This is a genomic window from Nonomuraea sp. KM88, assembly GCF_052245635.1.
Lineage (GTDB): Bacteria > Actinomycetota > Actinomycetes > Streptosporangiales > Streptosporangiaceae > Nonomuraea.
Genome location: NZ_JBQQCC010000006.1, coordinates 114,628 through 168,798, shown reverse-complemented (window position 1 = coordinate 168,798; position 54,171 = coordinate 114,628). Strand labels below are relative to the sequence as shown.

Below are 54,171 nucleotides of genomic sequence, written 5' to 3'. Positions count from 1 at the left end.
GTCAACGGAGCCGCCCGCGACGCCGCCCGCGCGGCGTCCGTGCAGCGCACGCTCGACGACGCCGGCTCCGCGGCCGAGGCCATCACCACGAGCGTGCTCGACGGCCGCTGCCAGTCCTCGTCAGTCTCGCTCGACGGGTCCGAGTGGGAGCAGGGCGGCCACGTCGAGGCCGAGGTGACGTGCGAGCTCGACCTGGCCTTCCTCGGGTTCGGCGGCACCAAGCAGCTGACCGGCACCGCGGTGGTGCCACTTGAGCAGTTCAGGAGGATCGAATGAGGGCCGGCGAGCGGGGCTCCATGTCGGTGTTCACCGTGCTGTTCTCCGTGGTCGTGTTCCTGCTGGCCGGGTTGCTGGTGGACGGCGGGGCGGCGATCAACGCCCGGCTGCGCGCGACCGACGTGGCCGAGCAGGCCGCCAGGGCCGGCGCCGACCAGGTCGACGTCGACCACCTCCGCACGACGGGCGAGACCCGGCTGCTCGGCGACGCCGAGGTGTGCGGCAGGGCCGACGAGATCGTGCAGGCGCACGGCGGCGGCGACGTGACCCGCGGCGAGTGCGCCGTCGAACAGGGGCAGGCCCAGGTCACGGTCACCGTGACGGTGCGGTGGAAGGCCTTCTTCCTCAGCGCGATCGGGTTCCCCGGCTCGGAGATGACCGGCGAGGCCAGCGCCGCCCCGGAAGCGAGATAGACCGAAACCGACCACTCGATGGATGCGGAACGCACGAGACACGACGCTGGAACAGAGGAGGGAGAGGCGATGCCGCCGCGAGAGCAGACGCGAGTGCCCGCGCGTCCACCAGGACGTCACGTGCCCGTGCGCGTACCGGCCAGGCGCAGCGCCGGCGACGTGCTCGCCGGGCTCGGCGCGCTGGTCGTGCTGGTCGCGCTCGTGGGCGGGGTGCCGTACGCGCTGCTCACCTTCGTCGGCCCGCCGATCGCGCCCGAGCTGCTCGATCTCGGCGTGCTCACCAGCCGGGTCGGGCCGAGCACGATCGTGGCCGTGCTGGTGCTGCTGGTGTGGCTGGCCTGGTTCCAGCTGTTCGTGTGCGTGCTGGTCGAGGTGTACGCCGGGGTGCGCAGGGTCGGCATGCCCGCCCGCGTGCCGCTCTCCGGAGGCATGCAGGTGCTGGCCAACAAGCTGGTCTCGGCCGTGCTGCTGCTGTTCACGGCCGGGGCGATGGTCGCGCCGGTCGCGCAGCTGACGCCGACCCCGGCAGCGCCGCCCGTGACCGCGGTCGCCTACTCCGCGCCGATCGTCGAGCAGGAGCTGGAGACGCGCGAGACCAGGAAGGTGTACGTCGTGCAGCCGCCGCACGGCCGCCACCACGAGAGCCTGTGGGAGATCGCCGAGAAGTGCCTGGGGGACGGCCGCCGATATCCCGAGATCTACCGGCTCAACCAGGCGAAAGAGCAGCCCGACGGTACCCGGCTGCGCATGGCCGACCTGATCAGGCCCGGCTGGGTGCTCGACATGCCGGACGACGCGAGAAACGTGCACGTCGTCCCCGCCGACCAGCCGCGCGAGCAGACGTTGCGCGAGCACCCGGGCAGGGCCGACCCGGGCCCCGGACGCGCGGAGAGGGCGGCCGAGCGCGACGACCGCGCGGACCGCGAGGAGCGGCGGGACCGCCAGGAGCGCGAGGAGCGCGAGGAGCGCGGGACGCCCGGGCACGAGGGCAAACACCGCCAGACCGAACCGGGCGCGCAGGACGGCCGGCAGCCGGTCATCCAGGAGCGCCAGGGCGAGCTGACCGACTACCTCGCCGCCGCCTCGCTGGCCGCGGCCGGGCTGCTGTTCGTGCTGGCCAGGCGGCGCAGGGAGCAGCTGTGGCGGCGCCTTTCCGGCCGCAGGATCGCCCGCCCGCGCGACGACGCCGCCGAGGCCGAGGTGGCGCTCAGGCTCGGCGGCGACGCCCCCGGCGCCCGCATCCTGGACGTCGGGCTGCGGCTGCTCGGCGCCGAGCTGGCCGCGCAGCACCGCACCCCGCCCACCGTGTACGGCGCGCACCTGTCGCCACGCACGCTCGACCTGTGGATCCATCCGCCGGACAACGACCCGCCCGCGCCCTGGACGGCCCAGGACGGCGGCCAGGTCTGGCGGCTCCCGGCGCACGAGGGGCGGCTGCTGCCGGACCGCAGGAGTGACCTCCACGGCGGCCAGGAGCAGGCGGGCGGGGCGCCGTACCCGGGGCTGGTCTCCATCGGCACGGACGCCGGCGGGCGGGTGCTCATCGACCTGGAGGCCGCCCAGGGCCTGATCAACGTGCGCGGACCGCAGACCACCGCGGCGCTCGCGGCGCTCGCCGTCGAGCTGGCCACCAACCGGTGGTCCGACCGCATGCGCATCACGCTCGTCGGCTTCGGCCAGGAGCTCACCGCGATCGCCCCCGAACGGATCAGGGCGGTCGGCGGGCTGGCCGAGGTGCTGCCCGAGCTGGAGGCGAACGCGGCCCCGCGCAGAGAGGTGCTGACCGGGCGTGTCAGCGGCGGCCACAACGTCGCCCACTACCTGCTGTCCGCGGTGGCGCCCACGCACGAGGAGGCCAGGCGGCTGGCGCTGCTGGCCCGCCGCGACACCGCCGGTTACGTGGTGGCCGGCGACGTCCCGCACGCCACGTGGACGATGGAGATCGGCGACGACGGCAGGGCCAGGATCGCCGAGCTGGGCTTCGAGGTGGAGGCCCAGCTGCTGCCGCGCCGCCACTACCGCGCGCTGGTCGACCTCTTCCGTACGGCCGACCGGCTCGACGGCGAGGCCATCCCCGAGGCCGAACCGCTGGCGGGGCTGCACCCGCCCGCGGTCGAGATCAGGGTGCTCGGCCCGCTCGAGATCGCCGGCCTGAGCCCTTTGGAGGAAGGCCGGATGGAGCTGGCGGCCGAGCTGCTGGTGTACCTGGCCACGCATCCGGGCGGCGTGCACCCAGCGGTGCTCGGCGGCGTACTGTGGCCGCGCGGCGTGCAGACCACGGTCAGGGACGCCACGATCTCCAGGGTCGCCGCATGGCTGGGCCCCGACCACCTGCTCACCGACGAGTCCGGCCGGCTGCGGCTGGGGCCCGAGGTGCGTACGGACTGGGCGCTGTTCCGCGAGCTCGTACGCCGCGCGCACGGCGACCCGACGGCCATGGCCGTGCTGCTGGAGAAGGCGCTCGGCCTGGTCAGAGGCCCGCTGCTGGCCGGCAGGCCGCCCGGCAGGTACGCCTGGCTGGCGGCGGAGGACCTGGAGTACGACGTGACCGCCGGGGTGGCCGACGCGGCCCACCAGCTCTGCGAGCTCAGGCTCGCTCATGGCCGGCCGGACGCCGCGGTGGCCGCCGTACGCGCGGGCCTGTTGCTGGCGGCCGACGACGAAGGGCTCTGGCGCGACCTGCTGCGGGCCACGCACGCCACCGAGGACATCGTGCGCCTGCGCGCCGTCGCCGAGGGCCTGGCCCGCAGGGCGGCCTCCCACCCGTACGGCGGCGGGATGGCGCCGGAGACCGAGGCCTTGATCGAGGAGCTGCTGCCCACGTGGCGCATGCATGTGGTGAGGGAGTCGTCGGCATGAGACGAGTCATGGCGGTGCTGGGTGTCCTCGGGCTGGGCGCCGGCGTTCTGGCGGGATGCGGGCCGGCCGAGCGGCCGTACACGCCCCAGGAGGCCGCGTCGCCCGCGAGCGGGCAGCCGGCCCCGAGCCCGTCGAAGAGCGAGAGCGGCGCCGCTCCCGCCTCAGGGCCGGAAAACCTGAAGATCGGCGGCGACAAGCTGCGGGTGCGGATCGAGTGGCCCGACGACCCAGACCCGTTGCTGAAGCTCGTCACCGGCTACTACGTCGCCTCCAGGAAGGCGCTCGTCTCCGGAAGCGATCGATACCTGAAGGATCTGGATCTCGAACTCACGGCGGTCCGCGAAGCGTACGACTGGGTGCACGGATACACCGAGGAGGACATGACCGTGAGAGGCGAAGCCCGGCTCTACAACCTGCGCGTCGCCGCGCTGGTGGGCAAGGGCGCGCAGGTCAACGCCTGCGTGGACGAGTCGGAGGTGCGCGTGCTGTCGGCGCGCACGGGGGAGGCCGTCGAGCCTCAGCCCGCCTTCGTGCGCGAGCCGTACCTCCAGTCCGTGCTCGCGCACCGCGGCGATGACGGGGTGTGGCGGATCAGATCGTTCGGTTATGGCGAGAAAGGGTGCACCCGATGAACCCCATGAGCTCGATCGCCGTCGCCGCGCTGCTGGTGCTGGCGGGCGCGACGAATCCCAAGGATGATGGACGGACCGTGGGCACCCCCGTCCAGGAGGGCCTCACGAGAGGCATCAACCTCGCCCACTCGAAGATCGTCGTGTCCGGCGACGGGACCAGGGGCGGTAAGAGCGACGGTTACGTGCTCAAGCGACCATGCTGGTACGAGCCCGGCCTGGACGCGAACGAGATGCTCAAGTCGCAGGAAAGCCTGCGGGCCTACTGGTTCAGGTTCACGGAGAACCCCACCGAGGAGAAGTGGCAGGCGTTCCTCAAACAGTTCGAGGACAAGATCGGAAAGGACGGGCGCTGGTGGGGGCCCGCGTACAACGCCGCCGACCCGAAGGGGCAGGCCTGTTTCGCCAGTCTCGACCCGTTCATCTTCGTGCCACCCGGCACCACACCGCCATCCGGCATCACGATCCGGGAACTTGCCGAGATCGCCAGAGCCGCGCTGACCGTGCCCGAGCCCACGGTCAAGCTGAACCCTGACGCCAGGAGCTACGTGAACCTGCCCACCTGGGTGTGGCTGGAGGGCATCGGCGAGCCGCGCAGGTCGGTGACCGCGACGATCCCCGGTGTCATGAGCGCGACCGTGGTCGCCACGCTCGAGAGCATCACGATCGACCCGGGCACCACGAAGGACCGCGCCGAGGTGCACGAGGAGGGGTGCGGGCCGGCCGGCAAGCCGTACACCAAGGGGGGCACGTTCTCGTGCGGCGTGCGCTATCTGCGCTCGTCGATCGACCAGCCGCGCGAGAAGTACACGCTGACGGTCTCCACCGTCTGGCCGGTCGAGGTGGTCGACGACGTGGTGCCGGTGCAGTTCGCGCCCGTCGAGGTCGGCGCCACCCGCGACGTGCCGGTGGGGGAGATCCAGAGCAACGTCAAGCCCTGAGCCGGCGTTCGCCCGATCACGTCCACGGCCGGCACGAGGTCGTCCCGGCCGTGCACGGGTTGTCCTAGCGGAACAGCTCGTCGGCGCTCTTAGCGGTGGCGGCCTTGCGCACCCAGGACTCCAAGGTGTGCAGGTCGGTGCAGGCGAGGATGCGGGCCCGTGCTTCGTCGGGGAGCGAGATGCCCCGCGCCTCCAGGATCAGCAGGACGGCATTCGCCTCGCCCTCCGCCTTGCCTTCGGCGAGCCACGCGCGCACCACTGCGCTTCTGGGGTTGTCGGTTGCCATGGCCATCCTGAGCTCCCTGATCACTTTGTCGAGCATGAGGTCGGGCAGACACGAAAGGACGAGGTCAGAGCTCGATCAGGTATTCGTGTTCCTGTGTTCGGCGTGCCGAACACATTACCGAATGTCATCGAATCATTACTCAGAGTTAAAGATTCCTCCGGATTCGTGGGTGAGGAGCCACTCTTTGACCGGTACGCCGTAGTAGTAGCCGCCGTACCCCCCGCCGCTGGGCAGCACCCGGTGGCACGGCACGAAAGGCGCGATCAGGTTCTGGGCGCAGGCCGAGCCCGCCGCCCTGGCGGCCGTCCGTGGCAGCCCCGCCCGCGCGGCGAGTTCCGCGTACGTGACCGTGGTGCCCGGCTTGACCTCGCGCAACGCCGCGTGGAGCCGCTTGCGGGTGGGCGTGCCGGGCTGCGAGACCGGGATGGCGTCGAGGGCCTCCAGGTCGCCCGCCAGGTAGGCGAGCACGGCTTCCCCGGCAGGGCCGGGACCGTCCGCGACCTCCAGGCCCTCCGACTGAAGGGCGGGGGTGAGGCGGGCGTACATCTCCTTGGGTTCGGCGGTGAAGCCGGCCGCGACCAGCACCGTCTCGCGGGACAGCAGGGACAGCGGGCCCATGGGCGTGGGAACGAGCCGAGCAGTGATCATGATGAGCTCCAGAGGTGCAGGGCGGCGTACGCCCGCCACGGGCGCCACCGCTCGATGTGGTCGTGCGGAATGCCCAGGGCGGCCATGCGCTTGTCGAGCACGAGGTCGCCCACGGGCCAGGCGTCGGGGTCGCGCAGCGCACGCAGCGCGACGTAGCTCGCCGTCCACGGGCCGATACCGGGGACGGCGAGCAGTCCGGCCACCGCGTCGGAGGGGTCCTGGCCGCCGTCGAGGTCGATGCTCCCGTCGGCCAGGCGGGCCGACAGGTCCTTGAGAGTGGCGATCCTGCGGTTCGTCAACCCGAGGCCGGTGAGGTCGGTGTCCAGGAGCCGGGCGGCCGTGGGGAAGAGCCCGCCGGGCGCGGCGGCTCTGGCGACGATGCGGCCGAGCAGGGTGCGGGCGCCGGCCACGGAGATCTGCTGGCCGACGACCGCGCGTACGGCCAGCTCGAACCCGTCGAACGTGCCCGGCACCCGCAGCCCGGGCCGCGCCGCGACGAGCGGGGCGAGCGAGCCCTGGTCGAGGGCCTCCGCGATGGCGCCGGGGTCGGCGTCGAGGTCGAGCAGGCGGCGGCAGCGGCCCACGAGCCGGGTGAGCTGCCGAGTGTCGTCCACCGCCACGTCGAGGGCGATGTGGTCGTGCTGGGCGGTGAGCGTGATCGTGCCGCCGGGCACGGTCCTCGCGTACGACGTGCGGTCCGCCACCTCGAGTCCGGGGATGGCACGTGAGGCCAGGAAGCCGAACACGCCGTCCGCGTCGTACGGCTCGCGCCGGTGCAGCCGCAGCCGGAGCGTGACGGGCCCGGCGGCGTCGGCGGCCCTGGCCGCCACCCGGCCGGCCGTGGCCCGCAGCTCGCTGGGCGTGAAGCCGTACGTCTCCCGCATCGTCGCGTTGAACTGCCGGACGCTGCCGAACCCCGCCGCGAACGCCACTTCCGTGACCGGCAGGTCCGTCTCGGTCAGCAACTGTTTGGCGAGCAGCAGCCGTTTGGTCCGCGCCACTGCCAGCGGCCCGACGCCCAGCTCGGCCACGAACAGCCGGTGCAGGTGGCGTTCGGTGATGTGCAGCCGTCTGGCCAGTCCGGCGACGCCCTGCTCGTCGGCGGCGCCGTCGTCGATGAGCCGCAGCGCCCTACCGATGAGGTCGCCGCGGATGTCCCAGCCGGGGTCGCCGGGGGAGAGCTCGGGACGGCAGCGCTTGCACGGGCGAAACCCGGCCGCCTCCGCCGAGGCCGCGTGCCGGTAGAACCGCACGTTGCGGAACGACGGCGTACGGGCCGGGCAGATCGGGCGGCAGTAGATCCGCGTCGTCGTCACCGCGGTGTAGAAGCGCCCGTCGAACCGGGCGTCCCTGGCGGAGACTGCCCGGTAGCAGGAGTCGAAGTCGAGCTCAAGTGGTGACATGTCTCCGACGCTACGCGCTCGCCGGCCGCGCCTACCAGCGGAAATCAGACCTCACCGTCAAACCGCAGGTCAGCAGGTGGAAGCGGGTGACCAGCGGTAATCGGACCTCGCGGTCAACGGGTTCGCGTGAGGGCCCGGCGCGACGGTCACGGCTGGTGGCGGAGCGGCGAGAACAGGAAGGGCACCCAGCTCAGCGCCATGATCGAGGCGCCCAGCCAGAGCGCCGAGCGCACTCCCCACAGCTCGCCCATCGCGCCGGCGAGCAGCCCGCCGAGCCCCACGGCGCCCATCAGCAGCAGCCGCATCGTGGCCGTCATCCGGCCGAGCAGGTCGTCGGGCGTGACCCGCTGCCGGAGGCTGACGAGCAGCACGTTGTTGAGCCCCGTGCGGAACGTCAGCACGAACCACGCCCCCGCGGCCGCCCATATCCATGGCCCGTGCCCGAGGAACGGGAGGACGAGCGAGGCGGGAGCGGTGGCCAGGCTCGCGAGCCAGGCGGCTCGCCCGGTGCCGAGCCGGCGGCCGAACAGGTGGGCGGCGGACGAGCCCGCCAGCGTTCCGAGCCCGCCGGCGGCCAGGTACGCTCCCAGCACCCACGCGGGATAGCCGAGTTCCTCCACGATGAGCACCGGCAGCAGGACCGAGCAGAGCGGGAACGCCAGGTTCGCCATCGTGCCCTGGAACAGGGCCGCCACGAGCGTGGAGTTGCCGAGGAGGAAGCGCACTCCGGCGCCGATCTGCCGGCCGATCGGCTCCCGGTCCTTTGTCGCGCCCGCGGCCGGTTCGGGCACGCCGCGCAGCCAGGCGGCCGACCACAGGTGGCTGAGCGCGTCCAGCAGGATGGCCACCGGCGCGCCCGCGGCCTGCACCAGCACCCCGGCCGCGCTGCGCCCTCCGACGTCCATCCCCGCGCTGGTGCCGACGAGCAGCGAGTTGGCCGCGGTCAGCCGCTCGCGCCCCACCAGGCCGGGGACGAGGCTCAGCTGCGCCACGTCGAACAGCAGCGTGCCCGCCCCCACCAGCACCGCGACCGCGTAGAGCTGCTCCATGGACAGCCAGCCGCCACACCATCCGAGCGGCACCGACAGCAGCGCCGCAGCCCTGAGCAGGTCGGTGGCGACCATCACCGGGCGCCGCCTGACCCGGTCGACCCAGGCCCCCGCGGGCAGCCCCAGCAGCAGCACCGTGAGCGTGCCGAGCGCGGAGAGCAGCCCCACCTCGCCCGCTCCCGCGCCGAGCGCGGTCACGGCGAGCAGGGGTAGGGCGACGTAGCTGATCTGGGAGCCGAACTGGCTGACCGCGCCGGCGACGTACAGGTTGCGGAACGGTCGGAGGCGCAGCAGTGGCTGCTCGACCACAGTTGCTGACATGTCGGCAACGATGCTGAAATGTTGGCAATGGCCGCTATGGATTAAGTGACCCGCGAATCCAATGACCCTGGACCTGACGTTCACCGCCCGCGACATCGCCAACACCCGCTTCGCGATCTCCCCGCTCGGCGAGGTCGTCGCGAGCGTCCGCGTGGTGAAGGACCCGGCCGCCCACCCGCTGCTGCGCCCCTGGGCCGAGCAGGTGCGCCGCCGTCTTCGAGGCGTCGGCTGGCGCCTGCTGTCCGACCTCGTCCCGGTGCCGACCGTCGTCATCGCGGGCTTCACGTGTACGCCGCCGTCGACGTCCGTGCCGGATCTGAGCCTCGAACTCGCCACGATGCGGGGCGCGGCCGGACGGGTCCGCTCGGATCTGGACGCGGTACCCGGTCCCCGCACGAAGCGGGTGCAGGCGCTCTACGACGACCCGGAGCGAGGGCTGGAACGCCTGGCCGAGGAGGTGCGGGCTTACTGGGATGCCGCGATGGCGCCGTACTGGGCGCGGATCAGGGCGCTGCTCGAAGGCGAGATCCTGCACCGCGCCCGGTTGCTGGCCGAAGGGGGCGCCCAGCGCATGCTGGCCGACCTCGACGACGCCGTCACCTGGCGCGACGGCACTCTGAGCATCGCGCACCGCCACGTCTCGGGTGCCCGCTCGCTGCGCGGGCTCGGGCTGCTGCTGGTGCCGTGCGTGTTCGCCTCGCCGCGGGTCTTCTCGGTGACGACGCCGCCGTACCAGCCGACCGTTCGTTATCCGCCGCGCGGCATCGCGACGTTGTGGGAGCGCCGTGAGCTGGAGCCGCCCGAGGCGCTGGCGGCCGTGCTCGGCAGGACGCGCGCGCGGCTGCTGGCCGAGCTGGACCAGCCCGCCTCCACCCGCGACCTCGCCCAGCGCACGGGCCTGTCTGAGCCGGGCACGAACCAGCACCTCACCGCGCTGCGCCGGGCGGGCCTGTGCACGGCTCACCGCACGGGGCGTTATGTCCTGTACGCGCGTACGGCCACCGCCGAGGCACTCCTCGAACGAGGCGAGCACTACTTGGACGAGACGCCCACGCCCAGGTCGAACTCGCGGTAGACCCGCGCCCAGAACCCGTCGCGCAACCACACCCGCGCCTCGGGGTAGGGCCGCAGCGAGTGGCCGAGCTCCTTCTCCGCCTCGATGAGCAGCTCGGTGTCGATCACGGTCGGCAGGATCGGGCCCGGCAGCAGGTCGCGGATGTTGTCGCGGCCGCGGGTGAGGATCCACTTCTGGGCCACGTGCTCGCCGACGTCCTCGACGCGGGGCCGGCTCGGGCCGAGCTTGGCCACCTGGCCGGGCTTGGCGTGCGGCTTGACCGGGGCGCGCCCGGCGAACACCTGTGCGGGGGAGGGAGCGGCGGCGGCCGGCGGGGTGACCGGGACGGGCTGGGGAGCACGGCTGAAAAAGGGCCTCAGGAAATCAGCGGTGATCACTTCAACGGTGTCGGACTCCCACACCAGGCGCTCTGCCTGGTTGGTGCCGTAAGGCGGTTCGACCCCCCACAGATGGATGCGCACGCCGTAGGCCTGCGCCGCCTCGACCGCCGGAACCATGTCCTCATCGCCTGCCAGCAGGATCGTGTCGGTGACCGCATGATGTCGGGCCAGGGCCTCCAGATCGCTCCTGATCTGCGCGTCCACCCCCTTCTGCTGGCCGCGGGCGTTCAGGTTGCCAAGCCGCACCTTGACCCAGGGGAGCTGGGCGATGACCCGCTGGTCGACGGTGGGCACACGGTCACGGGCTGCGTCATACCAATAGATCCGCAGAAGTTCGCCAGAAATACGTTCCTCTGCATGTTTCTGTAGGCTCTGGATGAGCTCATCGGCGGCCACCCGATATTCCTTGCGCTCCTTCGCGCCGAGCAGCACCTCACCTGCCGCAGCGTACAGATAACCGACATCCACTAGGACGGCGTACTTGGCTGCCACAGGATGCGGCATGAGGTCTGGGATGGCCATGTCGTCCTCCAGGCCGCGGGTGTTAGTTGATCGGCTGACTATATACGCCTACTTTCTCTAGATAGTCCCAACTCCCGGGGAACTTGACACCCGATTCACAGGATCTATCTAGGGTAGAGCGCTCATCCGCCATGCCGACTTCCCTGGGACGACAGGCTTACGCATACCTCTGACGGGGTTTCGCCACGTTTGCCGTCGGCGGGCGGGAGGCGGCTGTGGTGCGGCGTGTCGGGCGGCGAGTACCGCCACCAACGCGGCGATCTCCTCGGGCGCGGCGTCGCCACGAACAATGCGCAGATGGCTCGTCATAGCGGGATGTTCCCATGCTTCTTGGGCGGCAGCGTCGCCCGCTTGTTCCGTAGCATCCGCAGCGCCCTGATGACCTGTGCCCGGGTCTCGGCCGGCCGGATCACCGCGTCCACGTAGCCGCGCTCCGCCGCGATGTACGGATTGGTCAGCGTGTCCTCGTATTCGGTGACGCGCTTGGCCCGCACGGCGTCGGGGTCGTCGGAGGCGGCCAGCTCGCGCCGGTAGAGGATGTTGACCGCGCCCTGCGCGCCCATGACCGCGATCTGGGCCGTGGGCCAGGCCAGGTTGACGTCGGCGCCCAGGTGCTTGGAGCCCATGACGTCGTACGCGCCGCCGTACGCCTTGCGCGTGATCACCGTGATCAGCGGCACGGTGGCCTCGGCGTAGGCGTAGAGGAGCTTGGCCCCGCGGCGGATGATTCCGTTCCATTCCTGATCGGCCCCGGGGAGGAAACCCGGCACATCAACAAAAGTCAGGATTGGAATATTAAAGGCATCACATGTTCGAATAAATCTTGCGGCCTTCTCGGAGGCGTCGATATCCAGGCACCCGGCGAAATGCATCGGCTGGTTGGCCACGACCCCCACGGGCTGGCCGTCGACGCGGCCGTAGCCGACCACGATGTTCTGGGCGAACAGCGCGTGGACCTCCAGGAACTCCCCGTCGTCCAGCACGTGCTCGATCACCCGGCGCATGTCGTACGGCTGGTTGGCCGAGTCGGGGATCAGCACGTCGAGCTCGTGGTCGGGCTCCAGGTCGGCGGCCGGCTCGAAGACCGGCGCCTCGTCCAGGTTGTTGGACGGCAGGTAGGACAGCAGCGCCTTGACGTAGTCGAGGGCGTCGTCCTCGTCGTCGGCCTGGTAGTGGGCCACCCCGGACTTGGTGTTGTGCGTGTGGGCCCCGCCGAGCTCCTCGAACGTGACCTCCTCGCCCGTCACCGTCTTGATCACGTCGGGTCCCGTGATGAACATCTGCGACGTCTGGTCCACCATGACGACGAAGTCGGTCAGCGCGGGCGAGTAGACGTGGCCGCCGGCCGCGGCGCCCATGATGAGCGAGATCTGCGGGATCACGCCGGAGGCGTGCACGTTACGCTTGAAGATCTCCGCGTAGAGCCCGAGCGCGACCACGCCCTCCTGGATGCGCGCGCCGCCGCCCTCGTTGATGCCGATGATCGGGCAGCCGGTCTTGATCGCCAGATCGAGCACTTTGACGATCTTCTCGCCGTACACCTCGCCAAGTGAGCCGCCGAAGACCGTCACGTCCTGCGAGAACACGCACACCTGCCGGCCGTCGACAGTGCCGTGGCCGGAAATGACGCCGTCGCCGTAAGGCCGCCGCTCCTCCAGCCCGAACATCGTGGACCGGTGCCGGGCGAACTCGTCGAACTCCACGAACGAGCCTTCGTCCAGCAGCGCCAGCACCCGCTCTCTGGCGGTCATCTTGCCCTTGGCGTGCTGCTTGGCCACCGCGGCCGCCGACCCCGCGTGGACGGCCTCGTCGAGCCGTCGCTCCAGGTCAGCGATTTTTCCAGCAGTGGTATGGATGTCCAGATTTTCCGGTAGGTCGTCAGCCGCTGCAGTCATGCGCGCAAATCTAGTCCGTCCGTCAGAGTGGATCCATGACGGATGCCGTTCGTACCCATGGCCTGGTCAAACGTTACGGGTCGCAGGTCGCCGTGGCAGGGGTCGATCTAGTGGTCCCCGCGGGGAGCTTCGCCGGTCTCGTCGGCCCCAACGGAGCCGGCAAGACGACCACGCTCAGCATGATCACCGCGCTGCTCCGTCCCGACGGCGGCCATGCCGAGGTCGACGGGCTCCACGTGTGGCGCGACTCCGTCGCCGTCAAGGCGCGCATCGGCGTGCTGCCCGAGGGGCTGCGGCTGTTCGAGCGGCTGTCAGGCCGCGAGCTGCTGCTCTACAACGGCAGGCTGCGCGGCATCCCCAAGGCCGACGTCGAGCAGCGCGCGGGCGAGCTGCTCGACGTGATGGACCTGACCGGCGCCGCCGACAAGCTCGTCGTCGACTACTCCACCGGCATGCGCAAGAAGATCGGCCTGGCCGCCGCGCTCCTGCACAACCCGTCGGTGCTCTTCCTCGACGAGCCTTTCGAGGGCGTCGACCCGGTCAGCGCCAACACCCTCACCGAGGTGCTCAGGCGCTTCACCGCGTCCGGCTCCACCGTCATCTTCTCCAGCCACGTGATGGACCTGGTCGAGCGGCTGTGCGACTGGGTGTCCGTGATGAGCGCCGGCCACATCGTGGCGCAGGGCCCGCTGGCCGAGGTGCGCGGCGGGCGCAGCCTCAACCAGGCCTTCCTCGACCTGGTCGGCGGCACGGCGCACGACCGCGAAGCGGGCCTGAGCTGGCTCGGCGCCCGGCCGGAGGACCCCAGATGAGCACCGTCGCGCTGTTCGCGCAGCTCAAGCTCCGGCTGCTGGCCGGAAACCTGCGCGGCGACACGCAGCGCAAGCTGGGCTTCGTCTTCACCGCGGCCATCGCCGCCGGCCTGGCCGCGCTCGGCTTCCTGCTGATGAGCCTGCTCAGACTGGCCCCCGGCGACATCTCCGCCTCGCTCCTGACGCTCGCCTTCGCGTCGGTCTTCTTCGGCTGGATGATCGTGCCGCTCCTCGCCTTCGGCCTCGACGACACGCTCGACCCCGCGAAGCTGTCGTTGTTCCCACTGCGCACAGGGCGGCTCGCGGTCGGCCTGTTCACCGCGTCGGTGACCGGCGTGTGGCCGCTCGCGACGCTCGTCGTGACCTGCGGCGCGCTGGTCGGCGCCGCGTCGGGCCCCGGCGGTGTCCTGCTCGGCGTGCCGGCCGTGCTGCAGCAGTTCGCGCTCTGCGTGGTGGTGTCCAGGCTGGTCACCACCTCGTTGTCCGGCGCGCTGCGCACCCGGCGCGGGCGCGACCTGCTGGCCGTGAGCGCGCTGGCCCTGGTGCTCCTCGCGCAGCTGCCCAACCTGCTGCTGAACCGTGGCTTCAGCGACCCCACGGCGCTGCTGCACCAGATGGCGGGCCTGCTCAGGTGGACCCCGCCCGGCCTGGCGGCGCACGCCATCGCCGACGGCGGCCTCACCGGGCTGGCCGAGCTCGCGTTGCTCGCCCTGCTCGTGGTGGCGCTCGCCTGGCTGTGGGTCAGAGTGCTGAGCCGGGCCCTCGTCATGCCCGACTCCTCCACCCAGGCGGCCTCCGTGCGCAGGGAGAGCGGCCTGGTCGACCGGGTCCTGCCCGACGGGCCGCTGGCGGCGGTGGTGACGAAGGAGCTGAAGTACATCAGGCGCGACCCGAGGTTCCGCGTGGGCTGGGCCAGCGCCGTCGTCGTCACCCTCATCCTGTCGTTCTCGCTGGGCGATCCCGATCGGGGCGGCGGCCAGTGGACGCCGATCGTGATCTCCTGCCTGGGCGCGCTCATGATCGCACTGCAGTCGTGCAACGCGTTCGGCATCGACGGGCGCTCGTTGTGGATGAACGCCGTGGCGTTCGGCTCCGAGCGTGATCTCGCCACCGACCTGGCCGGGCGGCACCTGGCGGGCGCGCTGGTCGCCGGGCCGCTGATCGCCGTGCTCGCCGTCGCCACCGGCTTGCTCACCGGGCACGCCGCGATGATCCTGCCGGCCGCGCTGGCCGGCTGGGGAGTGCTCGGCATCGGGTTCGGCGTCGGCTCGGTGACCAGCGTGATCCTGCCGTACACGGTGCCCGACCGGATGAACGCCTTCACCGGCGCCGCCCCAGGCCAGGGCGGGCAGGCGTTCGCCTCCGCCCTGGGCGCGTCGGCCGGCATGGCGCTGCTGATGGCGCCGTTCGTGGTGGCGCTGCTGTTCGGGCTTGTCTGGGCGTGCGCGGTGGCGCCGTTCTACGGTCTGCTGGCCGAGGTGCTCGGCAGGCGGCTGGGCGCCAAGCTCGGGTTCGCCCGGATGCCCGATCTGCTCGCGGCGGTGTCGAAACCCACCTGACCTGCCTGGACCCAGTGGTCTAGTCCATTTGATGAGACCGGTCTACGGTCGTTCGTGGCGACTCGCTACCCTTCGAAACATGATTGACCAGGGGCTCGAACATCGCAGCGCCGCCGTGACCGAGATGCCGGACGAGCTGCGCCACGATGTGCGGCTGCTCGGCAAGCTGCTCGGCCAGGTGCTGGCCGAACAGGGCGGCGAAGACCTGCTGGCCGACGTCGAACGGCTGCGCAAGGCGGTCATCGCCGCGCGCAGGGGCGAGATCTCGGCCGACGAGATCACCGCCATGATCGCGGGATGGGAGATCGAGCGGGCAGTCGAGGTGGCCCGGGCGTTCACCTGCTACTTCCACCTGGCCAACCTGGCCGAGGAGCACTACCGCATCCGCACGCTGCGCGAACGCGACGCCGAGGGCAGGGTGCAGCGCGAGTCGCTCGCCCAGGCCGTGCGCGAGCTGGGCCACGAGCGCGTCACCGAGCTGGTGGAGGGCCTCGAGCTGCACCCGGTGCTCACCGCGCACCCCACTGAGGCGCGCAGGCGTGCGGTCGTCACCGCGATCCAGCGGGTCAGCGGCCAGCTCACCGAGTACAACTCCCCTGGCCGCGGCGCCTCCGAGCGGGCGGAGAGCAAGCGGCGCATGCTGGAGGAGATCGACCTGCTGTGGCGCACGGCCCAGCTCCGCTCCACCAAGCTCGACCCGCTCGACGAGGTGCGCACCGCCATGGCCGCCTTCGACGAGACGCTGTTCCGTATGGTGCCGCAGGTCTACCGCGCCCTCGACGCGGCGCTCGGCGCGGCGGCCGACCCTGCCCGCGACGGAGGCACCGGCGCCCGCCCGCCCCGGGCCAGGCCGTTCATCCGCTACGGCAGCTGGATCGGCGGCGACCGCGACGGCAACCCCAACGTCACGGCCAGGGTCACCCGCGAGACCGTCCAGATCCAGTCCGAGCACGTGCTGACGGCCCTCGAGACCGCCTGCTCGCGCATCGGCCGCACGCTGACGGCCTCCGCGCAGTTCGCCCCCTGCTCGCCCGAGCTCAAGACGGCGCTGGCCACGGCCGTGGACGCCTACCCCGAGGTCGTCTCCGAGCTGGCCACCCGCTCGCCGCGCGAGCCGCACCGGCAGTGGCTGCTCTTCGTGGCCGCGCGCATCGCCGCCACCCACCGCCGCGACCTCGACCTGGCCTACCGCTCGCCCGACGAACTGCTGGCCGACCTGCGCCTGGCGCAGGAGTCGCTGGCTGCGAGCGCGCCGCGGCAGGCGTACGGCGAGTTGCAGCACCTCATCTGGCAGGTCCAGACGTTCGGCTTCCATCTGGCCGAGCTGGAGGTGCGCCAGCACTCCCAGGTGCACGCCGCCGCACTGGAGGAGCTGCGGGCGGGCGGCGAGCCGTCGGAGCGCACCGAGGAGGTCCTGGCCACGATCCGGGTGATCGCCTGGATCCAGGAGCGGTTCGGGGTCAGCGCCTGCTCCCGCTACGTGGTGTCCTTCACCCGCTCGGCCGACGACGTCGCGGCCGTCTACGAGCTGGCCGGGCACGCGCTCGGCGACCGCGCGCCCGTGCTCGACGTCGTGCCGCTGTTCGAGTCGGGCGAGGACCTCGCCAACTCGCCGCGCGTGCTCACCGGGATGCTCGACATCCCGCAGGTGCGGCAGCGCCTGGCCGACACCGGCCGGCGCATGGAGATCATGCTGGGCTACTCCGACTCGGCCAAGGAGCTCGGCCCCGCCGCGGCCACCCTGCGGCTCTACGAGGCGCAGGAGGAGCTGACCCGCTGGGCCGCCGAGCACGACGTGAAGCTGCGCATGTTCCACGGCCGCGGCGGCGCGCTCGGCCGCGGCGGCGGCCCGGCCAACCGCGCCGTGCTGGCCCAGGCCCCCGGCTCGGTGGCGGGCCGGTTCAAGGTCACCGAGCAGGGCGAGGTCATCTTCGCCCGCTACGGCCACATCGCGATCGCCCGCCGCCACCTGGAGCAGGTGGCCAACGCCGTGCTGCTGGCCTCCTCGCCGACGATTGGGTCGCGCACCGCGGCCGCCGCCGAACGGTTCCGCGGCCTGGCCGAGCAGGTCGCCACGGCGTCCGAGCGGGCCTACAGGTCGCTGACCGAGGCGGAGGGCTTCCCCGAGTGGTTCGGCCTGGTCAGCCCGCTCGAGGAGATCGGCACGCTGCGCCTCGGCTCGCGTCCGGCCCGCCGCGGCCTGGGCGCGCCGCGCTCGCTCGACGACCTGCGGGCGATCCCGTGGGTGTTCGCGTGGGCGCAGACCCGGGTCAACCTGCCCGGCTGGTACGGCCTCGGCACCGGCCTGGCGGCCGTCGGCGACATCGAGGAGCTGCGGGCGGCGTACACCGAGTGGCCGCTGTTCAACGCGATGCTCGACAACGCCGAAATGTCGCTGGCCAAGACCGACCGCTCGATCGCCAAGCGCTATCTGGCGCTGGGCGGCAGGGAGGACTTCGCCCGGCAGGTGCTGGAGGAGTACGACAGGACCCGCGAGCTGGTGCTCAGGGTCACGGAGCACAGGCGGCTGCTGGAGAACCGCAAGGTGCTCTCGCGGGCGGTCCAGCTTCGCGACCCGTACGTCGACGCGCTGTCGCACCTGCAACTGCGGGCCCTGCGCGCGCTGCGCACCGGCAACCCGTCGGAGCGGGAGCGCGACCGGCTGTCCACGCTCCTGCTCCTGTCGGTCAACGGCGTCGCGGCGGGGTTGCAGAACACCGGCTGAGCTGGCGGAGAGCGTCGAAGAAGGCCCGGATGTCGGAGGTGAGCACGTCCGGGGCGCTGCGCGCGGTGTAGTGGCCACGCGCCGGGGCGGGCAGCGTCTTCCAGGAGACGATGTTCGCGTGGTCGCGTTCGGCGAAACGGCGGATCGACAGGAAGTCGCCCTCGGCCATGGCCAGCGCCGTCGGCACGGTCGTGGGCTCCTTCGGCTGCTCCATGCGGGCGTTCTCCCAGTAGAGCCGCAGCGCGGAGCCCGCGGTGCCGGTGAACCAGTGGACGGCGGCGTTGGCCAGCACGAAGTCGTCGTCGAGGTCCTCGTCGAAGAGCTGGGCGAGCCAGCCCACGAGCCCGGCGGGGGAGTCGGCGAGGGCGTGCGCGAGCGTCTGCGGCTGTTGTGACTGCAGCACGTTGAAGGCGCCCTTCTCCTTCCAGAACCAGTCGAGCACGGCCAGCCCCGCCTGGTCGTCCTCGCTCAGGTCGGCGAACTCCGCGGGGTCGCCGGACGGGAACGAGAAGAGCTGCGTGACGTGCACGCCCACGACGTGCTCGGGGTCGATCCTGCCGACCTCGGGCGAGATCATCGACCCGGCGTCGTTGCCCGCGGCGCCGTAGCGCTCGTAGCCGAGCTCGGCCATGAGCGCGGCCCACGCCCTGGCGATGCGCTGGTTGTTCCAGCCCAGCTCGCGCGTCGGCCCCGAGAAGCCGTAGCCGGGCAGCGACGGGACGACCAGGTGGAAGTAGCGCGACAGCGGCTCGATGGCGTCGAGATATTCGACGACGGAGCCGGGCCAGCCGTGGGTGAGGATCAGCGGTAGGGCCTCGGGGTTGTCGGAGCGCACGTGGAAGAAGTGCACGTTCTGCCCGTCGATCTCGGTGGTGAACTGCGGGTACGCGTTGAGCCTGGCCTCCAGGGCCCGCCAGTCGAACCCGTCGCGCCAGCGGCCGACCAGGCGCTTGACCCGCTCGACGCTCACTCCCTGGCCGGCGCCGTCGATCTCGTCGGTGAAGCGGGTCAGGGCGAGGCGGGCCCGCAGGTCGTCGAGGTCGGCCTGCGGGACGGCGATGCGGAAGGGGGTGATGCTCATGACGATCCTCTCGGGAACGGTTCGTTCTGTTCCGATAATAGCAGAACGGAATGCTTCATTCCAATAGGTCTCCCGCCGTCAGCGAACCCACCGCCATCGGCCAAGATGGGGAGATGGCCAACTCGCGCTACTCCGACCTCGACCGCCCGCCACTGAACGCGGCGGCGCTCAACCGCGCGCTGGTCCGCCCAGGCTCGTTGTGGACGGGCGTCACGGTCGTCGAGAGCACCGGCTCGACCAACGCCGACCTGGCCGGCGCCGCCAAGGAGGGGGCGCGGGAGGGGTCCGTGCTGGTGGCGGAGGCGCAGGCCGCGGGCCGCGGGCGGCTGGGCCGCTCCTGGTCGGCTCCGCCCCGCTCGGGCCTGACGTTCTCGATCCTGCTCCGGCCGCACGTCCCCCTCGCCTCCCAGGGCTGGCTGACCCTCTTGTACGGCGTCGCCGCCGCATCGGCGGTGCGCCGCCTGGCCGAGGTCGACGTGCGCCTGAAGTGGCCCAACGACCTGCTGGTCGGCGAGCGCAAGCTGGCCGGCGTGCTCGCCGAGCGCGCCGACGACGCCGTCGTCATCGGCATGGGGCTGAACGTGTCGCTCAAACCCGACGAACTGCCCGTCGAGACCGCCACGTCGCTGGGCATCGAGCAGGCGGCCTGCCTCGACCGCGATCCGCTGCTGCGGGCCGTGCTGCGCGAGGTCGAGAGCCACTACCACGACTGGGTCGACGCCAAGGGCGACGCGGAGGCGTCCGGGCTGCGCTCGGCCTACCTCGCGACCAGCGCCACGGTCGGGAGGCAGGTCAGGGTGGAGCTGCCGGGCGATCAGGCGCTGACCGGCCGGGCGTCCGGCATCGACCAGTGGGGGCACCTCCAGGTGGAGTCCGGCGGCGAGCACTACACGCTGAGCGCGGGCGACGTCGTCCACGTGCGCATGGCCTGAGATGCGGAGGGTGCGCGCCGCACCACCGCGATAGCCGCCGGGGCCGCGATGATGGCACCATTCTTCGCATGACCCTTCCCGACCATCATCTGACGCAGGGTGAGCGGCGCGTCAGGTCCTTCCACCCGCACTGGAAGCGGCTCGTCGGCCCCTTCGTCGCGCTGGTGCTCATCGCGGCGGCCGCCGGCGCGGCTCTCTACTTCATCCCGGCCGACTGGGAGTTCGCCTTCCACGCCAGGATCGCCACCGGCGTCATCGGCCTCATCCTGCTGACGATCTGGTCGTTCGTCCCCTACCTGCAGTGGAAGAACACCGGCTACGTGCTCACCACCCACCGCTTCACGATCAGCACCGGCGTGCTCAACAAGTCGACCGACGAGATCCCGATCGCCAAGGTCAACACGGTCAGCTCCGACCAGACGTTCCCCGAGCGGCTGCTCGGCTGCGGCACGCTGACGGTCGAGTCCGCCTCCGACAGGGGCGAGATCGTGCTGCGCGACATCCCGAGGATCCAGGACGTCCGCACCGAGCTGTTCCGGCTCGTCGAGGACGCCTCCGACGGGACGATCGACGGCCGCTGACGCCCGCTCCCGCGAGCGGGAGGATCGTTCCGGCCGGACGGCCCGGCGTGGTGCGGCCCTATGTCTTGCGGAGATCATCCTCCTGACACAAGATGGCTGGCATGCCGTACGAAGTGCAGGGCGTGATCGCCAGGGGCAAGGGTCAGGAAGTTTCGCTCGAGACGGTCGTGGTCCCCGATCCGGGGCCGGGCGAGGCGGTCGTCAACGTGCAGGCCTGCGGGGTCTGCCATACCGACCTGCACTATCGGGAGGGCGGGATCGGCGACGACTTCCCCTACCTGCTCGGCCATGAGGCGGCGGGCACCGTCGAGGCGGTGGGCGAGGGGGTCACGGGGCTGGAGCCGGGCGACTTCGTCATCCTCAACTGGCGGGCCGTGTGCGGCCAGTGCCGGGCCTGCCTGCGCGGCCGGCCGTGGTACTGCTTCAACACTCACAACGCCCGCCAGAAGATGACGCTCGCCGACGGCACGGAGTTGTCGCCCGCGCTGGGCATCGGCGCGTTCCAGGCCAGGACGCTCGTCGCCGCCGGCCAGTGCACCAAGGTCTCCGCCGAGGCGCCGGCCCAGGTGGCGGGGCTGCTCGGCTGCGGTGTCATGGCCGGCATCGGCGCGGCGATCAACACCGGCGGGGTGACGCGCGGCGACAGCGTGGCGGTCATCGGCTGCGGCGGCGTCGGCGACGCGGCCGTGCTGGGCTCGTCGCTGGCCGGCGCCGCGAAGATCATCGCGGTCGACGTGGACGACCGCAAACTCGAGTGGGCCCGCGGCTTCGGCGCCACCCACACGGTCAACTCCCGCGACAACGACCCGGTCGAGGCCATCCGCGACCTCACCGGCGGCTTCGGCGCCGACGTGGTCATCGAGGCGGTGGGGCGGCCCGAGACGTATGAACAGGCGTTCTATGCCCGTGACCTGGCCGGCACGGTCGTGCTGGTCGGCGTGCCGACCCCCGAGATGCGGCTGCAGCTGCCGCTGCTCGACGTGTTCGGGCGCGGCGGCTCGCTCAAGTCCTCCTGGTACGGCGACTGCCTGCCCTCGCGCGACTTCCCCATGCTGATCGACCTGTTCCTGCAGAACCGCCTGCCGCTCGACCGGTTCGTCACGGAGACGATCCAGCTCGGCCAGGTCGAGGAGGCGTTCGGCAAGATGCACCGCGGCGAGGTGCTGCGCTCGGTGGTGGTCCTCTGATGATCGACCGGGTCGTCACCTCGGGCACGTTCTCGCTGGACGGCGGCACGTGGGAGGTCGACAACAACGTCTGGTTGGTGGGCGACGCCCGCGAGGTGGTCGTCATCGACGCCGCCCACGACGCCACGCCCATCGCCGAGCGGGTGGGCGGGCGCGCGGTCAGGGCCATCGTCTGCACCCACGCCCACAACGACCACATCAACGCGGCAGGGCCTCTCGCCGGCCTGACGGGGGCGCCGATCCGGCTGCACCCCGCCGACCAGGTGTTGTGGGAGCAGCAGTACGCCGACTCGCTGTCGTACGAACCGCTGGCCGACGGCGAGAAGATCGCGGTCGGCGGCATCACGCTGCAGATCCTGCACACGCCCGGTCACGCGCCGGGAGCGGTCTGCGTGTACGCGCCCGAGCTGGGCGCGCTGTTCAGCGGCGACACGCTGTTCAAGGGCGGGCCCGGGGCGACCGGGCGTTCCTACAGCTCGTTCGACACGATCATCGACTCGATCAGGGAGCGCCTGCTGGCGCTGCCCGCGGAGACCGTCGTGCACACCGGGCACGGCGACTCGACCTCCATCGGCGCGGAGGCGCCGCACCTTGAGGAGTGGATCGCCCGGGGTCACTGAGAGGAGTGGCTCGCACGCGTACGGGTACATCACTGTGGCGTACCTAACATAGGCAAGCCTTACCAAAGTGGGCTACCTTAGGTGTGCCTTACCTAATGGTGTTCCCCCTCTGACTCGAGAGGTTTGTCCCCGGATGTACGTGTGCGTGTGCCGTGCGGTGACCGAGAACGAGGTGCACGACTGCATTGCCGCCGGGGCTACCAGCGCGAAGCAGATCCGTGACACCACCGGGGCTGGTGGTGACTGTGCCCGATGTGTGCGGAAAATCTGTGCGATCCTGAAACGGTCTGAAGAACTGACGACCGCGTAGCCGGATAGCAGCAAGGGGCCTGCCATGCAGGGCGACAAGCAGATCATCGAGCTGCTCAACGAGCAGTTGACCGCCGAACTGACCGCGATCAACCAGTATTTCCTGCACGCCAAGATGCAGGAGAACTGGGGATACACCAAGCTTGCCGAACACACCCGCGCTGAGTCGATCGACGAGATGCGCCACGCCGAACGCCTGACCGACCGCATCCTGTTCCTCGAAGGGCTGCCCAACTACCAGCGCCTGGGCACCCTGCACATCGGCCAGACCGTCGAGGAGCAGCTCAGGGCCGACCTGGAGGTGGAGCTGTCGGTGGTGCAGCGGCTGCGGCCGGCCATCCAGCTCATGCGGGAGAAGGGCGACGTCACCTCCGCCCGCATCTTCGAGGAGATCCTCGAGGACGAGGAGGTGCACATCGACTACCTGGAGACGGAGCTCGACCTGATCCGCAGCCTCGGTGAGCAGCTCTACCTCGCCCGCTACGCCGAGCCGCCCTCGGCCGACTGACCGCTCCCCGTCACGACCGCGTACGCCGCCCCCGCGGCGGCGTTCCAGGCCAGGGTGTCGCCGGAGCGGCGCGCGCCCACGTCGTCGCCCCGCCCGTCCAGCACCCGGCTGGCGGCCGTGATGGCCGCCGAACGTAACGTGATCGGGCCGCCGCGCCCCGTGCGCAGCGTGATCCGCTCGGCGGCGCCGTCACGCCAGGAGGCGTCCACCGTCACGTCGCCCCTGGCCCGCAGCCCGCGCACCGACCCCGCAGGCCAGGCGGACGGCAGCGCGGGCAGCACGTGAATCTCGCCGGGCCGGCTCTGCACCAGCATCTCCGCGATGCCCGCGGTGGCCCCGAAGTTGCCGTCGATCTGGAACGGCGGGTGCGTGTCCCACAAATTGTCCAGCGTGGAGTGCCTGAGCTGCTCGCGCAGCATCGTGTGCGCGTGGTCGCCGTCGAGCAGCCGCGCCCAGAAACTGATCTTCCACGCCTTGCTCCAGCCGGTGCCGCCGTCACCCCTTGCCGCCAGCGCGACCCCGGCCGCCCCGCCCTCGCGGCTCTCCGCCGTGATCTGGCGCCCGGGGTGCAGCGCGTACAGGTGGGACACGTGCCGGTGCGTGTTGCCGGGGTCGTCCCAGTCGGCCTTCCACTCCTGGAGCTGCCCCCAGGATCCGATCCTGAGCCCGGGATCGAGCCGGGCCAGCGCCTCCCGCACCCGCGCGCGGAACGCGGCGTCGGCGTCCAGAACGCCGGCGGCCTCGGCCACGTTCGTGAGCAGGTCCCAGACGATCTGCTGCGCCATCGACGCCCCGGCCGAGAAGTCGCCCTGCTCGGGCGAGTAGCTCGGCGAGACGACGAGGCCGCCGTCGCGGGGGTCGGTGTGCAGCGTGTCCAGCCAGAACCGCGCGGCCCCCTTTATCACCGGGTAGGCGGTCTCGCGCAGGTAGCGGATGTCGCCGCTGAACAGGTAGTGCTCGTACATCTGCCGGGTCAGCCAGGCGGCCGCCTCCGGGAACCAGAACGCGGTGGCCCAGTCGTGCACGCCGGTGAACCCGAACGGGTTCGTCTCGTTGTGCACCACCCACCCGCCGGCCCCGAACATCTCCCGCGCCGTCACCTCGCCCGGCGCCACCAGCGCCGTGACGAAGTCGTCGTACGGCCGCGCCGTCTCGGCCAGGTTCGTCACCTCGGCGGGCCAGTAGTTCATCTGCAGGTTGATGTTGGTGTGGTAGTCGCCGGACCAGGGCGGGCTGGTGGAGTCGTTCCAGACGCCCTGCAGGTTCGCGGGCAACGACCCGGGCCGCGACGAGGCGATCAGCAGGTAGCGGCCGTAGGCGAAGAACAGCGCCTCCAGCGCGCGGTCGTCCGCCCCCGGGCCGCCGGTGTAGGCGGCCCGCAGCCGGTCCGTGGGGACGGCCGGCGTCCGCTGCCCGAGGTCCAGCACCACCCGGTCGAACAACGCCCGGTGATCGTCCTGGTGGGCCCGCCTCAGCGCGTCGTAACCCAGCGCCACGGCCCGGTCCACGGCGGCGGTGACGGCGGCGTGCGGGTCGTCGCCGCGGTAGGCCGGGTACGTCCCGGCGTAGTCGGTGCCCGCCGACATCACGAAGAACGCGCTGTCGGCTCCGGTGACCGTGATCAGGCCGTCCCCGTCGGTGCGGGTGCCGCCCTCCGCGACCACGTGCACCTGGGCCACGTACCTCAGCCCGTTGTCCGCCAGCGCTCCCCTGAGCGTCAGCCGCCCGTTGGCGACGCCGGCCTGCTCGGGCGGCAGGTGCGGCGAGGTCGCGCGGAGCGTGAACGACACCGCGCCCGCCCGGTCGGCCGAGAGCCGCCCCGCGATCACGTTCGCCGGATGGCAGGCGAAGTATTCGCGCGCGTGGCGTACGCCGCCCGCGGTGTAGCCGACCCTGACCACTGCCTCCCGAAGGCGTAACTCCCGCCGGTAGCCGCCGGCTGTGCCGTGCTCCGCCATCTCCAGCCACAGGTCGCCGAACGCCTGGTACGCCCCGAACCCCGACTTCGGCTGCCCCAGCTCGGCCGCGACCTCCTCGGGCGACATCCGCGGGTCGCGGTCGAGCCGCCGCCTGATCCCCGCCAGGGCGTCCGGCCGGGGCGAGGTCCAGTTGCCGAAGTCGTAGCCCTGTGCCGACCCTGGACCGCCGGTCCACAACGTCTTCTCGTTGAACTGGAGCCGCTCGGTGCGGGTGCCGCCGAAGACCATCGCCCCGAGGGCGCCGTTGCCGATGGGCAGCGCCTGGGTCTCCCAGTCGGTGGCCGGTTCGTCGTACCAGAGCGTCAGGTCATCGGGTGTATCTCCCAGGAGGTCCGCCATGCGGCCCTAGAGTACCAGGGCAGCACGGAGAGACATCCGACCTCTGCTCAGGGAATGAGCCGGTAGAAACGCCAGAAGCCGAAGTCCTTGATGGGCAGGATCTCGACGTCGGAGAAGCCGGCCTCGCGGGCGTAGCGGCGCAGCGTGCCCGGTCGCAGCACGGTGCCGGTGGCGGCCGAGGGCTGCTCGTTCATCGCGTCGGGCAGGCAGATGAGCAGGCTGAAGCCGTACATCAGCCGCTCGACGTCGTCCGCGGGGGCCGTGAAGGAGTCGCCGACGGCCTCGTCCATGATCACGACGGCGCCGTCCGGGCTCGTCGCCCGCCGTGCCGCCGCCAGCGTCTCCACCGGCCGCGGCATGTCGTGCACGCACTCGAAGGCGAAGACGGCGTCGTAGCGGCTCTCGTGCAGCAGGGCAGCGTCGCCGCGGCGGAAGGTCACCCAGTCCCCGAGACCCGCGCCGGCCGCGTTGCGGGTGGCCAGTTCGACGGACGGGCCGTCGATGTCGACGCCCTCCACGGTCGCTCCGGGGTAGGCCCTGGCCAGCGCGATGGCCGACCATCCACCGCCGCAGCCCACGTCGGCGACGCGGGCGCCGGGGCGGCGCAACACGGCGTCCAGCTCGGGCACGCCCGCGAGCGCGTCCGGCAGTGCGTGCTCGAACCAGGGCCGGTTCATGTCGGCCTGCGACTCCCGCATGTCGGCCCCGAACGCCGCCCAGGGCACCCCGCCGCCGTCGCGGTAGGCGTCCAGGAGCGCGGGCAACTGGACGGACGCGCCGGCCAGCATCCGGGCCAGCGGGGCGAGGTAGGCCAGGCTGGACTCGTCGGTCAGCACCTCCGCCGCGCCGCCGGGCAGGGCGAAGCGGCCGTCCTCCGCGGCCTCCAGGATCCCGGTGGCGGCCTGCTGCTCCAGCCACTCCCTGGCGTACCGCTCGTGGCCGCGGGAACGGGCGACCAGCTCGGCGGCGTCGGCCGGGCCGTGCGCGGCCAGCGCGCGATACCAGCCCATCCGGTCGCCGATGTGCATGGAGAGCAGGTCGATGGTGCCGAGTGCCGATCCCAGCAGGCGGTCGGCGAACGCGTCGGTGCTCGTGGTCATCATGATCATCTCCTTCTTCCGGCCGGGCCCCGATCGAGGATCGGCGCCACGCGGCACCTGGAAAAGGTCTTTCGCCACACAACCGGTTCCGCCGTGGACGCGTCCCCTACCCGGGCGCTCGGCCGGGGAAAGTGATCGGCGGAAAGTGCTGGTCGGAATTTTCACTCTGGCGCGTCCTGCACGGGCCGCCAAGTTTCGCGTCGATAATCACGGTAATTTAATCCTGACTAAGTGATATTTAGCCGAGTTTGCCCAGGTCAATGGATAGGTCAACTACGAGTCAAACCGCGCGCTGTGCCCGGGAAACGATCGCCTAAGGTCCTACGATCGCTTCATGACCTGCGTACTTCTAGCCGAGGATGACACCTCGATTTCCGAGCCGCTCGCGCGTGCGCTACGCCGCGAGGGTTATCAGGTCGAGGTGAGTCCCGATGGCCCGCAGGCCCTGGAAAGGGCCCTGTCGGGCGGCATAGACCTCATCGTTCTCGACCTTGGCCTGCCCGAAATGGACGGTCTGGAGGTGGCCCGCCGGATCCGCGCCGAAGGGCACGGCACTCCGGTTCTGATACTCACCGCACGCGTCGACGAGGTCGACACGGTCGTCGGGCTCGACGCGGGCGCCGACGACTACGTGACGAAACCGTTCCGGCTGGCCGAACTACTCGCCAGGGTCCGCGCCCTGCTGCGGCGAGGCACCTCGGAGACCCCGGTCGTCCAGGGGGTGCGCATCGACGCCGACTCGCGCCGGGCCTGGATGGGGGAGAAGGAGCTCCACCTGACGACCAAGGAGTTCGACCTGCTGCGCGTGCTCGTGCGCGACGCCGGCAAGGTCGTCACCCGCGAGCAGATCATGCGGGAGGTCTGGGACACGAACTGGTGGGGTTCGACCAAGACCCTCGACATGCACATCTCCTGGCTGCGCCGCAAGCTCGGCGACGATGCCGCCAAGCCCCGCTACATCACGACCGTCCGGGGAGTCGGCTTCCGGTTCGAACGCGAGTAGGCGGATGCGCCGCCGACTGCTCACCTCCACCCTGGTCGTCGCGGTCATCGCGGTCCTGTTGCTGGGGGTCCCCCTGGGCGTCGTGGTGAGTCGCCTGATCGTCGACGAAGCGGCTCAGGAGCTTGGGTCCGAAGCCAAGCGTCTCGTGGGAGAGGTGGAATACGCCCGTGTCCAGGAGACGCCACTCGACCCCCAGCAGCTGGAGCAGAAATACCCGGGAAGGTACATCCAGATCTGGGAGCACGGAACCCCCCTCCGGGTGACCGTGGTCGGCTCGCCCCCGCCGTCCGGCCACCTCATGACGGAGGACGCCCAGACCAACACCGGCGTCTACGTCCGGATCAGTCGCGACCGCGACCAGGTCGAACAGGACGTGGCCGCCCGCCTGCTGCTCATCGTGGCCTTGGCCGTGGCCGCTCTGGCGGTGGCCGTGAGCCTGGCCGTGGTCCAGTCACGCCGGCTGACGCTCCCCCTGCAGGACCTTGCGAAGATCGCCGACCGGCTCGGCTCGGGCGACGCGCGGCCGAGCAAGCACCGCTACGGCATCCCCGAGCTCGACCGGGTGGCCCAGGTGCTCGACCGCAGCGCCACCCGCATCTCCGACCTGCTCACCCGCGAGCGCGAGTTCGCCACCGACGCCTCCCACCAGCTCCGCACGCCGCTGACCGGCCTGACCATGCGGCTGGAGGAGATCGTCGCATCCTCCGGCGAGCCGGAGGTCGTCCGCGAGGAGGGCGAGGCGGCGATCGTCCAGGCGGAGCGGCTCACCGCCGTGATCGACGAATTGCTGGCCGCGGCCCGCCGCCAGCGCCACGCCCAGGCACATCCGGTCGCCATCGACGAGATCCTCGGCCAGCAGATCATCGAATGGGAGCCGGTCTTCCGCGACGCGGGCCGCGAGATCCGGCTCGACGGCACCCGCGGGATGAAGGCGATGGCCACCACCGGCGGCTTCGGCCAGGTGATCGCCTCGCTGCTGGAGAACTCCCTGCGCCACGGCGGCGGCGCCGTCACCGTGACGTCCACCTGCGGCGACAACTACGTGGTGATCGAGGTCGCGGACGAGGGCCAGGGCATCGCCGACGAGATCGCTCCGAGGATCTTCGAGCGGAACGTCAGCGGCGGCGGAGGCACCGGACTCGGCCTGACGCTGGCCCGCGCGCTGGCCGCCGCCGACGGCGGCCGGCTGGAGCTGGTGCGCCGGCGCCCGGCCACGTTCGCCGTCTTCCTGCGCCCCGCGGAGGAGAACGGCGGCAACCGGGTGGTCAGCGGTCCTGCTTGACCCCGGCTTCCGGCAGCTCGACCGGGATGGGCTCGGTGGCCTCCAGGAACACCCACTTCTTGTACGACCAGAAGCGGAACAGCGTGCCGAGCCCGACGCCGATGATGTTGGCGATGTTGGCGCTGAGGGGGTCGTCGAGGTGAAGCGTGTACGTGGTGAAGCCGATCACCAGCAGCCCGAACAGCAGGGCGATGCCGTTGAGCAGGAAGAACAGGAAATATTCGCGCCCGAGCCCGCTCTGCTCCCGGTGCCGGAACGTCCAGTAGCGGTTGCCCAGGTAGGCGAACGTCGCCGAGATCGTGGTCGCGAAAACCTTGGAGGTGAGCGGCCCCACGTCGACCCCCAGCAGGAAGAGGTTGTAGGCGCCGGTGTCGATCAGGAACGCGATGGCCCCGATGCTGCCGAACTTGGCCAGCTCGTGCAGCAGGGAGGCGAACCGCTCGTAGAGGCGTTTGGCGACGTCCACGTCTCTGCTCGGTCCCTTCCCTTGTCGAGCCTGACCAACTCAGCGTACCGGTCACCGTGCAGGCCCGGTGTCAGACAGATGAACATACCGCGCAAAGGAACGTTCATCGCGAAATCGTCCTAACCCCCGCCAAGCCCGCTAACCTGCCATGATCTGGAAGGGCCGCCCGTCAGGGAAGTCGTTCCGTCCCGGTAAGCTCACCTGGCGTGAGTTCCTACAGCCCTATCGGACCGGTCGTGGGCATCGTCGGCGCCGGCCAGCTCGCCCGGATGACGCAGCCGCCCGCCATCGCGCTCGGCGTCGAACTGCGGGTGCTGGCCGCGGCCCCCGGCGAGAGCGCCGCCCGGGTGATCACCGACACGCGGGTCGGAGACTATCGCGACCTCGGCGACCTCCGCGCGTTCGCCAAGGGCTGCGCCGCGATCACGTTCGACCACGAGCACGTGCCCACCGAGCACATCAGGGCCCTGGTCGCCGACGGCCACACCGTCCACCCGGGGGCCGAGGCCCTCGTGCACGCCCAGGACAAAGCGGTCATGCGCGAGCGGCTGACCGCGATCGGCGTGCCCTGCCCGGCCTGGGCCAGGGTCGGCACGGCCGCCGACGCCGAGCGCTTCGCCGGCGAGCACGGCTGGCCGGTGGTGCTCAAGGCCGTGCGCGGCGGCTACGACGGCCGCGGCGTGTGGGTGTGCAGGTCGGCCGCCGACGTCGCGGAGGCGTTCGCGTCCGGCGTCGAGCTGATGGCCGAGGCGTTCGTGCCGTTCGAGCGGGAGCTGGCGGTGCTGGTGGCCCGCTCGCCGCACGGGCAGGGCGTCAGCTACCCGGTCGTGGAGACCGTGCAGGAGGACGGCATCTGCGTCGAGGTGCTGGCCCCCGCGCCCGGGCTCGACCCCGAAGACGCCGCCCAGGCCCAGCGCATCGGCCTGAAGATCGCCCACGAGCTGGGGGTGACCGGGCTGCTGGCGGTGGAGCTGTTCGAGACCGCGCAGGGGCTGGTGGTCAACGAGCTGGCCATGCGGCCGCACAACAGCGGCCACTGGACGATCGAGGGCGCCAGGACCTCGCAGTTCGAGCAGCACCTGAGGGCGGTGCTCGACCTGCCGCTCGGCTCGCCCACGATGACCGCGCCCGTCGTCGTCATGGCCAACCTGCTCGGCGGCGACGACCCCGGCCTGTTCAAGCGCTACGAGCACGTGCTCGCCCACGATCCGGGCATCAAGCTGCACTTCTACGGCAAGGAGGTGCGTCCGGGCCGCAAGATCGGCCACGTGACGGCCCTCGGCTCCAACCTCGACCAGGTGCGCGCCCGCGCCCGCCACGCCGCCGTCTACCTCACCACCGGGGAGTACACATGAGTGCGCCCGCGGCGCGCGTCGGCATCGTCATGGGCAGCGACTCCGACTGGCCCGTCATGAAGGCCGCCGCCGAGGCGGTCGCCGAGTTCGGGGTGACGTTCGAGGCCGACGTGGTGTCGGCCCACCGCATGCCGGTCGAGATGATCGACTACGGCCGCCAGGCCGCCTCCCGCGGCCTCCAGGTGATCATCGCCGGTGCGGGCGGCGCCGCCCACCTGCCCGGCATGCTGGCCTCCGTCACGCCGCTGCCGGTGATCGGGGTGCCGGTGCCGCTCAAACACCTCGACGGTCTCGACTCCCTGCTGTCGATCGTCCAGATGCCGGCCGGGGTGCCGGTGGCCACCGTGGCCGTCGGCGGCGCCCGCAACGCGGGGCTGCTGGCCGTACGCGTTCTCGCCGCCTCCGACGACGGGCTGCGGGCGCGCATGGAGGAGTTCCAGGCGCGGCTGAAGGAGCAGGCCTACGCCAAGGGCGAGCGGTTGCGGGCCGAGGCCGCCGAGCTCTGACCCAGGCGCGGACGCCCCTGGAAAGCGCTCCCACCGGCCTGGCCGTACGGCTAGGGTGCCGTGGATGGACAACGTGATCAGGGGCCATGCCGCCCGGGTGCGGGCGGCCGACCCGCTGGTCGCAGGCCACGACGAGCTGCCCGGCGCGGGCGGGGTGCGGCTCGAGACCCGCGACGCCGCGGGGCTGGCCTCCGTCGACCGCATCAACCCGGACGACCTGCGGGCCTCCTGGTCACCGCTGGTCGTCCACCGGCTCCAGGCCCGCGTCGGCGGCCCCGACCCCGAGGCCGCGCTGGGCGGGCTGCTCGACCGGTGGATGGCGGGGTTACCCGATCCCGGCCCCGGGCAGGCGCTGGCCGTGTCGTGGCCGAGCAGGGACACCGCGCCGGTCAGGGCTCTGGCCGTGCGGGGGTTCGCGCCCATCTCCGTGGCCGCCGTCCGCCGGCTCGGCGAGCGCTCGGCGAACACGCCCGCTGCCAGGCCGCCCGGCGAGCGCTCGGCGAACACGCTCGCCGTCCGCCCGCCCGGCGAGCGCGGGGTGGGCGCGCCCGCCGTCCGCCGGGCCACCGCGGATGACGCGAGGGCCATCGTGCGGATGTACGAGCGGCTGGTGGCCTACGACGCGCAGTTCGGCTGGGTGGCCCTGCGCGGCTCGACGACGGCACGGATCAAGGAGCTCGTGGCGGCGGAGGTGCTGCCGCTGGAGTGGTGCTGGGTCGCCGCGACGGGCGACCGGCCGCTGGGCTGCGTCATCGTCCAGCCGCCGGGCCGCTCCCGCTGGATCGGCAAGGACGTGCGTGACTCGCCCGTGGCCTACCTCGGGGTCATGTACGTCGAGCCGGCCTGGCGGAGTCACGGCGTGGGCGCGGCGCTCGTCGACGTGGCCCATCGCCATGCGTCGGCGCGCGGAGTGGCGTCCATGATGCTCCACCACGCGCTGCCCAACCCGCTGTCCACGCCGTTCTGGGCGCGCCGCGGCTATCGCCCGCTGACCACCCAGTGGGTGCTCCACCTGCGATGACTCACGGGCGGCCCAGGGCGCGGTAGTGCCAGCCGGCCGAGCGCCACGACTCGGAGTTGAGGCAGTTGCGGCCGTCGACGATGCGCCGGGTGGCGACCACCGCCCCCAGCTGCTCGGGGTCGAGCTCCAGGAACTCCTGCCACTCCGTGAGCAGCAGGACCACATGCGCCCCGCGCACCGCCTCGACGGCGGAATCGCCGTAGTTGAGCTCGGGATGAGCCTTACGAGCGTTGTCGAGCGCGATCGGGTCGTAGATGGTGACCCGTCCGCCCTGCTGGCCGATGGTCACGGCGACGTTGAGCGCGGGGGAGTCGCGGATGTCGTCGGAGTTGGGCTTGAACGCGGCGCCCAGCACGCCCACGGTGCAGCCGTGGAACGAGCCGCCCGCCAGCTCCCTTGCCAGGTCGACCATGCGGGCCCGCCGGCGCATGTTGATGTCGTCCACCTCGCGCAGGAACGTCAGCGCCTGGTCCGCGCCCAGCTCGCCGGCCCGCGCCATGAAGGCCCTGATGTCCTTGGGCAGGCAGCCGCCGCCGAAGCCGAGCCCGGCGTTGAGGTAGCGCCCGCCGATCCTGTCGTCGTACGACAGCGCCTCGGACAGCTGCTTGACGTCGGCGTGGGCGGCCTCGCAGACCTCGGCCATGGCGTTGATGAAGGAGATCTTGGTGGCGAGGAAGGCGTTCGCGGCCGTCTTGACCAGCTCGGACGTCGCGTAGTCCGTCACCACGAACGGGATCTCGCCGAGCGGTTCGTACACCTCGCGCAGCACCTTCTCCGCCCGCTCGCTGCGCACGCCGAGCACGATGCGGTCGGGGTGGAGCGTGTCCTTGACCGCGAAACCCTCCCGCAGAAACTCGGGGTTCCAGGCCAGCTCGGCCTCGGTGCCCGCGGGGGCGAGCCGGGTGAGCTTGTCGGCCAGCCGCTCGGCGGTGCCGACGGGCACGGTGGACTTGCCCACCACCAGGCATTCCCGGTCAAGGAGCGGGGCCAGGGACTCGATGGCGCTGTCCGCGTAGGAGACGTCCGCGGCGTACTCGCCGCGCTTCTGCGGGGTGCCGACGCAGAGGAAGTGCACGTCGCCGAAGGCGGCGACCTCTTCGAAGGAGGAGGTGAAGCGCAGGCGGCCGGACTCGAGCCCGCGGTGGAGCACCTCTTCGAGCCCGGGTTCGTGGATCGGGAGCTGCCCGTTGCTGAGCCGGTTGATCTTGTCGGCGTCGATGTCGAGGCCCAGGACGTCGTATCCGAGATCGGCCATGCACGCCGCATGGGTGATCCCCAGGTATCCAGTCCCGATCACCGTGAGGCGATATGGCACGAGAGAGCTCCTTTCGATCGCTGAGGCATGTTACCGGCCCGCGCTATCTCCTTCGTGCCACCTCCTCCCTTTTGCAAACCGTACCCGCTGGTAACAAGATGGTCGGACGTCCTAGTATTCGTCGCATGAGCTTCCCTCTTTACGCGCCCGCCGAGGAACACGACATGCTCAGGGAGACCGTCCGCGCCCTGGCCGACGAGAAGATCGCTCCGCACGCCGCCGAGGCCGACGAGACCGAGGAGTTCTCCTGGGACGTCTACAAGGCGCTCGTCGCGGCCGACCTGCACGCCGTTCACGTCCCCGAACAGTACGGCGGCGCGGGGGCGGACGCGCTGGCCACGGTGATCGTCATCGAGGAGGTCGCCCGCGCGTGCGCGTCGTCCTCCCTGATCCCCGCGGTCAACAAGCTGGGCACCGTCCCGCTGCTGCTCTCGGCGTCCGAAGAGCTGAAATCCCGCTACCTGGCGCCCGTCGCCCGGGGGGAGGCCATGTTCTCGTACGCGCTGTCGGAGCCGGAGGCGGGCTCGGACGCGGCCGCCATGAAGACCCGCGCGGTCGCGGACGGCGACGCGTACGTGCTCAACGGCACCAAGATGTGGATCACGAACGCCGGCGTCTCCGAGTACTACACGGTCATGGCGGTCACCGACCCGTCCGCAGGGGCGCGCGGCATCTCCGCCTTCGTGGTCGAAAAGTCCGACGAAGGCGTCTCCTTCGGGCCCAAGGAGAAGAAACTCGGCATCAAGGGCTCACCCACCCGCCAGGTGATCCTGGACGACGTACGCATTCCGGCCAGCCGCATGATCGGAGACCCAGGCACCGGCTTCAAAACCGCCCTCGCCACCCTCGACCACACCCGCATCACCATCGCCGCCCAGGCCCTCGGCATCGCCCAGGGAGCCCTCGACTACGCGATCGGCTACGTCAAGGAACGCAAGCAGTTCGGCCGGCCCGTGGCCGACTTCCAGGGCCTGCAGTTCATGATCGCCGACATGGCCATGAAACTTGAGGCGGCCCGGCAACTCACGTACCACGCGGCGGCGAAGTCGGAGCGGGCCATGCACGGCGAACCCCAGAAGGACCTCACCTTCCTGTCGAGCGCCGCCAAGTGCGCCGCCTCGGACGCCGCCATGGAGATCACGACGGACGCGGTGCAACTGCTGGGCGGGTACGGCTACACGAAGGACTTCCCGGTGGAGCGCATGATGCGCGACGCCAAGATCACCCAGATCTACGAGGGCACCAACCAGATCCAGCGCATGGTGATGGCCCGCCAGCTCCTGAAGTAGGCGTTGACGAACGGAAACCCGGTGCATCGCACCTGTCGAAGTCCAAGGCCATCAAGCCGGTCTGAAACGGCTGCGAGGCCCGGTCGGCCGAGGTCGGCGCCGGCTCTCACATCGGGCCAGCGCTGTATACCGGCTGACCAGGGCCGCGCCGCACAAACGGTTGACAGATATGACCGGTTTTGGTGAACCTACGTCGGTGTCCGTTCTCGATCATCACGTCGACCTCGGGATCGCGCGGGTCGGCAGGAAGTCAATGCACGCGCTTCGACTGGACGCCTGCTCCATCCCCCTGGCCGGCCAGGAGGTGGTGCAGGTCGTGGTGCCGTTACGCGGAGCCGTACGGGCCGTCTGGCACGACCGGGGCTTCGCGGCGAGCTGTGACGACCTGGTCGCTCACGACCTTTCCCGGGTGCACGAGGTCGAGTTCGAGGCCGCCGACGGCCAGGACACCTTCGAGATGGCCACGGTGGAGATCCCCAGGCCGTTGCTGCCGTTCTCGGATCGGCAACTGGACGACGTCCTGGGAGTCGTCCAGCAGGCGTCGGGCGGGGTGCCGAGCCTGCTGAAGGGGTTCGTCCGCGATCTGACCTTGGAGAAGCAGTCCTTGAGGCCGGCGGACGGGGCACGACTGGGGATGGTCGCGTTGGACCTGATCTCCGCCTCCTTCGCTGCCGCCATCGAGGAGCGCGCGGAGCCGTCTCCGGAGTCCCACAGGAATGTCCTGACTCTGCGTATCCAAACATTCATTCAGCAGAACCTGCGCGATCCCGAGCTCACCCCGCGCAAGATCGCCGCCGCGCACCACATCTCGCTCAGTTACCTGTACCAGCTGTTCCAGGCGCAGGGCGCCACGGTCGCCGGCTGGCTGCGGGTCCACCGCCTGCGCCGCATCCGCCGCGATCTCGCCGATCCCGCGCTGACGAGCAGGCCGATCTATGAGATCGCCTCGCGGTGGGGATTCGTTCGCGCCGCTGACTTCAGCCGCGCCTTTCGTCACGCGTACGGCGTCACGCCGAGCGACTTCAGGAAGGCGATGACCGACCCCGATTAAAGGGCTGGAGACTGCGCCGCGGGCGGGCGTCCTCTCCACGGCTCTGCCGCAGATGGCCGCGCATGCGCCCCGGTGAGCGCGGGCCGGCTCGTGCGGCGTGCGCATGTCGGTGAAGCGTGCAGAGGTGGGGTCGCGCGGGAAGCGGAGCTGCTGGGTGCGGTTCTGGAAACTCTGCGGGCGTCGGGATACGACCGGATGACCGTGGCGGATCCGGCCGGATCGATCGGGGGTTACGGTTACGGCTCGTCACGGCCCTTGTCGCCGGCTCGAAGAAAGACGATGTCGAGGTCGTGGAGCTGATCCGGGTCGGTGTCGATGGCGATGCTGGTGATCTTGCCGTCGGCGATGGTGAACGTGAAGACGGCCTTCGGCCGGCCGTGGTGCGACCAGACGGCCGACGGAACGCCGTCGACCAGTGCCGGGCGGGCGGCCTGGGCGCGTCCGGAGAAGAAGGCCGCCACCGCGTGGCTGCCGCGCATCTCGCCGACCACGACGTCCGGATCGAGCAGGTCGAGCAGGGCGCCGAAGTCTCCGTTCCGGGAGGCGGCCAGGAAGGCGTCGACGATCTCCCGCTGCTGGGATCGCGTGGCGTCGGACGCCCCGGCCGCTCCTCGCACCCGGCGCCGGGCCCGGCTGGCGAGCTGCCGGGCGGCCGCCGGGGAGCGGTCGACGATGGCGCCGATCTCGCCGAACGGCACCGCGAAGATGTCGTGCAGGACGAACGCGAGCCGCTCGGCGGGAGTCAGCGTGTCCAGCACAACCATCAGCGCGATACCGACCGAATCGGCCAGCAGCGCCTCGTCCTCGGGGCCGGCCTGGCCGCTCGGGCGGATGCCCGCGGCCGGCTCGGGCGGCAGCGCGCCGGCGGGCTCCTCACGCCGGGACCGGCGGGCCTCGAGCATGGTCAGGCAGACCCGCGCGACGACCGTGGTCAGCCATCCGGCCGGATTCTCCACTTGACCGGTGTCCGCGCGACTGACCCGCAGCCACGCCTCCTGCACCGCGTCCTCGGCCTCGCCGGGTGAGCCGAGCATCCGGTACGCCACCGCCCGCAGGCGGTCCTGATGCTCGGCGAACCGCTCGCTCAGCCAGTCATGGTCAACCATCGGTCACATTCCTCCGTCGCGGCCTGTCATACCGATTGACCGGCGAACCCACGCCGATGTGACATCCGGGCCCGGCCGGCATGTGCCGCCTGCCGTTCCAGGCGGCACATGCACTTCGCTCACAAGGGGGACGGGGTATGAAAGCGCACGTCAGCTCGATCCTCCTCGGCGTCCGGGATCTGGACGCAGCCAAGCGGTTCTACACGGAGGGGCTCGGCTGGAGCAGCAAGGACGACTACGGGGTCGTCGTGTTCATCGAATCGGACGGAGGCTCGCGAGTCGGCTTCCACGGCCGCGAAGGCCTGGCCGAGCAGGTGGGGGGGAACGGACCAGCCCTACGCGGAGTGGTCGCCGAGAACGCCTCTGACCAACCCTTCGAAACCATCAGGAGAGAACCGTGTCACCACAGGTGAGTGCCATCATGCTCGGGGTCAAGGACCTGGCCCGCGCCAAGAAGTTCTACGCCGAAGGCCTGGGCTGCGAGATCGACAAGGACACCCGAGGATTCGTTCTGCTCAGCCTGGGCGAGGGATCCCCGCAGCTGGCTCTCTACGAATGGGAGGCGGCGGCACAGGACGCCGGGGTCTCTCCGGAGGGATCCGGATTCCGCGGCGCCTCCTTCCACATCAACCCCGACTCCAGAAAGGTGGTGGACGAGATGATGCGCAACGCGGTGGCGGCGGGCGGGAGCGTGGTCAGGGAGGCGGCTCCCGCCGAGTGGGGCGGATATTTCGGCTACTTCAGCGACCCGGACGGCTATTTGTGGAAGGTCACCACGTACGGTTCCTGACCTGAGCCGGCTCACGTAGGCTGTCGGAGGGACGTGTCCCCGCCCGCGTCCACGGTCACCGGCAGCCGTACGTATCCTCCGGACCAGAAGACGAGCGGCGGCCGGCGCGAGAAGCCGAGGTCGAGCACCGAGCCGATGAAAATGGAGTGGTCTCCGACGGCGTGGGTGCCGATGAGCTCGCACTCCACCCAGGCGGCCGTCCCGTCGAGCACCGGTGCGCCGGTGCTCGGGCCCGCTCGGTGCGGCACACCGGCGAACTGCGCACGGCCGCGCGGCCGTACGCGGTCCGCGAAGGCGCGCGCGTACCGCTCCTGGTCTCCCGCGAGCACGGAGACCCCGAAGCAGCCGGCCGTCATGAGCCGGGCGTGCATCGACGCGTTGCGACCGACGCATACGAGGATCGTCGGGGGGTGCAGGGACACGGAGGTGATCGAGTTGGCGGTCATGCCGTGGGGTTCCGGGCCGCCGACGGTCACGACGGCGACGCCGGTGGCGAAGCAGCCCATCGTACGGCGGAAGTCGGCGTCCGCGGGCGCGAGGTCGGCGGTCATGTCAAGGCGCCATCAGCTGCGAGGGGTTGGACCATCGCCGGACGCGTCCGGCCAGCCAGACGTGATCGTCGTCGAGGCGCAGCATGAGGCCCGCGTCGTGGAACACCTCGATCTCCTCGCCGGCGTACCACGCCACGTCGGGACGGAACACGCCGCTGCCCGATGCCCGCTCGACGAAGTCGAGATGCACGTGATCGGTGAGGGTCAGCACCACGCCGGCGTCGCACCGCTGGTCGTGGATCTTGATGAAGCCCGGTCCCTTGAACCAGCGCAGCCGGCCGAAGCGATACATGGCGCGCCACTCGGCCTGGGTGCCGGCGTCCAGGCCCGAATCGGGGGCCGGCAGGTGGGTCAGCAGCGTCCAGTCGGGGACCCGGTCGAGCAGCGTCGCCGGCGCGGCCCAGCGGATCCGGAACCCCGCGGACTCGAGGTCGCGGAGCGATGCCAGAAGGCGGCAGAGATCGGCCGCTGCGGCGCCATCGCGGCCGTCGACGAACACCGCGCGATAGCCCGCCTTCCACAGAGCCGCCACGTCGGGGACGTCCTGCGGGACGGTGTTCGGAGGTGGCAGCCCCAGGTCCTGGCCGTCCGCCGTCAGCTGCTCCGGCCGCACCGCGTAGGTCGCACTGATCATGAGGGCACCTCGACTCGGCTGTTGGCCGGATCGACGCCCGCGGTCGAGAGCCGGACGATCAGACCGCTGTCGTCGGTGAAGCAGAGCCCTCGTTCGGTCCAGTCGGAGAGCAGGCTCTCGACCTCGGTCTCGGACGCTCCGACGCGCCTGGCGATCTCCCGGCGGCGGCGTGGCGCGTCCAGCGCCGTGTACAGCGCCTTCTCCACAGGATCCGTCAGGATGTGCGTGCTCCACGCGAAGTTCGGTCTGCTGTTGGCGATCAGGTAGGAGCCGTCGATCCTCGAATAGTGCACGAGGGAGGAATCGGGGAACACCTTCCGCCAGTACTCGGCGAAGCCGGATACGCGCCCGGCGACATCCGGTTGCGCGGCGATGCCCTGCGCCTGCGATCGGAAGACGTACGCGAGATCGTCGAGCTCTGCGAGCGGCAGGTCATAGGAGATGCGATAGCGGGAGTGCGGCCCGCGATTCGGCAGCCCCAACGCCGGATCGTTGAAGTAAGGGCTGAAGCGTTCCAGCAGGATCCGCCCGACATATCCGGGAGGGGGCAGGTGAACCAGGGACTCGGCCGACTCCAGCACGTCGGTGTAGTCGCGATCCTGCTCCCCGGGGAAGCCGTAGAGATAGTTCCACAGCACCGTCATCCCCAGCTCGTCCGCGTCGCGCAGGAAGCGTACGCACTGCGCGCCCGACACGCCCTTGTCCATCAGGCGCAACACGCGGGAGGAGAGGTTCTCGATGCCGGGTTGCACGCAGACCACGCCGGCGTCCTTGAGCGTCCGCAGGTCATCGCGCCGGAGGTTCGCCTTGACCTCGAACATCACGTGCAGGTCCAGATCGCGAGCGGCCAGATCGGTCATCGCGGTGCCGATGTAGCCCTGGTCGAGGATGTTGTCCACGGCGTAGACATTCAGGCACTGGTGTCGCTCCGCCAGCTCCACCAGTTCGTCGACGAAGGATTCGGGAGACTTGCTGCGGAAGGTCATCATCGAGCCGTTGAGGCCGCAGAAGGTGCAGTGGTGCCGCTCGCCCCACCAGCAGCCCCGGCTGGCCTCGAGCACGAGTTTCGGCGAGTGGTGTTCGGCGACCCGGCTGCCGGCGAAGCGTTCGAAGAAGGCGTCGAAGTCCGGCCTCGGTATCCGCCCCGGCGGCACGAACCCCGATCGCATCGGATTGGCGAACAGCTCGCCGCCGTGCCGGCCGACCAGGCCGGGAACGGCGCTCACCGCGGACGGATCCGAGCGGTGCAGGCCCTCCAGGAGCCGCGGAAGGGCTTCCTCACCCTCGCCCCGGACGACATAGTCCACGAAGTCGAAGTTCCTGGCCACCGCCTCGCCCATGACGCCGTCGCAGTTCGCCCCGCCGAACACGGTGATCAGATCCGGCTTCAGCCGCTTGAGTGCCCTGGCGAGAGCCAGGCTCGCGATGTTCTGCTGGAAGACGCTCGAGACTCCGACCACGTCCGGGCAGGTACGCGCGATCCGCTCGGCGAGCAGGTCGATGAACTCCGGCGCCAGGCGATGCAGCGTGACGCATTCGTCGACGTCGAGACCCCAGCTCTCGGCATAGGCCACGAAATCCGGCGTGTTCCAGTCCACGCCGTTGAGCGCCGAGGAGAAGATCCAGTCACCCGCGCCCGAGAAGTAGGAGTGCAGCGAATGGACCTCGTACCGGTCCGGGGCGTACTCCAGCCGTTCGGCGAGGAACTCGTACCAGGCGAGGTTCGCGTATTCGACGTCCACTCGCTCGACGCAGGCGGTCCTCTCGCAGACGGACGTGAGGACGCCGAGCGCCAGAGAGGGCAGGTCCAGTTGTGCCCATGGCATGGACACCAGACACACCTTCATCGTGGGGCACCTCCTTCGGGTCGCGCGGTGTTCAGTGACAGGGGGAGCCGGGCCGTCAGGCCGTAGCCGAAGGTCCGCCAGCCGTCGGGCGAGTGGGGGACCTCCGGGGTGGCCGAGGTGCCCGTGGCCATCGCGAACCGAGCCGGCCAGACGTGTTCGTACGGTGCGGTGTAGATGTCGTTGTCGTCGGCGAGCCCGCCGCGCCGGAGCCCCATGCACAGTTCGGCCCCGGCGTCGCGGCAGGAGAGCATCATCCAGCGCTGGTACGGATCGCCCATCGTGAACCACCGCAGCGTCGCGCAGGAGGCCGCCTCCGCCCACACCGCCGGATCTTCCAGGCGCAGGTAGCCGCAGAGCTCCAGCGGCAGCCGCCAGCCGAGGTCCATCCCCTCGGCCAGCGCCGCGTCCAGAAACCTGCCGAAGTCCCGTTCCCACCCCGTGCCACGGACCCGGGGCAGGTTCGGCATCGCGAGCTCGACGTCACGGCGCAGGCTCCGGTGCGTCAGTGCCGCGATCACCCGGGCGCGTCGCCGGTCGGACGGCGTGCCGGTGCCGGGAACGCCGCCCCAGAACGTACGGAACAGGGGATCGGTAACGGATCGGGGCTCACGCATAGAGTTCACCGACCCAGCGCACGTCCGCCAGCCAGGATGCGGCATCGAGCACGCTCTCCCGCTCGACCACCATCGTGGGCGGCAACCAGCCCTGCTGCCTCATCATTCGCACATGCGAGCGTGAGCGTTCGTCCAGCGGGCAGTCGTGGGTGTCGACCAGCATGGCCGGGTCGAGGTCGGAGGGCCTGAATCCGCTGACATGTCCGGCCGCCACGAACGCGCGCACATCGGGCTCGCCCCAAAGGTCCCAACGGTCACCGCCGTTCTGCTCGGCGATCAACGCGTTGCTCGCGTCGAAGAGGATCCGGATGCCGTGCTGCTCGCAGAGCTCCCGGAAGTACGGTACCTGCCCGGCCCCGCGCGGAGACTCCGAGGCGAAGTTCTCCAGCAGCAGGGTCGTGCCGAGCAGGTCCTGCCAGCGGGCCGCGCGGCCGGCGACGGACGGGTCGGCGTAGTCGATCTCGCGCACGATCGGCAGCCTGCGCCCGTGCTCGTCGGCGGTGACCAGAAGGTGATCGGAGACGTAGAGCACCTCGAAGCTCGCGCACCAGTCCCGGACGCGGGCGGCGAGGTCGGCGAGCCCGCGCGGATCGCGGTTGGCCCAGCCTGAGTTCATGATGTGGATGCTGATCGGTATGTCGCCGATCTCGGCCCGGACGTCGCGTGGTTCGAGATGGAGGAAGTTGTCCAGCAGGAGTTCGTTGAATCCGACGGCCGGTCGCAGCGTGAGGCCGGCGCCATGGGCGATCTTCCAGCTCTCCGGGCAGGTCACGTTCATGCCGACTGTCATGGCCGTTCTCCCTTCGGGGTGTCGACGACCTGCAGGACGAACAGCGTCGTCAGAGCCACTGCACAGCTCAGGGTGTAGCCGAAGGTGCCGATGAGGTCGACACCGCGTTCCATGACGAAGGGGGCGATGACCATCGATGCCCCCAGCATGCCGCGGTAGGTCGCCATCACCTGCAACCGGTTCGTCGCGCCGAACTCCTCGGTCATCATCGATTGGCGGGCGACCCGGCCGAAGCCCTGCGGGAGCGAGAAGAGGAAAAGGCACAGCCAGGCCGGATATCCGTCGGCGGCGAACGCGAACACCAGCAACATGATCGCCCGGAAGAGGGGTTCCAGGCGAAGTGCCGTGGCATAGAGGCGGTGGCTCGGCGACACGGTGGCGAGAAGCGAACCAGCGATGGTTCCGGACATCAGGGCGGCCATGCCGATCGCGACCCAGGATGGCGGCCAAGCCTCCTGGACGGCTCGGACCGGCAGGCTGTAGATCACGCCGAAGACGATGAGATTGGTCGAGACCTGAACGAGAACCGGACCGCGGGCCCGTCGCGAGCGCACGATGTCGCGGACACCGCCGAACCTGCCAGGCCGGTCGGCGCCGGTCGTCTCCGGCTGGTCCGCGGGCGAGGGCGCGCCGATCGCGACGGCCATGGCGATGCCCCCGGCCGCGCTGGTCGACGCGTACAGCAGGCACAGGCCGCTCAGATCGAGAAAGCCGAAGGACAGGCCGGCGATGGCCGGACCGGCCGCGGCGCCGGCGGACGTCACGGTCGCGGTGATTCCGATCGTCCTGCGCCGGCGCGTGAGGTCAGGGAGGATCTCCGGCAGGCTGCTCATCCACGTCGCGTTGACGATGATGTTCGCGATGGTCACCACGACGAGTGGGGCGTACACGAGGAACGGGCGAGCGCCGGCGTCGGCGAGCCCGGTGGCCAGTGCCACGCCCGCCAGCGCGCCGAGCGCGGAGCCCAGCAAGATGGCCGCGCGCGGGCTGAGCCGCGCCAGCAGGAGCAGCCGCCCGATCCCGCCGGCGAGCAGGAACGGGATCCCGGCGGCGAGGCCTGTAATGCTCAGGCTGATCGCCGATCCGGGCACCGCCGCCGCCATCAGGACGGCCGCGTCCGTGATCCGCCCGCCCACCGTGATGGCCGCCAGCATCGCCACGCAGGTGCCGATCCGGACCACCCGAGGGCCGGCGACGTGGGTCGGCGTGTCGGTCTCCGTCATGGCAACAGGGCGAGCGCCGCCCGGTCGAGCGTCTCGTCAAAGGAGGGAGGCGTGCTGACGACCGCAGCCTTCGTCTCGCGCAGTCGCCCGGTCAGCCGCTCGATGCCGTGCCCGCCCATCGCGGCGAACAGCAGCGTCACCCGTCCCGCGGCCGCGGTCGCACCGATCAAGATCAACGACTCGCCCACGTGACGCCACGTCATGACATCGAGGGGATCGACTCTGATCAGTTCGGTGGCCCAGTGGTACAGATCGTCCGCATCCCGCAGGATTCCCGCGAGCTTCATCTGCGACTCACAGACGATCTTGTAGTTCTCGGCCGCCAGCAAGCCCGAATAAGACGACATTTCCGCCGACAGCGTGGTCGCGACGTCCGCGGCCCGCACGCAGTCCGCCATGGTCGAAAGGGCCGGCCCCGGCTCACCCACCCGGATCTGCAGCAGCGCCCTGACGCGGTGGAACCGGGACTCCAGCAGCGCGTTGAGGAACGGCGTGTCCGAGCCCAGGCTTGCCAGCGCCTTCTCCGCGCTTTCCAGCGACCAGCGGGCACGGTCGGCATCCCGGGCGACCCGCAGGTAGGTGGAGGTCAGCTGGATGAGCGAGTTGAGGCCGACGTCGGGGGTGGACTCCAGGCCGACCCGGACGAGCCGGTCCTCGACGAACTCGTCGTATCCGCCGAGTTGCCGCAGGCCGCGCGTGGCCTGGTACCACATCATGCCGCCGTCGCGGTCGGTGTGGCCGTCCGGCAGCCGCTCGATGATGTCCGGCAGCAGGCGCTGCTCGGAAAGGCAGTTGAGGGTGGCGATCACGGCCGCGATCCGGGACGGAGGAAGCTCGTCGAGACGGTCGAGGTCGGCCTGCAGTGTCCGCAAGGGCGCTGCGTCGAACTCGGCGGCGCAGGCGCCGAAATCCGGGTCGAGGCCGAACGACCGGCAGGCGTTGTAGCGTACGTTCGCCGGATACATGATCGAGGACCAGGGCAACCGGTGCTCACCGAGATCGCCCGAGGCCAGGTGGATCGCATGCTGGAGATGAACAGGCGCGTCCCGGCCCGGCGCAGGCGCTATCAGCGGCAGCCAGCGTCGGAGGGCATAGGCGCCGCCGACATCGGTCATCGGAAAGTGTCCTTCGGTGCGTTCGGATGAGCACCCGGCGCCGCCGGAAACGCAGGCGCCGGGTGCCCGGGAATCAGTAACTGACCATGCAACCCGCAATGGCGAGGTTCTTCGCGGCCCCCACCGACTTCTTGGTGAAGACCACCGGCTTAGGCTGAATCGTCTTCGCCCCGGCAGACTTGTTCATGGTGCACCTCCTCTCGGAATTCGCTATGTCGAGCGATGGGTTTCGCCCTTTCCATCGAGCCCCGTCCGCCGTCACCGTCGGGCCGGAACCCAATCCTCATCCGCCCGCAGCAGGAATCGCCGGCGCGCGGTTTCGTAGTCTTCGGTGGCCAGTCGCACCGTACGGTCCTGGAGTCGGACCTCGCCGACGTCGCCCGGTTCGCATTCGTCGATCCAGTCATGGAAATCGTCCAGGGCGTTCATCCGGATCCCGTTGACACTGACCAGGACGTCGCCCTCGCGAATGCCGGCGACATCCGCCGGTGAACCCTTGATCGCCTGCGAAACCAGCAGGCCGATGCCGGTGGCGCCGCCGACGAACTGCAGGCCCGACAGGCAGGAGGGCCGCGGCAAGGGCGGGCGCCCCTCGACGTCCACCGCGAGATCGAGCACACGCTGGCGCCAGTGCCGGTGGTGACCGTCGAACTCGAAAAGGCCCAGTCCCTCGTGCGGAAAACCGGAATGGGTCAACCAGAGATCGCACTCGACCGGATAGTCCTGGTGGAAAACCGGATAGGAGGGCCGGAGCTGGAAGCTCAGGTCCGTCCAGACGCCGCTCGCGGGCAGGGGATACTCAAGGGCCAGCAGCCACCCGGGAACGGCCTCTTTGACCCGGCCCACGATCTCGTGGCTCGCCGCCACGTCAGCCCGCCCTTGGGTGTGCAACGCGAAGCGGAACGCACCGCCTTCTTTCAGTTCGAGCTCGACCTCCGACATCCGTAGCCATGATTTGATGCCGGCTGGGGTCGACAGCCGTTCCCAGATCTCATCCTGGGAAGCGCGTATACTTCTGATGAAGTCGATCGTCCGGCCGCGACGATCCCATGGATGCAGGTCCATGAAGCCCGTCCTTTTCCGTTGCGTACGATGCTTGCGGACAGCTTTGTGGTGGTTCGGTCGCCTGGTGCTCAACCGATGTGTGGCACGCTAGAAGTCATCGCTTTAATGACGATTTACTTGTTCTTCAGGACCCATTAATTCCGGCGCCGAAAATCAAATTCGCGCACGTCGGACGCACGCTGGTGCGTTGGCAGCGCCTTGACGAAGGCGCCTGGCCGCGACCCCGGCGGTGAGTCTCAGTCGTAGACCGGCCCCTGCCAGACGGTGATGTCGAGGGTCATGTAGTCGGCGTCCTCGTCCGAGTCGCTCCAGCCGGTCACCTTGACGAGCGTGATCAGCCCGCTGTCCGTGTCGGTGACGCAGAGCGCCGCACCCTCCGGCAGCTTCGAGCCGGGAATGCCGGGGATGGTGACGTGCTGGTAGTAACGGGTGTCGTCGCGGCAGGTGCGGTATTCACGTGGTTGCCCGGGTTTCAGGAGGACCACCTGCCGTCCACCGCGCACCGACACGTAACCGTCATGCCTCATGCCCATCGTCCCGTTCTCCTGGTTCGGGCGAATGGGCCTGTCGGAGAAGGAGATCGTGTAGCCCTTCGAAAGGTTGATGCCTTTCTGCCGGTAAATGGGCGGCGGATCGTCGCCTATGGGCGTCTCGGACGGAGGGCTGCTCGGCTGGGCGGTTTCCGCCGGCGGAGCGCTGGGTGATCCTGCTCCGGTAGAGGGAGACGGCTGCTCGTTCCTGAACCAGTCGTAGAGGTTGCCGGTAGGGCCGTTGACGAGTGCGATGATGATCGCCACCGCTACTGGGGCCAAGACGATCCAGAGGAACTTCTGGCTCGGCCGCTCGCGCTCCACCCGCTCAGTATCTTCTCGAACTCCCCTTTCAGCGAGGCATTCCTGGCCGGGCGAGGAGCGGTTCGGTCATGAATGAAGAGAGGCCGGGTCACAGCCTTCAGGAGGGTGCCGCGGTTAGCGTCGGTCCGCGACCGGATCGGCCGTCGCGCAAGGCACTGGTCGAACCCTCCGGGCGGAGGCTTCGACGGCGGGGAAGAATCACATGCGGGCAGAGCAGATCGAGCGGCGGAGCGAGGTCGCGCCGCCGGTCCCTGGCGGACGTCGGTGGCGGTGGGCCTGGCTGGGAGCGGGGACGCTGCTGTGGCTCTTCGCGGTTCACGGCCGTTTCGACATCGCCGTGGCGGCGTGGTTGTCCCCGGTCTTCCTGCTGAGGTTCGTACGGACCGGCCCGGCCCTCGGCGGGCTCGCGGCGGTGTGGGCGGCCTCGGCGCTGGCCGGCGTGTTCTGGCTGGTCGAGACCGCCGTGCCGATGACCGTGATCGTGGTGGTGGGCATCATCGGGCTGGGCACCCTGACGGTCGTGCCGTACGTCGTGGACCGGCTCGTCTCCCCGAGGGCGGGTACGGTCACGTCCCTGCTGCTGTTCCCGGCGGCGCTGGCGGCCTGCGAGTTCCTGATGACGCTGCTCAGCCCGTTCGGCACCGCGTTCGGCGTGCCGGCCGCCACCCAGCACGACGACCTGGCGCTGCTGCAGGTCGTGTCGGTGACCGGCCCGTACGGCGTGGGGTTCCTCATCGGCTGGTTCGCGACGACGGCGAACCACCTCTGGGAGCAGCGCCTGCGGGCGAACGCCGTCCGTGGCGCGGCCGCGTACGTCGTCGTGCTCCTGATCGCCCTCCTCGCCGGCGGGGCGAGGCTCGCGTTCCTCCCGCCGGACGGCGGCACCGTGCGGGTCGCCGGCATCAGCCCGGACACCTCGGTCACCCGCGAACTGCGCGCAACGCTCAGCGCGGACCTCACCCCGCAGCAGGTGGCGGGACAGGATCAGGCGACCGTACGGGCGGCCTTCGGCAAGGTCAACGCCAACCTGCTGGCCAGGACGCGGGAGGCGGGGCAGGCGGGCGCGAAGATCGTGATGTGGTCCGAGCAGGCCGCCGGCGTCCTGGCCGCCGACGAGCGGGCGTTCCTCGGCCAGGTGGCGGCCGTGGCGCGGGAGAGCGGGATCTATTTGCAGGCCGCCGTGTCCGTCGTCCTGCCGCAGGCGCCGTACGCGGCCAACCGCACCTACCTGTACGACCCGGCAGGCACACGGGTCTGGGTCTACAACAAGGCCCATCCCATTCCCGGCCTGGAGTTCTACCCGCCGGGCGACGGCGTGGTGCCGGTCGCGCGGACGCCGTACGGGCGGCTGGCCACGGTGATCTGCTTCGACGCCGACTTTCCCGAGCTGATGCGCGTGGACGCCGACATCGTGCTCGTGCCCGCACGCGACTGGGCGGAGATCGGGCCGGTGCACAGCCAGAAGGCGAGCCTGCGCTCGATCGAGAACGGGTACGCGATGGTCCGGCAGGCCGAGTTCGGAGTGTCGGGGGCGTTCGACCCGCAGGGCAGGGTGCTGGCCGCGCACGACTACGCGGGCGGCGACCGGCACGTGGTCTTCTCCGACGTGCCCGTGCGCGGCACCACCACCGTCTACCGGGTGATCGGCGACGCCTTCGCCTGGGTGTGCCTGGCCGGGACGGCCGTCGCGATCGGCCTGGCGGTCCGCCGCCGCACCCGATAGCCCCGGGTCAGACGGTGTGCCGGGCGCGGTAGGCGCCCGGCGGGCTGCCGACCCAGCGCGTGAAGGCCCGCCGGAACGCGCTGGGCTCGGAGAACCCGAGCCGCGAGGAGATCTCCTCGATCGACTCCCTGCCGCGCTCCAGGCTCGCGACGGCCAGGTCCCGCAGCACCTCCTCCCGGATTCGCTGGAACGACGTGCCCTCCTGCCGCAGGAGCCGGCGCATGTGCTGGGGGCTGATCGACAGCCTGGCAGCCACGTCGTCGGCGCGCGTCCATTCGGTGGTGTCGCCGCGTTCGAGGACGTTGCGTACGCGGGCGGCGGTCGTCGTGCCGTAGTCGCGGTGCAGGATCAGGTCGGCCGGCCAGCGGCGGAGGTAGCGCAGCAGGTCGGCTTCCCCGCGCACGACGGGGGCCGTGAGGTGCCGGGCGTCGAAGCTGATCGACACCGCCGGGGCGTCGAAGACCGGCATCCGGCCGAAGACCGGTACGTATGCGTCGCTGTACCCGGGCTCGGGGAAGGGCAGCTCCAGCCGGGACGGCACGATGTGCTTCCCGGCGAGCCAGGCCGGGAAGCGGTGCACGAGGGCGAGCATGATCTCGGCGGCGAGCGGCGGGATGCGGGTGCCGGGCTCGGCGGCGATCTCGATCCGGCAGGTGGCGTCATCGATGACGAGACGGCTGCGGGTGTAGCCCGTGGTGATCGACGCGAACTCGGTCAGGCGCTCGAGCGCGGCCCGCAGGTCGGGCGCGTGGATCAGCCCCAGCGAGATCATCCGGAAGGTGCCGGGCGGGAGGGGCCGCGGCCCGAGCCTGAGCAGCTCGTCGTCGCTGTGCCGCCACAGGGTCCGCATCGCCTTGACCGTCTGGGCGCAGCTGACGTGGGTGGCGCCGGGCCGCGTCAGCGCGGGCAGGGCGCGCCCGATGTCGAGATCGGGCGTCTCCGCGGAGGCGACGGCCGCGCGTACGAACTGGATCGCCACGCCGCCCGCCGACATGTGCACCACCTCTCGCTGCACGAATGACGCTAACAGACGACCTGCCGGACATCAGGGGACACATCGGCGCTTCAGGCTCATCGTAACCTTCCGTAACTGTTTGCACTCTTTTAACAACTCAACTACGGTCCTTGACCACTGTCAGTCGTTTGTGTGCACACATGGAGCGATCAAGTGATGAACCGCAGGACAGGGACCGCCGTCGGCCTCACCGTGACCATCGGCGCTCTGTGCTTCACCTCTCTGACTCCGGCTCACGCCTCTCCCTCGACCCCCACGCCCGCCCCGGCTCCCACCTCCACCCCCACCCCCACCCCGACCGCCAGCACCAAGGGCCTGCTCAGCCCGCTGAAGTACAAGGTCAGCCTGAAAGGGCAGTACCAGCAGACCAACTACTACTGCGTGCCCGCCTCGTCGTCGATGAGCCTGTCGACCTTCGGCGTCAAGGTCAGCCAGAAGACCCTGGCCAAGAAGATGAAGACCACCGCCTCCGGCGGCACCAAGGGCAAGTACGCCATTCCGGTGATCAACACCTACCTCAAGTCGAAGGGGTACAAGGTCACGAGCACGACCGACGCCGACGGCAACGCGCTGGTGCTCATGGACCGGGTCTCCACCCAGGTGGGCGAGCTGCGCAAGGCGCCGGTGCTCGCGGTGTGGATGGAGCAGCTGCCCTGGAACAAGGGCAAGGTCAAGGGCTCGAAGGTCGGCCACGCGATCATCGCGTACGGCTACGACAAGCTGGCGAACACCATCACCGTCTACGACCCCTGGAAGCCGACCGGCGGCTCCCACACCATCAAGGCCTCCACCCTGGCCAAGGTCCTGCAGTCGGGCGGCAACATGTACTCCATCTCGAAGAGCTGACCTATATCCCACGGTTTCGGCCCATATTTCACGGTGGTCCCTGATCATCTTCCGGCGGCGCACTACGGTCCCTGCTCGTCGTCCGTACGAACACCTGGAGCTGTCAAGTGACGAACCGCAGGACAGGGACCGCCGTCGGCCTCACCGTGAGCATCGGCGCCCTGTGCCGACCGGCGGCTCCCACGCCGTCAACGCCTCGACACTGGCCAAGACCCTGCAGCCGGGCTGGGACATGTACTTCGTCGAGAAACTCTGATCTACTGCCCGGATGCTGCATCACGTCGAGCTGTGGGTGCCCGACCTGGGGCGCGCCACCGAGAGCTGGCAGTGGCTGCTGCGGGCCCTCGGCTACCGCCCCTACCAGGAGTGGAGCGACGGCCGTAGCTGGCGGTCGGGGCTGACGTACGTGGTGCTGGAGCAGTCGCCGGCGCTCATCGCCGACCGGCACGACCGCTGCCGTCCCGGCCTGAACCATCTGGCCTTCCACGTGGACGGGCGGGCCCGGCTGGACGAGCTGGTGGGGGAGGCGCCGGCGTACGGCTGGACGCTGCTGTTCCCCGACCGCCACCCCCATGCCGGCGGTGACGAGCACTACGCCGCCTACCTGGAGGACCGCGACGGCTTTGAGGTCGAGCTGGTCGCCTCCCGCCTCGACGGTTAACGGTTTGTCCGGGCTTCACGGCGTGTTGGGGTAAATGTCAGATATTGGCACCATGTCGGTATACCTTCTGGTTTCGGGCTGATCCTTAATCGGAAACGGGTACTGCAACATGCGCAAGGTCCTGACCTTCACCCTCGCCGCCACCGCCACTCTCGGCCTGCTCTCCACCGCGGTCTCCGCTACCCCCGCCGACCGCCCCCGGGACCTCCCGAAGGAGATCTACGGTGGCGCCTGGACCGCCGGCCACGTCCAGGGCATCGCCATCGACCAGCGCAAGGGGTACATGTACTTCTCCTTCACCAACCTGCTCGTCAAGACCGACCTCAAGGGCAACCCGGTCGGCTCGGTGACGGGCTTCACGGGGCATCTCGGCGACCTCGACTTCAACGCCAGGGACGGGCGGGTGTACGGCTCCCTGGAGTACAAGGAGCAGGAGTCGTTCTACATCGCCATCTTCGACGCCGACCGCATCACCAGCATGAACATGGACGCGCAGACCACCGACGTGGTCAGGACCGTGTACCTCAAGGAGGTCGTCGACGACTACGTCGCCGACATGAACGGCGACGGCAAGTTCGACGGCAACATCGCTGACACCCCCGACCACAGGTACGGCTGCAGCGGCATCGACGGCGTGTCGTTCGGGCCGGAGTTCGGCAAGAAGCACGGCAAGGAGCGGCTGACCGTCGCGTACGGCATCTACTCCCACGTCGGCAGGGAGGACAACGACCACCAGGTCCTCCTCCAGTACGACATCAGCCGGTGGAAGAAGTACGAGAAGCCGCTCACCGAGAGCGACCCGCACACCAGCGGCCCCGAGCAGGTGGACGGGAAATACTTCGTCTACACCGGCAACACCACCTACGGCGTGCAGAACCTGGAGTACGACGACCACACGGGCAACTGGATGATGGCCGTGTACAAGGGGAAGAAGCCGCAGTTCCCCAACTACCCCTTCTTCATGGTGAAGGGCGACGAGCAGCCCAGGAAGGGTAAGATCGTCGGCCAGCCGGAGCCCGAGCAGGGCAACCTGCTCACCCTGGCGCCGGGCGGGCTGGAGCACGAGGAGTCGGGCGTGCGTGGGTGGGAGTTCACCGGCGAGTACGGCCTGATCTCGCTCGGCCGGGGCCGCTACTATGCCTCCAGAGCCGGCACGATCACGGAGGACGGCGAGGTCAAGCACACCGGGCACGCCGAGCTCTACCGCTGGACGGGCCAGGTGCCGACGCCCTTCGCGAAGGTCGGTTGACCCTGCGGTTCTCTTGACCGAGGACGAACCGGAGCTTAACCCGGCGTCCACGCTTGTCGCGGCTCACAGCACTCGCCAGCGGACAGCATGTATCCCCTGTTATGGTCTTACCTTGTCTTAAAAACCTGGTAAAAAAATCCTGTCCGGGGAGGGTCATGCAGACCAAGAGAAAGATCGCAGTTGTCGCATCCGTGGTTGCCGGGCTCGCCGCTCCGGCCGTGGCCGTAGCCCCTGCGGCCGGAGCCCAGGCGGCGCCGGCGTGGCAGGCTTACCACAACGCGACCCCGGCGCAGAGCGTGATGCACGTGAAGACGCTCAAGAGCCGCGGCTACCGGCCGATCACGGTGAACGTCTCCGACGGAGAGCACTACGCGGCCGTGTGGGTCAAGGGCAGTTCGTCGGGATGGGGCATCTGGCAGGGCATGTCGTCCCGCGAGTTCCAGCACCAGTTCGACGCGGGCATGCGGGAAGGCGCGCAGCCCGTCTCCGTCTCGGCGACCGGGCCGGCCGACGCACCCCTCTTCACCGCCATCTGGGAGCGCAAGAGCACGAAGTTCCTCACCAAGCACGGCCTCACGCCCGCACAGTTCGGCGCCTACAACAAGGAGGCCGCGGCGCAGGGGCTGGCGCTCTCCTCCGTCGACGCCTACGGCACCCCCGGCGACATCCGCTACGTGGGCGTGTGGACCCCCAACCCCGGCGGAACCTGGAAGTACACCTACGGCATGTCGCGCGAGCGCCACAAGGAGGAGTTCTACGCGAAGAAGAGTCAGGGCTACCGGCCGGTCAAGGTGGCGGTGGCGCCCGACGGCACGTATGCGGCCGTGTGGCGCAAGGACGGGCGCAAGTCCTGGGCCCACTACATCGACATGTCCGCGGCCGGCTACCAGAAGCGGTTCAACGCCCTCAAGAAGCGAGGGCTGCACCCCGTCCAGGTGAACGCCGAGAACGGCAAGTACACCGCCATCTGGGAGTAGGGCACGCTCACCTGGCGAGGACGCGGACGTCCCCCGACCCGCTGCGGGCGACGATGGTGCGGGAACTCCCCGCGTCGCGCGTGACCGTGGTGCGTTCGCGGCCCTCCTTGCTCGTGGCCGTGACCGCGTACGAGCCGGAAGGCACCTTCGCGGTCACCCTGCCCTCGCGTGAGAGCAGGTCGAGGTCGGCGGGCGGGCGGTCGAACGCCACGTCGATCTGCCCGTCGACCGTCCGGCACCTGACCGCGTCCGACGTCAGGCCCTCAGCCGTGATCGAGCCCTCGCTGCGCAGCCGCAACCGTCCGGAGGCGCCCGACACCTGGATGCGGTCGCGGCTCACCACGTCCACGTCCTGGGCGAGGCCCTTGAGGATGACGCCGTCGGCCGCTTCGACCGACAGCCGTACGCCGGGCGGGACGCGGACGTGGTAGCGGGCGCCGCAGTCGCCCACGATCATGTTGCAGTCGGCGCTCAGGCGGAGCGTGCCGTCGCGCAGCGACCAGGTGGCGTTGCCCTCGTCAGCGGCCTTGCCGCGCACCCACCGCTCCACCTCGACCCGCCCTCCGGCTCCTTGGAGCACGCGCACGCCGCCCAGCGACGACCGGATTCCCAACTCGGGGCCTGTGAAGACGAACGACTCCGTGGCGCGCACCTCCGCGGCGTCGAACTCCACGCCGCAGCCCGTCGCGGCCAGGGCCATGGCCGCCGCGCAGGCCGCCGCTACTGTGATGTGCCTCATGCGGACGATGGTGGCCGAACGCCGCTCGCCCGCCATCGGCCGGAGGACCGACCGCCTCCTGTGGCCCATCGGCCATTCGGCCGAAGGCGCTCCCCGGCCGCGTCGAACGGCCGGCTGAAGGATCGCGTCAGAGAGCCGACAGCAGCGCGTTGACGTGGCGCAGCGGGTCCGCCCCCAGCGGGCGCACCGCGACCGTGTCGGCGCCGGCCGCCCACATGCTCTTGACCTGCGCCGCCGCCTCGTCGGGTGTCCCGGTCGCCATCACCACGTCCGCGGGCGAGACCCCCAGGAACTCCGCCTGCCCGGCCACCGTCTCCTCCACCGCCTCGGCGGCGCCGGCCCCCGTGTGCAGGTAGGTGAAGACCACGAGCTCGTGATCCGCGCCGCCGCCGATCTGCGACCGCACGCCGGGCAGCTGCGCGGGACCGATGCCTTCGGGCACGATCGTGCCCTGCGCGACCCGTCCCGACAACGCCAGCGAGCGCGGTCCCTTCACCCCGGCGAGCACGGGCGGCGGCTCGGCCGGCGGGTGCACCAGCGACACGCCGTCGAGGTGCACGGACCGGCCGTGCAGAGTGACCGTCTCGCCGCGCAGCAGTGCGCGTACGGACGTGATCGTCTCCTCCAGGAGGGACAGCGGCGAGGCAACGGCGGC

General features: G+C 70.4%; 54 protein-coding genes (2 of these 54 cut by a window edge). 29 read left to right on the top strand and 25 right to left on the bottom strand.

Features of this window, described 5'->3' with window-relative positions; genetic code table 11:
- The 5 genes from ACTWPV_RS20175 to ACTWPV_RS20155 form a co-directional block, all read left to right on the top strand.
- A protein-coding gene (locus tag ACTWPV_RS20175; protein ID WP_443152969.1) for a TadE/TadG family type IV pilus assembly protein crosses the window boundary here: on the top strand, positions 1-276 show its 3' portion. 117 nt of this gene lie to the left of the window's left edge; only the last 276 of its 393 coding nucleotides appear in the window; its start codon lies beyond the left edge, outside the window; its stop codon occupies positions 274-276.
- A complete protein-coding gene (locus ACTWPV_RS20170) occupies positions 273-689 on the top strand; it encodes a TadE/TadG family type IV pilus assembly protein (protein ID WP_347646719.1) in 417 nt (138 codons plus the stop codon). The genes ACTWPV_RS20175 and ACTWPV_RS20170 overlap by 4 nt, the downstream gene beginning before the upstream one ends.
- Positions 690-809: 120 nt before the next feature.
- On the top strand, positions 810-3,548 hold the full coding sequence (locus ACTWPV_RS20165; protein ID WP_443152968.1) for a BTAD domain-containing putative transcriptional regulator: 2,739 nt from the start codon (positions 810-812) through the stop codon (positions 3,546-3,548).
- A complete protein-coding gene (locus ACTWPV_RS20160; protein ID WP_443152967.1) occupies positions 3,545-4,180 on the top strand; it encodes a hypothetical protein in 636 nt (211 codons plus the stop codon). Before ACTWPV_RS20165 ends, ACTWPV_RS20160 begins: the two co-directional genes overlap by 4 nt.
- Complete coding sequence (locus tag ACTWPV_RS20155) at positions 4,177-5,118, top strand: hypothetical protein (RefSeq protein WP_347646722.1); 942 nt, start codon at positions 4,177-4,179, stop codon at positions 5,116-5,118. Before ACTWPV_RS20160 ends, ACTWPV_RS20155 begins: the two co-directional genes overlap by 4 nt.
- Positions 5,119-5,182: 64 nt before the next feature.
- On the opposite strand, the gene ACTWPV_RS20150 is transcribed toward ACTWPV_RS20155, so the two are convergent.
- From ACTWPV_RS20150 to ACTWPV_RS20135, 4 genes are all read right to left on the bottom strand, one after another.
- Positions 5,183-5,410 carry a hypothetical protein gene (locus tag ACTWPV_RS20150; protein WP_347646723.1) on the bottom strand — a complete coding sequence of 76 codons (228 nt, stop codon included), beginning with the start codon at positions 5,408-5,410 and terminating at the stop codon, positions 5,183-5,185.
- A gap of 129 nt (positions 5,411-5,539) precedes the next feature.
- Entirely contained in the window at positions 5,540-6,052 is a 513-nt protein-coding gene (locus ACTWPV_RS20145; protein WP_443152966.1) for a methylated-DNA--[protein]-cysteine S-methyltransferase, read from the bottom strand.
- Positions 6,049-7,455: an AlkA N-terminal domain-containing protein gene (locus ACTWPV_RS20140; RefSeq protein ID WP_443152965.1), complete on the bottom strand. Its 1,407-nt coding sequence runs from the start codon at positions 7,453-7,455 to the stop codon at positions 6,049-6,051. The genes ACTWPV_RS20145 and ACTWPV_RS20140 overlap by 4 nt, the downstream gene beginning before the upstream one ends.
- A gap of 146 nt (positions 7,456-7,601) precedes the next feature.
- The gene (locus tag ACTWPV_RS20135; protein ID WP_443152964.1) at positions 7,602-8,825 is read right to left on the bottom strand and encodes an MFS transporter; all 1,224 of its coding nucleotides are present in this window, start codon (positions 8,823-8,825) and stop codon (positions 7,602-7,604) included.
- A gap of 61 nt (positions 8,826-8,886) precedes the next feature.
- Between ACTWPV_RS20135 and ACTWPV_RS20130 the strand changes: the two genes are divergently transcribed.
- Entirely contained in the window at positions 8,887-9,900 is a 1,014-nt protein-coding gene (locus tag ACTWPV_RS20130) for a DUF5937 family protein (RefSeq protein WP_443152963.1), read from the top strand.
- On the opposite strand, the gene ACTWPV_RS20125 is transcribed toward ACTWPV_RS20130, so the two are convergent.
- The 3 genes from ACTWPV_RS20125 to ACTWPV_RS20115 all read right to left on the bottom strand — a co-directional run bounded on the left by ACTWPV_RS20125 (position 9,858) and on the right by ACTWPV_RS20115 (position 12,697).
- The gene (locus tag ACTWPV_RS20125) at positions 9,858-10,802 is read right to left on the bottom strand and encodes an NYN domain-containing protein (RefSeq protein WP_132591039.1); all 945 of its coding nucleotides are present in this window, start codon (positions 10,800-10,802) and stop codon (positions 9,858-9,860) included. The genes ACTWPV_RS20130 and ACTWPV_RS20125 overlap by 43 nt on opposite strands.
- 108 nt (positions 10,803-10,910) lie before the next feature.
- Positions 10,911-11,111 (bottom strand): acyl-CoA carboxylase subunit epsilon, encoded by a 201-nt coding sequence (locus ACTWPV_RS20120; RefSeq protein WP_347646727.1) that lies wholly within the window; start codon positions 11,109-11,111, stop codon positions 10,911-10,913.
- Positions 11,108-12,697, bottom strand: coding sequence for an acyl-CoA carboxylase subunit beta (locus ACTWPV_RS20115; protein WP_443152962.1), 1,590 nt, complete (start codon positions 12,695-12,697; stop codon positions 11,108-11,110). The genes ACTWPV_RS20120 and ACTWPV_RS20115 overlap by 4 nt, the downstream gene beginning before the upstream one ends.
- A gap of 35 nt (positions 12,698-12,732) precedes the next feature.
- Between ACTWPV_RS20115 and ACTWPV_RS20110 the strand changes: the two genes are divergently transcribed.
- The 3 genes from ACTWPV_RS20110 (at position 12,733) to ACTWPV_RS20100 (ending at position 17,793) form a co-directional block, all read left to right on the top strand.
- Positions 12,733-13,509, top strand: coding sequence for an ABC transporter ATP-binding protein (locus ACTWPV_RS20110; protein WP_443152961.1), 777 nt, complete (start codon positions 12,733-12,735; stop codon positions 13,507-13,509).
- On the top strand, positions 13,506-15,068 hold the full coding sequence (locus ACTWPV_RS20105) for a hypothetical protein (protein ID WP_443152960.1): 1,563 nt from the start codon (positions 13,506-13,508) through the stop codon (positions 15,066-15,068). Before ACTWPV_RS20110 ends, ACTWPV_RS20105 begins: the two co-directional genes overlap by 4 nt.
- A 79-nt stretch (positions 15,069-15,147) precedes the next feature.
- On the top strand, positions 15,148-17,793 hold the full coding sequence (locus ACTWPV_RS20100; protein ID WP_443152959.1) for a phosphoenolpyruvate carboxylase: 2,646 nt from the start codon (positions 15,148-15,150) through the stop codon (positions 17,791-17,793).
- On the opposite strand, the gene ACTWPV_RS20095 is transcribed toward ACTWPV_RS20100, so the two are convergent.
- Positions 17,756-18,874, bottom strand: coding sequence for an epoxide hydrolase family protein (locus ACTWPV_RS20095; protein ID WP_443152958.1), 1,119 nt, complete (start codon positions 18,872-18,874; stop codon positions 17,756-17,758). The genes ACTWPV_RS20100 and ACTWPV_RS20095 overlap by 38 nt on opposite strands.
- A 113-nt stretch (positions 18,875-18,987) precedes the next feature.
- On the opposite strand from ACTWPV_RS20095, the gene ACTWPV_RS20090 reads away from it, so the two are divergent.
- From ACTWPV_RS20090 to bfr, 6 genes are all read left to right on the top strand, one after another.
- Positions 18,988-19,806: a biotin--[acetyl-CoA-carboxylase] ligase gene (locus tag ACTWPV_RS20090; protein WP_347643152.1), complete on the top strand. Its 819-nt coding sequence runs from the start codon at positions 18,988-18,990 to the stop codon at positions 19,804-19,806.
- 68 nt (positions 19,807-19,874) lie between these two features.
- Complete coding sequence (locus ACTWPV_RS20085; RefSeq protein ID WP_347643153.1) at positions 19,875-20,387, top strand: PH domain-containing protein; 513 nt, start codon at positions 19,875-19,877, stop codon at positions 20,385-20,387.
- A 101-nt stretch (positions 20,388-20,488) separates the two neighbouring features.
- On the top strand, positions 20,489-21,574 hold the full coding sequence (locus tag ACTWPV_RS20080; RefSeq protein WP_347643154.1) for an S-(hydroxymethyl)mycothiol dehydrogenase: 1,086 nt from the start codon (positions 20,489-20,491) through the stop codon (positions 21,572-21,574).
- Positions 21,574-22,194, top strand: coding sequence for an MBL fold metallo-hydrolase (locus ACTWPV_RS20075; protein ID WP_443152957.1), 621 nt, complete (start codon positions 21,574-21,576; stop codon positions 22,192-22,194). Before ACTWPV_RS20080 ends, ACTWPV_RS20075 begins: the two co-directional genes overlap by 1 nt.
- 133 nt (positions 22,195-22,327) lie before the next feature.
- Positions 22,328-22,504, top strand: coding sequence for a (2Fe-2S)-binding protein (locus ACTWPV_RS20070; protein WP_132618226.1), 177 nt, complete (start codon positions 22,328-22,330; stop codon positions 22,502-22,504).
- Between the two features lie 24 nt (positions 22,505-22,528).
- A complete protein-coding gene (bfr, locus tag ACTWPV_RS20065; protein WP_132591014.1) occupies positions 22,529-23,011 on the top strand; it encodes a bacterioferritin in 483 nt (160 codons plus the stop codon).
- On the opposite strand, the gene ACTWPV_RS20060 is transcribed toward bfr, so the two are convergent.
- The gene (locus ACTWPV_RS20060; protein ID WP_443152956.1) at positions 22,984-25,329 is read right to left on the bottom strand and encodes a glycoside hydrolase family 95 protein; all 2,346 of its coding nucleotides are present in this window, start codon (positions 25,327-25,329) and stop codon (positions 22,984-22,986) included. The two genes, bfr and ACTWPV_RS20060, sit on opposite strands and share 28 nt — an antisense overlap.
- A gap of 47 nt (positions 25,330-25,376) precedes the next feature.
- A complete protein-coding gene (locus ACTWPV_RS20055) occupies positions 25,377-26,432 on the bottom strand; it encodes a class I SAM-dependent methyltransferase (RefSeq protein WP_443152955.1) in 1,056 nt (351 codons plus the stop codon).
- 331 nt (positions 26,433-26,763) lie between these two features.
- On the opposite strand from ACTWPV_RS20055, the gene ACTWPV_RS20050 reads away from it, so the two are divergent.
- Together ACTWPV_RS20050 and ACTWPV_RS20045 are read left to right on the top strand one after the other, a co-directional pair.
- On the top strand, positions 26,764-27,432 hold the full coding sequence (locus tag ACTWPV_RS20050; RefSeq protein WP_043620820.1) for a response regulator transcription factor: 669 nt from the start codon (positions 26,764-26,766) through the stop codon (positions 27,430-27,432).
- Positions 27,433-27,436: 4 nt separating this feature from the next.
- The gene (locus ACTWPV_RS20045; RefSeq protein WP_443152954.1) at positions 27,437-28,714 is read left to right on the top strand and encodes an ATP-binding protein; all 1,278 of its coding nucleotides are present in this window, start codon (positions 27,437-27,439) and stop codon (positions 28,712-28,714) included.
- Here the strand turns inward: ACTWPV_RS20045 and ACTWPV_RS20040 are convergent.
- A complete protein-coding gene (locus ACTWPV_RS20040) occupies positions 28,698-29,180 on the bottom strand; it encodes a GtrA family protein (protein WP_443152953.1) in 483 nt (160 codons plus the stop codon). The two genes, ACTWPV_RS20045 and ACTWPV_RS20040, sit on opposite strands and share 17 nt — an antisense overlap.
- 206 nt (positions 29,181-29,386) lie before the next feature.
- Between ACTWPV_RS20040 and ACTWPV_RS20035 the strand changes: the two genes are divergently transcribed.
- The 3 genes from ACTWPV_RS20035 (at position 29,387) to ACTWPV_RS20025 (ending at position 32,062) form a co-directional block, all read left to right on the top strand.
- Positions 29,387-30,535 (top strand): 5-(carboxyamino)imidazole ribonucleotide synthase, encoded by a 1,149-nt coding sequence (locus tag ACTWPV_RS20035; RefSeq protein ID WP_443152952.1) that lies wholly within the window; start codon positions 29,387-29,389, stop codon positions 30,533-30,535.
- A complete protein-coding gene (gene purE / locus ACTWPV_RS20030; protein ID WP_347616533.1) occupies positions 30,532-31,041 on the top strand; it encodes a 5-(carboxyamino)imidazole ribonucleotide mutase in 510 nt (169 codons plus the stop codon). The genes ACTWPV_RS20035 and purE overlap by 4 nt, the downstream gene beginning before the upstream one ends.
- Positions 31,042-31,105: 64 nt before the next feature.
- Positions 31,106-32,062 carry a GNAT family N-acetyltransferase gene (locus ACTWPV_RS20025; protein ID WP_443152951.1) on the top strand — a complete coding sequence of 319 codons (957 nt, stop codon included), beginning with the start codon at positions 31,106-31,108 and terminating at the stop codon, positions 32,060-32,062.
- A 1-nt stretch (position 32,063) separates the two neighbouring features.
- Here the strand turns inward: ACTWPV_RS20025 and ACTWPV_RS20020 are convergent, their stop codons facing one another.
- Positions 32,064-33,377: a UDP-glucose dehydrogenase family protein gene (locus ACTWPV_RS20020; protein WP_443152950.1), complete on the bottom strand. Its 1,314-nt coding sequence runs from the start codon at positions 33,375-33,377 to the stop codon at positions 32,064-32,066.
- Positions 33,378-33,502: 125 nt separating this feature from the next.
- On the opposite strand from ACTWPV_RS20020, the gene ACTWPV_RS20015 reads away from it, so the two are divergent.
- Both ACTWPV_RS20015 and ACTWPV_RS20010 read left to right on the top strand, forming a co-directional pair.
- Positions 33,503-34,666, top strand: a complete 1,164-nt coding sequence (locus ACTWPV_RS20015; RefSeq protein ID WP_443152949.1) for an acyl-CoA dehydrogenase family protein — start codon at positions 33,503-33,505, stop codon at positions 34,664-34,666.
- A gap of 253 nt (positions 34,667-34,919) precedes the next feature.
- A complete protein-coding gene (locus ACTWPV_RS20010) occupies positions 34,920-35,717 on the top strand; it encodes a helix-turn-helix domain-containing protein (RefSeq protein WP_443152948.1) in 798 nt (265 codons plus the stop codon).
- A 236-nt stretch (positions 35,718-35,953) separates the two neighbouring features.
- Here the strand turns inward: ACTWPV_RS20010 and ACTWPV_RS20005 are convergent, their stop codons facing one another.
- Entirely contained in the window at positions 35,954-36,823 is an 870-nt protein-coding gene (locus tag ACTWPV_RS20005) for a sigma-70 family RNA polymerase sigma factor (protein ID WP_443152947.1), read from the bottom strand.
- A 137-nt stretch (positions 36,824-36,960) separates the two neighbouring features.
- Here ACTWPV_RS20005 and ACTWPV_RS20000 point away from each other — a divergent pair, with 137 nt between their 5' ends.
- Entirely contained in the window at positions 36,961-37,236 is a 276-nt protein-coding gene (locus ACTWPV_RS20000; protein WP_443152946.1) for a VOC family protein, read from the top strand.
- Positions 37,221-37,613, top strand: coding sequence for a VOC family protein (locus ACTWPV_RS19995; protein WP_347643191.1), 393 nt, complete (start codon positions 37,221-37,223; stop codon positions 37,611-37,613). Before ACTWPV_RS20000 ends, ACTWPV_RS19995 begins: the two co-directional genes overlap by 16 nt.
- Positions 37,614-37,624: 11 nt before the next feature.
- Here the strand turns inward: ACTWPV_RS19995 and ACTWPV_RS19990 are convergent, their stop codons facing one another.
- The 9 genes from ACTWPV_RS19990 to ACTWPV_RS19950 form a co-directional block, all read right to left on the bottom strand.
- Positions 37,625-38,164 (bottom strand): flavin reductase family protein, encoded by a 540-nt coding sequence (locus ACTWPV_RS19990; protein ID WP_443152945.1) that lies wholly within the window; start codon positions 38,162-38,164, stop codon positions 37,625-37,627.
- 1 nt (position 38,165) lies between these two features.
- Positions 38,166-38,798 (bottom strand): DUF5825 family protein, encoded by a 633-nt coding sequence (locus tag ACTWPV_RS19985; protein ID WP_443152944.1) that lies wholly within the window; start codon positions 38,796-38,798, stop codon positions 38,166-38,168.
- Positions 38,795-40,630 (bottom strand): RiPP maturation radical SAM C-methyltransferase, encoded by a 1,836-nt coding sequence (locus tag ACTWPV_RS19980; RefSeq protein WP_443152943.1) that lies wholly within the window; start codon positions 40,628-40,630, stop codon positions 38,795-38,797. The genes ACTWPV_RS19985 and ACTWPV_RS19980 overlap by 4 nt, the downstream gene beginning before the upstream one ends.
- 11 nt (positions 40,631-40,641) lie before the next feature.
- Entirely contained in the window at positions 40,642-41,259 is a 618-nt protein-coding gene (locus tag ACTWPV_RS19975; protein WP_443152942.1) for a hypothetical protein, read from the bottom strand.
- Positions 41,252-42,049 (bottom strand): multinuclear nonheme iron-dependent oxidase, encoded by a 798-nt coding sequence (locus tag ACTWPV_RS19970; protein WP_443152941.1) that lies wholly within the window; start codon positions 42,047-42,049, stop codon positions 41,252-41,254. The genes ACTWPV_RS19975 and ACTWPV_RS19970 overlap by 8 nt, the downstream gene beginning before the upstream one ends.
- Positions 42,046-43,272, bottom strand: coding sequence for an MFS transporter (locus tag ACTWPV_RS19965; protein ID WP_443152940.1), 1,227 nt, complete (start codon positions 43,270-43,272; stop codon positions 42,046-42,048). Before ACTWPV_RS19965 ends, ACTWPV_RS19970 begins: the two co-directional genes overlap by 4 nt.
- Positions 43,269-44,387 carry a hypothetical protein gene (locus ACTWPV_RS19960; protein WP_443152939.1) on the bottom strand — a complete coding sequence of 373 codons (1,119 nt, stop codon included), beginning with the start codon at positions 44,385-44,387 and terminating at the stop codon, positions 43,269-43,271. Before ACTWPV_RS19960 ends, ACTWPV_RS19965 begins: the two co-directional genes overlap by 4 nt.
- A 258-nt stretch (positions 44,388-44,645) precedes the next feature.
- Entirely contained in the window at positions 44,646-45,452 is an 807-nt protein-coding gene (locus ACTWPV_RS19955; RefSeq protein ID WP_347643199.1) for a PDZ domain-containing protein, read from the bottom strand.
- A 236-nt stretch (positions 45,453-45,688) separates the two neighbouring features.
- A complete protein-coding gene (locus ACTWPV_RS19950) occupies positions 45,689-46,306 on the bottom strand; it encodes a hypothetical protein (RefSeq protein ID WP_443152938.1) in 618 nt (205 codons plus the stop codon).
- Between the two features lie 202 nt (positions 46,307-46,508).
- Between ACTWPV_RS19950 and ACTWPV_RS19945 the strand changes: the two genes are divergently transcribed.
- Positions 46,509-48,029, top strand: coding sequence for a nitrilase-related carbon-nitrogen hydrolase (locus ACTWPV_RS19945; protein ID WP_443152937.1), 1,521 nt, complete (start codon positions 46,509-46,511; stop codon positions 48,027-48,029).
- Positions 48,030-48,036: 7 nt separating this feature from the next.
- Here ACTWPV_RS19945 and ACTWPV_RS19940 read toward each other — a convergent pair whose 3' ends face one another.
- A complete protein-coding gene (locus ACTWPV_RS19940) occupies positions 48,037-49,044 on the bottom strand; it encodes an AraC family transcriptional regulator ligand-binding domain-containing protein (protein ID WP_443152936.1) in 1,008 nt (335 codons plus the stop codon).
- Between the two features lie 156 nt (positions 49,045-49,200).
- Between ACTWPV_RS19940 and ACTWPV_RS19935 the strand changes: the two genes are divergently transcribed.
- The 4 genes from ACTWPV_RS19935 to ACTWPV_RS19920 all read left to right on the top strand — a co-directional run bounded on the left by ACTWPV_RS19935 (position 49,201) and on the right by ACTWPV_RS19920 (position 52,777).
- Positions 49,201-49,890, top strand: coding sequence for a C39 family peptidase (locus tag ACTWPV_RS19935; RefSeq protein WP_443152935.1), 690 nt, complete (start codon positions 49,201-49,203; stop codon positions 49,888-49,890).
- 268 nt (positions 49,891-50,158) lie between these two features.
- A complete protein-coding gene (locus tag ACTWPV_RS19930; RefSeq protein WP_443152934.1) occupies positions 50,159-50,551 on the top strand; it encodes a VOC family protein in 393 nt (130 codons plus the stop codon).
- Between the two features lie 109 nt (positions 50,552-50,660).
- Positions 50,661-51,800, top strand: coding sequence for a hypothetical protein (locus ACTWPV_RS19925; protein WP_443152933.1), 1,140 nt, complete (start codon positions 50,661-50,663; stop codon positions 51,798-51,800).
- A gap of 155 nt (positions 51,801-51,955) precedes the next feature.
- Complete coding sequence (locus ACTWPV_RS19920) at positions 51,956-52,777, top strand: hypothetical protein (RefSeq protein WP_443152932.1); 822 nt, start codon at positions 51,956-51,958, stop codon at positions 52,775-52,777.
- Between the two features lie 7 nt (positions 52,778-52,784).
- Here the strand turns inward: ACTWPV_RS19920 and ACTWPV_RS19915 are convergent, their stop codons facing one another.
- Positions 52,785-53,516 (bottom strand): hypothetical protein, encoded by a 732-nt coding sequence (locus ACTWPV_RS19915; protein ID WP_443152931.1) that lies wholly within the window; start codon positions 53,514-53,516, stop codon positions 52,785-52,787.
- A 127-nt stretch (positions 53,517-53,643) separates the two neighbouring features.
- Positions 53,644-54,171: the 3' portion of an LLM class flavin-dependent oxidoreductase gene (locus ACTWPV_RS19910; protein WP_347643208.1), read on the bottom strand. 312 nt of this gene lie beyond the right edge of the window; only the last 528 of its 840 coding nucleotides appear in the window; its start codon lies beyond the right edge, outside the window — the gene reads right to left on this strand; the stop codon is at positions 53,644-53,646.

Excerpts from the sequence above, each read along its gene's own strand:
- ACTWPV_RS20080 (WP_347643154.1), top strand. The coding sequence starts at position 20,489 with ATGCCGTACGAAGTGCAGGGCGTGATCGCCAGGGGCAAGGGTCAGGAA.
- ACTWPV_RS20160 (WP_443152967.1), top strand. The coding sequence starts at position 3,545 with ATGAGACGAGTCATGGCGGTGCTGGGTGTCCTCGGGCTGGGCGCCGGC.
- ACTWPV_RS20140 (WP_443152965.1), bottom strand. The coding sequence starts at position 7,455 with ATGTCACCACTTGAGCTCGACTTCGACTCCTGCTACCGGGCAGTCTCC.
- ACTWPV_RS19985 (WP_443152944.1), bottom strand. The coding sequence starts at position 38,798 with ATGATCAGTGCGACCTACGCGGTGCGGCCGGAGCAGCTGACGGCGGAC.
- ACTWPV_RS20110 (WP_443152961.1), top strand. The coding sequence starts at position 12,733 with ATGACGGATGCCGTTCGTACCCATGGCCTGGTCAAACGTTACGGGTCG.
- ACTWPV_RS20115 (WP_443152962.1), bottom strand. The coding sequence starts at position 12,697 with ATGACTGCAGCGGCTGACGACCTACCGGAAAATCTGGACATCCATACC.
- ACTWPV_RS20025 (WP_443152951.1), top strand. The coding sequence starts at position 31,106 with ATGGACAACGTGATCAGGGGCCATGCCGCCCGGGTGCGGGCGGCCGAC.
- ACTWPV_RS20120 (WP_347646727.1), bottom strand. The coding sequence starts at position 11,111 with ATGACGAGCCATCTGCGCATTGTTCGTGGCGACGCCGCGCCCGAGGAG.
- bfr (WP_132591014.1), top strand. The coding sequence starts at position 22,529 with ATGCAGGGCGACAAGCAGATCATCGAGCTGCTCAACGAGCAGTTGACC.
- ACTWPV_RS20075 (WP_443152957.1), top strand. The coding sequence starts at position 21,574 with ATGATCGACCGGGTCGTCACCTCGGGCACGTTCTCGCTGGACGGCGGC.
- ACTWPV_RS20145 (WP_443152966.1), bottom strand. The coding sequence starts at position 6,052 with ATGATCACTGCTCGGCTCGTTCCCACGCCCATGGGCCCGCTGTCCCTG.
- ACTWPV_RS20150 (WP_347646723.1), bottom strand. The coding sequence starts at position 5,410 with ATGGCCATGGCAACCGACAACCCCAGAAGCGCAGTGGTGCGCGCGTGG.
- ACTWPV_RS19920 (WP_443152932.1), top strand. The coding sequence starts at position 51,956 with ATGCAGACCAAGAGAAAGATCGCAGTTGTCGCATCCGTGGTTGCCGGG.
- ACTWPV_RS20170 (WP_347646719.1), top strand. The coding sequence starts at position 273 with ATGAGGGCCGGCGAGCGGGGCTCCATGTCGGTGTTCACCGTGCTGTTC.
- ACTWPV_RS20010 (WP_443152948.1), top strand. The coding sequence starts at position 34,920 with ATGCACGCGCTTCGACTGGACGCCTGCTCCATCCCCCTGGCCGGCCAG.
- ACTWPV_RS20090 (WP_347643152.1), top strand. The coding sequence starts at position 18,988 with ATGGCCAACTCGCGCTACTCCGACCTCGACCGCCCGCCACTGAACGCG.
- ACTWPV_RS20060 (WP_443152956.1), bottom strand. The coding sequence starts at position 25,329 with ATGGCGGACCTCCTGGGAGATACACCCGATGACCTGACGCTCTGGTAC.
- ACTWPV_RS20085 (WP_347643153.1), top strand. The coding sequence starts at position 19,875 with ATGACCCTTCCCGACCATCATCTGACGCAGGGTGAGCGGCGCGTCAGG.
- ACTWPV_RS20045 (WP_443152954.1), top strand. The coding sequence starts at position 27,437 with ATGCGCCGCCGACTGCTCACCTCCACCCTGGTCGTCGCGGTCATCGCG.
- ACTWPV_RS19970 (WP_443152941.1), bottom strand. The coding sequence starts at position 42,049 with ATGACAGTCGGCATGAACGTGACCTGCCCGGAGAGCTGGAAGATCGCC.
- ACTWPV_RS20070 (WP_132618226.1), top strand. The coding sequence starts at position 22,328 with ATGTACGTGTGCGTGTGCCGTGCGGTGACCGAGAACGAGGTGCACGAC.
- ACTWPV_RS20135 (WP_443152964.1), bottom strand. The coding sequence starts at position 8,825 with ATGTCAGCAACTGTGGTCGAGCAGCCACTGCTGCGCCTCCGACCGTTC.
- ACTWPV_RS19935 (WP_443152935.1), top strand. The coding sequence starts at position 49,201 with ATGAACCGCAGGACAGGGACCGCCGTCGGCCTCACCGTGACCATCGGC.
- ACTWPV_RS19930 (WP_443152934.1), top strand. The coding sequence starts at position 50,159 with ATGCTGCATCACGTCGAGCTGTGGGTGCCCGACCTGGGGCGCGCCACC.
- ACTWPV_RS19925 (WP_443152933.1), top strand. The coding sequence starts at position 50,661 with ATGCGCAAGGTCCTGACCTTCACCCTCGCCGCCACCGCCACTCTCGGC.
- ACTWPV_RS20005 (WP_443152947.1), bottom strand. The coding sequence starts at position 36,823 with ATGGTTGACCATGACTGGCTGAGCGAGCGGTTCGCCGAGCATCAGGAC.
- ACTWPV_RS19990 (WP_443152945.1), bottom strand. The coding sequence starts at position 38,164 with ATGACCGCCGACCTCGCGCCCGCGGACGCCGACTTCCGCCGTACGATG.
- ACTWPV_RS19960 (WP_443152939.1), bottom strand. The coding sequence starts at position 44,387 with ATGACCGATGTCGGCGGCGCCTATGCCCTCCGACGCTGGCTGCCGCTG.
- ACTWPV_RS20050 (WP_043620820.1), top strand. The coding sequence starts at position 26,764 with ATGACCTGCGTACTTCTAGCCGAGGATGACACCTCGATTTCCGAGCCG.
- purE (WP_347616533.1), top strand. The coding sequence starts at position 30,532 with ATGAGTGCGCCCGCGGCGCGCGTCGGCATCGTCATGGGCAGCGACTCC.
- ACTWPV_RS20105 (WP_443152960.1), top strand. The coding sequence starts at position 13,506 with ATGAGCACCGTCGCGCTGTTCGCGCAGCTCAAGCTCCGGCTGCTGGCC.
- ACTWPV_RS20125 (WP_132591039.1), bottom strand. The coding sequence starts at position 10,802 with ATGGCCATCCCAGACCTCATGCCGCATCCTGTGGCAGCCAAGTACGCC.
- ACTWPV_RS20015 (WP_443152949.1), top strand. The coding sequence starts at position 33,503 with ATGAGCTTCCCTCTTTACGCGCCCGCCGAGGAACACGACATGCTCAGG.
- ACTWPV_RS19915 (WP_443152931.1), bottom strand. The coding sequence starts at position 53,516 with ATGAGGCACATCACAGTAGCGGCGGCCTGCGCGGCGGCCATGGCCCTG.
- ACTWPV_RS20100 (WP_443152959.1), top strand. The coding sequence starts at position 15,148 with ATGATTGACCAGGGGCTCGAACATCGCAGCGCCGCCGTGACCGAGATG.
- ACTWPV_RS20155 (WP_347646722.1), top strand. The coding sequence starts at position 4,177 with ATGAACCCCATGAGCTCGATCGCCGTCGCCGCGCTGCTGGTGCTGGCG.
- ACTWPV_RS19965 (WP_443152940.1), bottom strand. The coding sequence starts at position 43,272 with ATGACGGAGACCGACACGCCGACCCACGTCGCCGGCCCTCGGGTGGTC.
- ACTWPV_RS20055 (WP_443152955.1), bottom strand. The coding sequence starts at position 26,432 with ATGATGACCACGAGCACCGACGCGTTCGCCGACCGCCTGCTGGGATCG.
- ACTWPV_RS19955 (WP_347643199.1), bottom strand. The coding sequence starts at position 45,452 with ATGGACCTGCATCCATGGGATCGTCGCGGCCGGACGATCGACTTCATC.
- ACTWPV_RS20000 (WP_443152946.1), top strand. The coding sequence starts at position 36,961 with ATGAAAGCGCACGTCAGCTCGATCCTCCTCGGCGTCCGGGATCTGGAC.
- ACTWPV_RS19945 (WP_443152937.1), top strand. The coding sequence starts at position 46,509 with ATGCGGGCAGAGCAGATCGAGCGGCGGAGCGAGGTCGCGCCGCCGGTC.
- ACTWPV_RS19975 (WP_443152942.1), bottom strand. The coding sequence starts at position 41,259 with ATGCGTGAGCCCCGATCCGTTACCGATCCCCTGTTCCGTACGTTCTGG.
- ACTWPV_RS20130 (WP_443152963.1), top strand. The coding sequence starts at position 8,887 with ATGACCCTGGACCTGACGTTCACCGCCCGCGACATCGCCAACACCCGC.
- ACTWPV_RS20095 (WP_443152958.1), bottom strand. The coding sequence starts at position 18,874 with ATGAGCATCACCCCCTTCCGCATCGCCGTCCCGCAGGCCGACCTCGAC.